The sequence below is a fragment of the Sphingomonas sp. genome (assembly GCF_003248515.1).
Lineage (GTDB): Bacteria > Pseudomonadota > Alphaproteobacteria > Sphingomonadales > Sphingomonadaceae > Sphingomonas_I.
Map to the genome: position 1 here is coordinate 1 of NZ_QFOB01000017.1, position 57,671 is coordinate 57,671.

The 57,671-nt window shown below is 60.5% G+C and carries 45 protein-coding genes and 1 pseudogene (1 of these 46 running past the window's edge); 13 read left to right on the forward strand and 33 right to left on the reverse strand.

Going from position 1 to position 57,671, the window contains the following annotated elements:
- The 3 genes and pseudogenes from DI605_RS19250 to DI605_RS19260 all read left to right on the forward strand — a co-directional run.
- A pseudogene (locus tag DI605_RS19250) lies at positions 1-439 on the forward strand (hypothetical protein); the annotation flags it as partial.
- Positions 322-957 (forward strand): MarR family winged helix-turn-helix transcriptional regulator, encoded by a 636-nt coding sequence (locus DI605_RS19255; protein ID WP_293977039.1) that lies wholly within the window; start codon positions 322-324, stop codon positions 955-957. The pseudogene DI605_RS19250 and the gene DI605_RS19255, both read left to right, overlap by 118 nt.
- Positions 954-1,358 (forward strand): thioesterase family protein, encoded by a 405-nt coding sequence (locus tag DI605_RS19260; RefSeq protein WP_293977041.1) that lies wholly within the window; start codon positions 954-956, stop codon positions 1,356-1,358. Before DI605_RS19255 ends, DI605_RS19260 begins: the two co-directional genes overlap by 4 nt.
- A 73-nt stretch (positions 1,359-1,431) precedes the next feature.
- On the opposite strand, the gene DI605_RS19265 is transcribed toward DI605_RS19260, so the two are convergent.
- Both DI605_RS19265 and DI605_RS19270 read right to left on the reverse strand, forming a co-directional pair.
- Complete coding sequence (locus tag DI605_RS19265) at positions 1,432-2,343, reverse strand: fumarylacetoacetate hydrolase family protein (protein ID WP_293977043.1); 912 nt, start codon at positions 2,341-2,343, stop codon at positions 1,432-1,434.
- Between the two features lie 25 nt (positions 2,344-2,368).
- The gene (locus tag DI605_RS19270) at positions 2,369-3,493 is read right to left on the reverse strand and encodes a cupin domain-containing protein (RefSeq protein WP_293977045.1); all 1,125 of its coding nucleotides are present in this window, start codon (positions 3,491-3,493) and stop codon (positions 2,369-2,371) included.
- A 98-nt stretch (positions 3,494-3,591) separates the two neighbouring features.
- On the opposite strand from DI605_RS19270, the gene DI605_RS19275 reads away from it, so the two are divergent.
- Together DI605_RS19275 and DI605_RS19280 are read left to right on the forward strand one after the other, a co-directional pair.
- The gene (locus DI605_RS19275; protein ID WP_293977047.1) at positions 3,592-4,521 is read left to right on the forward strand and encodes a carbon-nitrogen hydrolase family protein; all 930 of its coding nucleotides are present in this window, start codon (positions 3,592-3,594) and stop codon (positions 4,519-4,521) included.
- A gap of 4 nt (positions 4,522-4,525) precedes the next feature.
- Entirely contained in the window at positions 4,526-5,158 is a 633-nt protein-coding gene (locus DI605_RS19280) for a flavin reductase family protein (RefSeq protein ID WP_293977049.1), read from the forward strand.
- Between the two features lie 26 nt (positions 5,159-5,184).
- Here DI605_RS19280 and DI605_RS19285 read toward each other — a convergent pair whose 3' ends face one another.
- The 7 genes from DI605_RS19285 to DI605_RS19315 form a co-directional block, all read right to left on the reverse strand.
- Positions 5,185-6,378 carry a pyridoxal phosphate-dependent aminotransferase gene (locus DI605_RS19285; protein WP_293977051.1) on the reverse strand — a complete coding sequence of 398 codons (1,194 nt, stop codon included), beginning with the start codon at positions 6,376-6,378 and terminating at the stop codon, positions 5,185-5,187.
- Positions 6,375-7,757, reverse strand: a complete 1,383-nt coding sequence (locus DI605_RS19290) for an MFS transporter (protein ID WP_293977053.1) — start codon at positions 7,755-7,757, stop codon at positions 6,375-6,377. The genes DI605_RS19285 and DI605_RS19290 overlap by 4 nt, the downstream gene beginning before the upstream one ends.
- Positions 7,758-7,791: 34 nt before the next feature.
- Entirely contained in the window at positions 7,792-9,387 is a 1,596-nt protein-coding gene (locus DI605_RS19295) for an NAD(P)/FAD-dependent oxidoreductase (RefSeq protein ID WP_293977055.1), read from the reverse strand.
- Positions 9,384-10,220 carry a TIM barrel protein gene (locus DI605_RS19300; RefSeq protein WP_293977057.1) on the reverse strand — a complete coding sequence of 279 codons (837 nt, stop codon included), beginning with the start codon at positions 10,218-10,220 and terminating at the stop codon, positions 9,384-9,386. The genes DI605_RS19295 and DI605_RS19300 overlap by 4 nt, the downstream gene beginning before the upstream one ends.
- A 113-nt stretch (positions 10,221-10,333) precedes the next feature.
- Positions 10,334-10,849: an aromatic-ring-hydroxylating dioxygenase subunit beta gene (locus DI605_RS19305; protein ID WP_293977059.1), complete on the reverse strand. Its 516-nt coding sequence runs from the start codon at positions 10,847-10,849 to the stop codon at positions 10,334-10,336.
- Positions 10,846-12,114, reverse strand: a complete 1,269-nt coding sequence (locus tag DI605_RS19310) for an aromatic ring-hydroxylating dioxygenase subunit alpha (RefSeq protein ID WP_293977061.1) — start codon at positions 12,112-12,114, stop codon at positions 10,846-10,848. Before DI605_RS19310 ends, DI605_RS19305 begins: the two co-directional genes overlap by 4 nt.
- A gap of 56 nt (positions 12,115-12,170) precedes the next feature.
- Positions 12,171-14,711 (reverse strand): TonB-dependent receptor, encoded by a 2,541-nt coding sequence (locus DI605_RS19315; protein ID WP_293977063.1) that lies wholly within the window; start codon positions 14,709-14,711, stop codon positions 12,171-12,173.
- A 602-nt stretch (positions 14,712-15,313) separates the two neighbouring features.
- Here DI605_RS19315 and DI605_RS19320 point away from each other — a divergent pair.
- Positions 15,314-16,015 carry a TetR/AcrR family transcriptional regulator gene (locus tag DI605_RS19320; protein WP_293977065.1) on the forward strand — a complete coding sequence of 234 codons (702 nt, stop codon included), beginning with the start codon at positions 15,314-15,316 and terminating at the stop codon, positions 16,013-16,015.
- A 47-nt stretch (positions 16,016-16,062) separates the two neighbouring features.
- Here DI605_RS19320 and DI605_RS19325 read toward each other — a convergent pair whose 3' ends face one another.
- The 6 genes from DI605_RS19325 to DI605_RS19350 all read right to left on the reverse strand — a co-directional run bounded on the left by DI605_RS19325 (position 16,063) and on the right by DI605_RS19350 (position 23,637).
- Positions 16,063-16,497, reverse strand: coding sequence for an SRPBCC domain-containing protein (locus DI605_RS19325; protein ID WP_293977067.1), 435 nt, complete (start codon positions 16,495-16,497; stop codon positions 16,063-16,065).
- Positions 16,494-17,702, reverse strand: a complete 1,209-nt coding sequence (locus DI605_RS19330) for a M14-type cytosolic carboxypeptidase (protein WP_293977069.1) — start codon at positions 17,700-17,702, stop codon at positions 16,494-16,496. Before DI605_RS19330 ends, DI605_RS19325 begins: the two co-directional genes overlap by 4 nt.
- Entirely contained in the window at positions 17,699-19,408 is a 1,710-nt protein-coding gene (locus DI605_RS19335; RefSeq protein WP_293977071.1) for a hydantoinase B/oxoprolinase family protein, read from the reverse strand. Before DI605_RS19335 ends, DI605_RS19330 begins: the two co-directional genes overlap by 4 nt.
- Complete coding sequence (locus DI605_RS19340) at positions 19,405-21,447, reverse strand: hydantoinase/oxoprolinase family protein (RefSeq protein WP_293977073.1); 2,043 nt, start codon at positions 21,445-21,447, stop codon at positions 19,405-19,407. Before DI605_RS19340 ends, DI605_RS19335 begins: the two co-directional genes overlap by 4 nt.
- Before the next feature lie 77 nt (positions 21,448-21,524).
- Positions 21,525-22,364: a TauD/TfdA dioxygenase family protein gene (locus tag DI605_RS19345; RefSeq protein WP_367120077.1), complete on the reverse strand. Its 840-nt coding sequence runs from the start codon at positions 22,362-22,364 to the stop codon at positions 21,525-21,527.
- Positions 22,365-22,368: 4 nt separating this feature from the next.
- Positions 22,369-23,637: an MFS transporter gene (locus DI605_RS19350; RefSeq protein ID WP_293977075.1), complete on the reverse strand. Its 1,269-nt coding sequence runs from the start codon at positions 23,635-23,637 to the stop codon at positions 22,369-22,371.
- A gap of 485 nt (positions 23,638-24,122) precedes the next feature.
- On the opposite strand from DI605_RS19350, the gene DI605_RS19355 reads away from it, so the two are divergent.
- Positions 24,123-26,135, forward strand: coding sequence for a TonB-dependent receptor (locus tag DI605_RS19355; protein ID WP_293977077.1), 2,013 nt, complete (start codon positions 24,123-24,125; stop codon positions 26,133-26,135).
- 42 nt (positions 26,136-26,177) lie between these two features.
- A complete protein-coding gene (locus DI605_RS19360) occupies positions 26,178-26,972 on the forward strand; it encodes a TauD/TfdA family dioxygenase (RefSeq protein ID WP_293977079.1) in 795 nt (264 codons plus the stop codon).
- Between the two features lie 78 nt (positions 26,973-27,050).
- Here DI605_RS19360 and DI605_RS19365 read toward each other — a convergent pair whose 3' ends face one another.
- Positions 27,051-28,469 carry a M20/M25/M40 family metallo-hydrolase gene (locus DI605_RS19365; RefSeq protein WP_293977081.1) on the reverse strand — a complete coding sequence of 473 codons (1,419 nt, stop codon included), beginning with the start codon at positions 28,467-28,469 and terminating at the stop codon, positions 27,051-27,053.
- 43 nt (positions 28,470-28,512) lie between these two features.
- Positions 28,513-30,246, reverse strand: coding sequence for a hypothetical protein (locus tag DI605_RS19370; protein ID WP_293977083.1), 1,734 nt, complete (start codon positions 30,244-30,246; stop codon positions 28,513-28,515).
- A 74-nt stretch (positions 30,247-30,320) separates the two neighbouring features.
- Here DI605_RS19370 and DI605_RS19375 point away from each other — a divergent pair, with 74 nt between their 5' ends.
- Positions 30,321-31,079, forward strand: coding sequence for a 2OG-Fe(II) oxygenase family protein (locus DI605_RS19375; protein ID WP_293977085.1), 759 nt, complete (start codon positions 30,321-30,323; stop codon positions 31,077-31,079).
- 73 nt (positions 31,080-31,152) lie between these two features.
- On the opposite strand, the gene DI605_RS19380 is transcribed toward DI605_RS19375, so the two are convergent.
- A complete protein-coding gene (locus DI605_RS19380; RefSeq protein ID WP_293977087.1) occupies positions 31,153-33,918 on the reverse strand; it encodes a TonB-dependent receptor in 2,766 nt (921 codons plus the stop codon).
- Positions 33,919-34,501: 583 nt separating this feature from the next.
- On the opposite strand from DI605_RS19380, the gene DI605_RS19385 reads away from it, so the two are divergent.
- The 4 genes from DI605_RS19385 (at position 34,502) to DI605_RS19400 (ending at position 39,622) form a co-directional block, all read left to right on the forward strand.
- Complete coding sequence (locus DI605_RS19385; RefSeq protein WP_293977089.1) at positions 34,502-36,208, forward strand: M1 family metallopeptidase; 1,707 nt, start codon at positions 34,502-34,504, stop codon at positions 36,206-36,208.
- Positions 36,209-36,271: 63 nt separating this feature from the next.
- Complete coding sequence (locus DI605_RS19390; protein ID WP_293977091.1) at positions 36,272-38,194, forward strand: CocE/NonD family hydrolase; 1,923 nt, start codon at positions 36,272-36,274, stop codon at positions 38,192-38,194.
- A gap of 81 nt (positions 38,195-38,275) precedes the next feature.
- Complete coding sequence (locus tag DI605_RS19395) at positions 38,276-39,001, forward strand: hypothetical protein (RefSeq protein WP_293977093.1); 726 nt, start codon at positions 38,276-38,278, stop codon at positions 38,999-39,001.
- 30 nt (positions 39,002-39,031) lie between these two features.
- Positions 39,032-39,622: a M24 family metallopeptidase gene (locus DI605_RS19400; RefSeq protein ID WP_293977095.1), complete on the forward strand. Its 591-nt coding sequence runs from the start codon at positions 39,032-39,034 to the stop codon at positions 39,620-39,622.
- A 152-nt stretch (positions 39,623-39,774) separates the two neighbouring features.
- On the opposite strand, the gene DI605_RS19405 is transcribed toward DI605_RS19400, so the two are convergent.
- The 15 genes from DI605_RS19405 to rbbA all read right to left on the reverse strand — a co-directional run.
- Complete coding sequence (locus DI605_RS19405) at positions 39,775-39,993, reverse strand: hypothetical protein (protein WP_293977097.1); 219 nt, start codon at positions 39,991-39,993, stop codon at positions 39,775-39,777.
- Between the two features lie 12 nt (positions 39,994-40,005).
- Positions 40,006-40,653, reverse strand: a complete 648-nt coding sequence (locus DI605_RS19410; RefSeq protein WP_293977099.1) for a DUF1109 domain-containing protein — start codon at positions 40,651-40,653, stop codon at positions 40,006-40,008.
- Complete coding sequence (locus DI605_RS19415; protein ID WP_293977101.1) at positions 40,653-41,291, reverse strand: sigma-70 family RNA polymerase sigma factor; 639 nt, start codon at positions 41,289-41,291, stop codon at positions 40,653-40,655. The genes DI605_RS19410 and DI605_RS19415 overlap by 1 nt, the downstream gene beginning before the upstream one ends.
- A 69-nt stretch (positions 41,292-41,360) precedes the next feature.
- Complete coding sequence (locus tag DI605_RS19420) at positions 41,361-41,870, reverse strand: DoxX family protein (protein WP_293977103.1); 510 nt, start codon at positions 41,868-41,870, stop codon at positions 41,361-41,363.
- A complete protein-coding gene (locus DI605_RS19425; protein ID WP_293977105.1) occupies positions 41,867-42,709 on the reverse strand; it encodes a DUF2063 domain-containing protein in 843 nt (280 codons plus the stop codon). The genes DI605_RS19420 and DI605_RS19425 overlap by 4 nt, the downstream gene beginning before the upstream one ends.
- Positions 42,706-44,748: a DUF692 domain-containing protein gene (locus DI605_RS19430; RefSeq protein ID WP_293977107.1), complete on the reverse strand. Its 2,043-nt coding sequence runs from the start codon at positions 44,746-44,748 to the stop codon at positions 42,706-42,708. Before DI605_RS19430 ends, DI605_RS19425 begins: the two co-directional genes overlap by 4 nt.
- Before the next feature lie 63 nt (positions 44,749-44,811).
- Entirely contained in the window at positions 44,812-45,144 is a 333-nt protein-coding gene (locus DI605_RS19435; RefSeq protein WP_293977109.1) for a DUF2282 domain-containing protein, read from the reverse strand.
- A 166-nt stretch (positions 45,145-45,310) separates the two neighbouring features.
- Positions 45,311-45,619: an antibiotic biosynthesis monooxygenase gene (locus DI605_RS19440; RefSeq protein ID WP_293977111.1), complete on the reverse strand. Its 309-nt coding sequence runs from the start codon at positions 45,617-45,619 to the stop codon at positions 45,311-45,313.
- Between the two features lie 368 nt (positions 45,620-45,987).
- Positions 45,988-46,755 (reverse strand): transporter substrate-binding domain-containing protein, encoded by a 768-nt coding sequence (locus DI605_RS19445; RefSeq protein WP_293977113.1) that lies wholly within the window; start codon positions 46,753-46,755, stop codon positions 45,988-45,990.
- 35 nt (positions 46,756-46,790) lie between these two features.
- Entirely contained in the window at positions 46,791-47,582 is a 792-nt protein-coding gene (locus DI605_RS19450; RefSeq protein ID WP_367120079.1) for an amino acid ABC transporter ATP-binding protein, read from the reverse strand.
- A gap of 2 nt (positions 47,583-47,584) precedes the next feature.
- The gene (locus DI605_RS19455; RefSeq protein WP_293977117.1) at positions 47,585-48,502 is read right to left on the reverse strand and encodes an amino acid ABC transporter permease; all 918 of its coding nucleotides are present in this window, start codon (positions 48,500-48,502) and stop codon (positions 47,585-47,587) included.
- 65 nt (positions 48,503-48,567) lie between these two features.
- A complete protein-coding gene (locus tag DI605_RS19460) occupies positions 48,568-49,857 on the reverse strand; it encodes a pyridoxal phosphate-dependent aminotransferase (RefSeq protein ID WP_293977120.1) in 1,290 nt (429 codons plus the stop codon).
- A 91-nt stretch (positions 49,858-49,948) separates the two neighbouring features.
- Positions 49,949-52,486, reverse strand: coding sequence for a TonB-dependent siderophore receptor (locus tag DI605_RS19465; RefSeq protein WP_293977122.1), 2,538 nt, complete (start codon positions 52,484-52,486; stop codon positions 49,949-49,951).
- A gap of 760 nt (positions 52,487-53,246) precedes the next feature.
- Positions 53,247-54,677: an efflux transporter outer membrane subunit gene (locus DI605_RS19470; protein WP_367120080.1), complete on the reverse strand. Its 1,431-nt coding sequence runs from the start codon at positions 54,675-54,677 to the stop codon at positions 53,247-53,249.
- A gap of 8 nt (positions 54,678-54,685) precedes the next feature.
- On the reverse strand, positions 54,686-57,671 hold the 3' portion of the coding sequence (gene rbbA, locus DI605_RS19475; protein ID WP_293977124.1) for a ribosome-associated ATPase/putative transporter RbbA. Its footprint extends 908 nt past the window's final position; the window shows 2,986 of its 3,894 coding nt (coding positions 909-3,894); its start codon lies off the right edge, out of view — the gene reads right to left on this strand; the stop codon is at positions 54,686-54,688.

Genomic DNA, 57,671 nt, shown 5'->3' on the forward strand with positions numbered 1-57,671 from the left:
GATGATCTGCTCCTCGCTGAACCTGGTCTTCTTCACGTCCGTCTCCTCACGAAGCCGGACTCTAGCTCAAACTGGCGGAGTTTCAGGGGAGCACGTCAGTGCGGATCTGATTGATGTGTCAGCTGGAGAAACGTCCGTCGAGGCGAGGCCCATTCATGGTCGCATGTTCCAGACACCGTTTTCCGATCGGATTCGCAATGAAGCCAACTGTCCCACGATGACGGTCGGCAATATCTACGAAGCCGATCACGTGAACTCGATCCTGGCTGCCGGGCGCGCCGATCTTGTCGCGCTTGGGCGACCACACCTGATAGATCCCGCGTGGACGGCTCGCGCGGCTGCAACTGTGGGGTATCGCGGCGTCGCAATTCCGAAGGCTTATGCATCCGGGCAAGCGCAACTTGCGCGTACCTTGCATCGCTTGGCTATCACGGCATGAAAGCCACGGATCTACGCGGCAACGAAGGAGAAAGTGTGGTCAGGGTTCGCGAAAAGCATGACGGGGCTCTTGCCGATCGCATGGATGTGCGTGTTTGGCTGCGGCTTCTCAGCTGCTCGACGATTATCGAGAAGAGATTGCGACGGCGGTTCGTGGATCAATTCGATACGACCCTGCCGCGATTCGACGTGATGGCGACGTTGGAGCGCCACCCGGAAGGCGTCAGCATGAGCGCGCTCTCAAAGGCGCTGCTCGTATCGAACGGTAATGTCACGGCTCTCGTGCGCCAGCTGGAAGCCGATGGCCTGATCGTTACCAGCGCGGCGCCCGAGGATCGCCGTTCGTCGATCGTTGCGTTGACGCAGCAGGGGCGCGCGCACTTCGCCGATCTAGCGGCTGCGCATCATGGCTGGATCAAGGGCATGCTTAACGGCATGTCCCGGTCGGAGCAGAAGGCGCTCTTTGATCTGCTTGCGATCTTGAAGTCGTCGATCGGAGAGGATGAGGGGAACGCATGACTTTCGTTTCGCGACAGAAAGTGCGGTTCGCTCATGTCGACCCCGCCGGCATAGTCTTCTATCCGCGTTACTTTGAGATGCTCAACGCCGCGATCGAGGATTTCTTCGCCGATCATGTAGGTGTCGACTTCAGACGGATGCACCTTGATCGCCGTTTGGGAGTACCCACGGTGAAGCTCGAGACAATCTTCTCGGCGCCGAGCCGGCTTGGCGATCTGCTGTCGTTCGAGATCGAAGTGGCCCGGACGGGGCAGACCTCTGCGGATTTGCGGATTGACGTCATGTGTGCCGACGAACACAGGCTTCAGATCAGCGTCGTGCTGGTGTGCATGAATCTGAATACGGGGCGCCCGGTGGAATGGCCGGCTGACATGCGGTTGGGTGAAATGGCGCGCGCGTGAAGCTAAGACGATCGTTGTCCGTCCCGTCCCGAGCGGCGGGCTCCACGGCTTGAAGGCCATAGAGCCCGCCCCCTCATCCGGCGACGATTGGATGGCGCAGCCTGCCGATGCCGGTTACCTCCGCCTCGATGACATCGCCCGGACAGAGCCACTCCTGAGGATCGCGTCCAGCGCCGACTCCGGCCGGCGTGCCCGTGGCGATGATGTCGCCTGGTTCCAGGGTGATGCCCTGGCTGAGGTCCGAGATCAGGTAAGCGACATCGAACAGCATGAATCGCGTGTTCGAGCGCTGTTTCTCAACGCCGTTCACGGTGAGCCATAGATCGAGAGTCTGCGGATCTGGAATTTCGTCTGCAGTGACGATGCAGGGGCCGAGGGGCGCATAGCTGTCCTGACCCTTCGAATAGATCCACTGGCCACCCCGCCGGTTGTCGCGCGCGCTCATGTCGATAAGGACGGTATAGCCGAAAACATAGTCGAGGGCCTGATTGGTCGCGACGCGCTTGGCAGTGCGGCCGATTACTGCTGCCAGTTCAACCTCCCAGTCGAGCTGCCGGGTAATATCGGCACGGTGGACCACCGGCTCGCCTGGCGCGATCACGCTCGTGGGCGGTTTCGAGAAGATGACCGGTTTGGTGGGCAGATCCTTGGCCGTATCCAGAGCGCGGGCGCTTTCAGCGACATGCTCCACATAGTTTAGGCCGATGCCGAAGATGTTCTTCCGGGGGCGCGGGATCGGCGCAAGCAGCATCACATTTTCGATCGGGAGTGCTCCGTTGATCGGCCAGCGACCTTCCGCCTCCTCGATCAGCGCTTTGAGCTCTGTGATAGCGACCGGTCCGAGGTCGATAAAATCGAGCATGCGGTACGGTATGGGAATGCCCGCGCGGGCGCCGAGGATGGCGACGTCGATGACAAGGTCGTCGACAAGAACGCCCAAGCGGCTCTCCGCCTCAATGGAGGCGCGATAGGTCACGAGACGCATAAAGCCCTTTCTGGAAGCTGTTCAATCAGGAAAAGACGGGTTGGTGGCCGCCAAATTCGGCAAGGCTTTCCGCCCGGTAAAGGCCGAGTGCGCGCATCACCGGCAAGTCGTGAAAGGAGAAGAGACAGGCGTCGTCGCTTGCCGAGCCGTTGACATGTTCGTGCCACATCCAGGAGGGAACGACGAAAATGTCGCGTTCCTTCCAGTCGAGGCGCTTGCCGCCGACGACCGAATAGCCCTCTCCCTTCGCGCACTGATAGACGAAGGATCCCACCTCGCGATGCGCCCTGGTGTGCTCGCCGGGGCGCAGCAATTGCATCGACGCGCCCATTGTCATCATTGGCGGACCGCCGGTAAACGGATTGACATAATCCATATGGACCCCGTCATAGGGGGAGCCGTCCGTGACGCGGGCGTAGCGTGCGAGCGCCTCGTAGGTCGCTTCCCACTCATATTTGAGCAGCGGAGAATAGCGTTTGGACCAACTCTCACCGGCCGGCTTTAAGGCTGCGTTACCCCAAGTTGCTGTTGAGGCATCGACAGGGAGGCTCACGGCCTGCTGAAGGTCGGGATGGACCTCATAGAAATTGGCTTCCAGCGCATTCATCAGCGGAATGTCGAGCCCGTCCTGCCAAGTGCAGATCGTCCCGTCCTCCGCCACGCCATGTTCATGCCAGGTGCCGTTCGGGGTGAGTACAAAATCGTTGCGGCCAAGGGTCATCTTCTGGCCGTCGACATTGGTGAAGGCACCCGATCCCTCCATGATGAAGCGCAGCGCGGAGGCCGAGTGACGATGGCTGGAGGCCATTTCCCCGGGCCCCATCACCTGTATTCCCGAATATAGCCAACCGACCGCAGCCGTGACGTCGGTACGTCCGGGATTGGCGAGGTAGACGACGCGGCGGCCGGCCTGCTCCGGCGTGACCAGGTCTATGGCGCGCAGCACATGATCGCGGAGCCGATCATATCGCCAGACGATCGGCACGGAACCGGAGATTGGCTCCCACGGTTCGATCTTGTTCGCAACCGTCCACAGCGCGCCGGCATGCTCGTCTGACAGCTGGCGATAATAATGGATCAGCTCTGCGGTATCGATCACGTTGGCGCGACCGATTATCTCCTCGCGATATTGATCGAAGCTTTCGGTCACGATGGGTCCGCCCTCTAAAATTATTATAAGCTTAAAATATATTGCGCGCTCGTGTCAACGCGGTGCAATAAGGACGGGAAGATGGACGGAGGTGAATCGTGGCTCGATACAAGGCGGCAGTGGTGCAGGTGGCGTCGGTCCCGTTCGATCCCGAGGCATCGGCGCGAAAAGGAGCAGCGCTGCTCTACGAGGCCGCCGCGGCGGGCGCGCGCCTTGCTGTTTTTCCCGAGGTATTCATCGGGGGCTATCCCAAGGGCGCGTCGTTCGGGACGCCGGTCGGCATGCGCAAGCCGGAGGGGCGCGACGATTTCGCGCGGTATCACGCTTCCGCCATTGCTCTGGACGGGCCCGAACTGGCGATCCTGGTGGAGGCGGCCGGAGAGACGGATATGTTCGTGGTGCTCGGTTGCCTCGAGCGTGACGGCGGCACGCTTTATTGTACGGCGCTGTTTCTGGATGGCCGAAAAGGGCTGATCGGCAAGCACCGCAAGCTCATGCCAACCGGCGCGGAACGGCTGATCTGGGGCTTTGGCGATGGATCGACAATGCCGGTATTCGCAACGGAACTCGGCCGAATCGGCGCGGTGATCTGCTGGGAAAATTATATGCCGGCCCTTCGGCTAGCCATGTATGACAAGGGCATCAGCATCTATTGCGCGCCAACCGCCGATGATCGCGATACGTGGGCGGGCACGATGCAACACATCGCGCTCGAAGGGCGATGTTACGTCCTTTCCGCATGCCAGCATATCCGGCGAGGCGCGTTTCCGGCCGGTTATGATTGCGCGCTGGGAAACGAGGCGGAGACGATACTGATGCGCGGAGGAAGTCTGATCGTCAGTCCGCTGGGTGAGGTTCTGGCCGGACCCGATTTCTCAGGCGAGACGATCCTGTATGCCGATCTCGATCTGAACGAGGTCGTTCGCGGAAAATATGACTTCGACGTCGTTGGTCATTATGCCCGCCCCGACGTATTTCGTCTCCACGTGGACGAAGCCCCCAAAACGGCGGTCCTACGGCAGGGCTGAGTCGATGGATTTCGATATGCGCGCTTTGCCCAAGGCGAGCCGCTACAAGATTCTGGGCTCCTGCGTCACGCCACGGCCGATCGCCTGGGTAACGTCGCTTTCGGTGGACGGCGTTGCGAACGCCGCGCCCTACAGCTTCTTCAATGTTCTGGGCGACGACCCTCCCACCATCGCTCTGGGCCTGCTCGCGCATGCCGAACTTCGCCTCAAGGATACTGCGGCGAATATCCGGGCGAGGGGCGAGTTCGTCGTGAATCTTGTCGATGAGGCGCATGCCGAGGCCATGAACCTGACTTGCATCGACGCCCCGCCGGAGATTGACGAGTTCGTGCTGGCGGGCCTTGAGCCTGCTGCCTCCGTTGCCGTCGCGCCACCACGGATCGCGAGCGCTCCCGTGAGCTTTGAGTGCCGGTCCCTTCATCTGATCGAAACGGGACCGCGGCAGATCGCCGTTATCGCCGAGGTCCTTCACGCGCATATTCGCGACGAGTTCGTTTTGGACGCGGAAAACCATTATATCGATTCACCGGGAATGCGGCTGATCGCCCGACTGCATGGATCCGGCTGGTATAGCCGACAATCGGCGACATTTCAGATGAAACGGCCCGTTTGGGGGAGGCTCAGAGGACGGGAGTGACGCGTCAACGCTGGAAGCCGTCTGGGTCAGTTTTGGGGATCGAATGAGCCTAGGCAGTCCGCTGTTCGCCGCAGTGCATCCGCGAAGGCGATGTCGTCCCGGAGAGCGCTCAGCATGATACGGATGTATCCGCTGCCGATGCCGCCGAAATTCTCTCCCGGATGCACGATAATGCGAGCCTTCTGTGCAATATGGTCCGCAACGTCGCGCGAATTGCCGAGGGAGGATGTGTCGAGCCATAGCATCAGACCGGCTTGCGGCGCGCTGAATCTGACGCCCGGAACATTCGCGAAAATCTCCGTCGCCAGCTTTCGTCGCGCGGCGAAGGTTCGGCGATAGCCGTCAACGAAAGAAGGCGCCTGAAGGGCCGCTACGGCGGCAGCCTGGGCCGCCGTGTTCGCGGCACCCAGGATGTTGACGGCGGTGCCATGCATGATCGCCATGATTTCGGGGGCGGCTACCGTATAGCCGATCCGGAAACCGCTCATTGCCATCCCCTTGGACAAGGAAAAGACGGTGATCGTCCGCTCGCGCATGCCGGGTAAAGTGGCGAAGGTCACGAACTCCCGCCCGTCGTAGATGACATCCTCGAACGCCTGATCGACGACGACAAGCAGATCATGATCGATCACGATCTTGGCCAGCGCCTCCAACGTCGCACGGTCGTGAACGGTGCCCGTTGGATTGTTGGGCTGCGTCAGGACGATCAGTTTACTACTCGGGGTTATCCGTTGGCGCAGCGCGTCGAGATCGAGCGCAAAGTCACGTTCGGCGTCTAGAGGGACGGGAACGTTCACGCCGCCCATCAACTCGACATTGCGAACATTGCTGGGGTAACTTGGAACCGGATTGAGCACCTCGTCTCCCGGCGAGATCACGACCTGCATGGCTTGCCACAGGCCGGTGTCCGAACCTGGCGTGACGATCAGCTCCCGATCGGGATCGATCGACATGCCGTTCACTCGTGCAAGCTTGCCGGCGATCGTCCGGCGGAGCTGCGGTGAACCGATCGGCAGACTGTAATGCGCACCGCCTTCATCGAGCGTTGCCTTTGCCGCCGCTATCACATGTTCGGGAAGGCAGGGATCGGGAAAGAATGGATCGGCCCAGCCAAGCATCAGGTAGCCAGCGTCGATCCTGTCTTGAAGCGCGGCATAGTCGACACGGCGAACCCCAGCCATATGCGGGTTTAACCGGGAATAAGCGGCGTTGTTCGTCATCGTGTTCCATTCCGAGCGGGAAGGGGGCGGCTGCGCCAGGCAAGAAGCAGCAGAGCCACGCTCGCGGCTATCCCGCACACGCCTGCAATGCCGAGCCGCAGCCCGTGATCTGCCGCCTGCGGCATCAGCCATGACAGGCTGACAACGGAGGTTGGCCCGAGGCCCATGCCTACGATGGCGCTGCAGATGTTTGAGAAAGCCATCACCGTCGCCCGATGCTCGTTGGCGACCGATTCGGGCAAATAAGTGTTGGCGGCTACAATTCCCGAAACCGATCCGAAGACCCATAATCCGGCGCCGCAGAGCGCCATCGTTGGATTCGGCAAAATCAGAATCACGACGCTCGCGAGACAGATGGCATAGCTGATCCGCATGGACCAAATGCGTGCCGGCAACCCCTTTTTGCGCGCGCAATAGTCGGTCAGCCAACCACCCAGAAAGCAGCCGCCCAGGCCGCCGCCCGCTACCATTGCACCGATCAGTTGGCCTCCAACACTCGCCTCAATTCCGTGCGCTTGATCCAGCATGCTGGGGAGCCACGAAAGAAGCCCGTAGTCGCCAGCGGCAACGACACCGACGGCCAGGCACGCACGCGCAACCCGCGCGCGCCTGGCAAGGCTCGCCCGGACCAGTGCCATCAGCCCCTGCGCACCGCGCAATCCCTGCCGCTGCGGTTCGTTTACCGTGAGCAGGAGAAGGCAGAGCGGCGCCCCGGGCAGAGCTGCTATCAGCAGCACGTTGCGCCAGGCCGGCAACGTGCCCAGCACGGGTAATCCCATCAAGAGGCCATGCTCGACGCTTGCCAGGATGAGCCCACCGAGGCCGAGCGCCAGGCCGCTGCCGAGCACTCCACCCACGTGGAAAACACCGAAGGCGCGCCCTCTCTCCTGCGGGGAGAATGTGTCTGTTATCAGCGATGTTGCAGCGGGCATGAGCGCCGCCTCGCCGAGCCCGACGAACATGCGAGCCACGAATAGCGCGCCGAAGCTCGTCGCGATCGCGCATGCCGCGGTCGCGGTGGACCAGACGGCGATTCCGGCCATCACCAGGTTGCGGCGGTTCAGGCGATCAGCAAGGCGCCCTAGAGGTATGCCGAAAAGCGCGTAGAGCAGCGCAAAGCCGGTTCCCATAACCAGACTGATTGCGAGCTCGCTGAGCGCCAGCTCGTTCTGAATCCCGCCCGCGACAAGATTTATGACCAGTCGATCTGCATAAGACAGCAATACGGTGAGCGACAGGATAGCAATGAGACTCCATCGCCGCGCAATACCGACGGGCACAGCGAGGGGAGCCGTCAGCGATCCTTTCGCCTCTTGCTCCCGATCGGCGACGGATATTTCGTGAGACGTCGTCATCTGTAGGATCTGTGTCGCGCGCATGTTCGTCTGCGTCTACGGTCTCGATGGGCAGTGATCATCCGATGGCCGCCGCTGCCATATGGCCGGACGTTCCGCTTAGGCCCGGACCCGGGTGAGTGGAGGCCCCGATATGATAAAGGCCGCGAACCGGGGTGGCATGACCGCGGTTGCCTGAAAAGGGCCGCAGGAAATGGAACTGATCCAGCGAGCAGACGCCGGAATAAGGGTCGCCGCCGACAAGATTGATGTTGAAACTTTCCAGTACGTGCGGGCCCATCACATGGATATCGAGAACCGCGTCATCGAAATTGGTGATGTGGCGACGCAATTCGTCCAGCACGCGCCGGGCATAGTTGCGCGCTATGTCATCGTTCCACCTGCCGTCGGCGGGAGGGGCGATCTCGCCTGCGGCATCGCCGGTCACGATACGGGGCAATTCCTGAAGCTGGATCCAGAGAAGCGAGGCGCCGGGCGGGCAGCGTGAGGGATCCGCGTCGGCCGGCTGGCCAACCACGATGGTGGGGTTTGTGGGAAGCAGGCCGCGATCGGCTTCGTTCACTGCCTTCGAAACGGCGTTCAATCCAGCCGTAAGGTGGAGCAGGCCGACTTGTGCCAATTCGGGGGAGGGCCAGCGGGGCGGTTCCTTGAGCGCTATATGGATCTGCATATCGGCTCGGCCGTAACGATAGCGATCGGCGCCGCTTCGGGTGAGTCCGTCGATGGGAACATCAGCCAGGAGGCGTTTATAGAGTTGAGTGGGCGTCGTGTTGCACACCACGGCGCGACCCGCGTGCACGGATTCCCCCGTCTCCAGTACGACGCCGCGCGCCCGGCCGCGTTCGACGATTACGGAGGCAACGTCGGAGGACGTCCGTATCGCGCCGCCATGCGTGGTAATGATCCGGGTGAACGCTTCGACAAGCCGAGCTCCCCCCCCTTCAACGAAGGGAAGGCCCGCTGCTTCCAGCGTGAAAAGGACAATCTTACCCATCATTGCGGAAAAGGCGCTGTCAGGCCCCAGGCCGACATGCAGGACCCATGGCGCGATCAGGGCGGCAAGAAGCTCAGACGAAAAGTCGCGCTCTACCCACGATCGCAGCGGTTCCAGCGCATCCGCGGCGATCGCAGACGTTCCGTTCCAGCCCCGTGTCAGTCCTTCGCGCAGCGCCAGCCCGAGGCTGGCGAGTGATTTGGGCTCATTACCGAGCAGGCCAAAGAGTAGGGGGCTGGCGCGTTCGATGCTGGTCATCGCGCGGGCATGTGCCTGACCGTCACCAATCGCCTCGCTATCGAAGCGTGCGACGTTGGCTGCACGATCCTGCCGAAGCAGCAATGATCGTCCGTCGGGGAGCAGCACGCCCGTTGGAAATTTTGCGCTCACCATCCGGACGCCTTCCCGATCCAGATGCGGCTTGAGCATGGGGTAGAAGGGCGTGGTAACGAAGAGTGGATAAGACATGGAGAAGATGTCATGCCGGTAACCGGGCAGCGTGACCTCTTCCGTCCTGATACAGCCACCGGCGGTCTCTGCGCGCTCCAGAACAAGAACTTTCCGGCCCTTGAGGCTAAGCTCCGCGGCACACACCAGTGAGTTGATACCACTACCGACGATCACAATGTCATATGTCTCGGCCACGCTGGTGCTGGTCACGAGGGCTGAAAAGCGGGCGAGAGCGCGAGGTCTAGCTGTTCGTTTGCTGCCCGAACAACGCGAGGATAGGCGACGTCCATCGGCAGCCGTCGAAACTCTTCCGACAGGATTTCATTGCCCCAGGGACCGCTAAATCCCGTACCGACCACGGCCCGTACGAAGCCGACAATATCGAAATTGCCCTGACCTGGAAGGCGCCGCATGTTCAGCGTCGTCTCGGCAAAGCCCAGTCCGTCGGGTCCGTTCAGTATCGCGTTTTCTTCCGGCGTCGGCAGCCATCCGTCATCCAATTCGACTCCGACGAGCAGGGATTTATCGAGCCGTGCGACATCCTCAAAAGTGATGCGCGGGGCATGGCTGACGTGCCAGACGTCCAGAAAGAGGCCGCCGTTGGGATTGTCCCCGCACCATTCGAGTGCCTGGTCGAGTGTTTGTGCATTCGGATCGATCGGAAAAATTTCCATTCCGATCCGGGCGCCCGCAGCCGCGGCTTCATCGCAGATCTCCGCGAAGCGACTTCTCAAATCCTGCACGGAAGCGGGAAGGCCGAAATTGCCGATCTTGATGTGGCTTACGCCGAGTATCGGGGCCGCCTCCATCAGCAAATCCCGCATCGGCTGCTCCATCTGCCGGCGAGCATCGTCCGGCGGCAACATCCAGTTGGTGAGGAACTCCAGTTCGACGATCTCGATGCCTTCCCGGTCGACGATCTCTCGCATCCATTCCAGCCGGGCGCGTCGATTTGCACCGTGCGCCTCGTGGGAGAGAATGTAGGCTAGGTCCTCCTGTACGAGGCCGAGACCGGCGAACCCGGCCCTTGCAAGGCCCGCCACGCGCCGCTCGAAGCTCCAGGGGCTCCAGTTGCGCCCTGAATAGGGGGCTGCCGGCCCCGATTGCGTCCAGCTGGTCGCGACCAATTTGTGAGGATGCCTAGTCGCGCCCTCGTTCACAGCAGGTATCCGATCGTGGGCAGGAAATCGTCAGCATTTATGAGGCGAACGACCTTTCGGTCGAGCTGCAGGTCATTCCCGTCTATCGCAAGCCGGTAATCGACATCGGCGGCCAGAATGCGAGTATGCTCGTACTTGTATTCCGTCAGCAGCATGGTCGCGCAGACGTTGATCGCTTGTGGCGTCTGCTCCTCGATGACGAAACGGGATATCTGGCGGGCGGTGCGGGCCGAAGGATTGGATGCTGCAGCGAAGCCCGATGTCATCCTCTTGATCCGCGCTGCACGCATGTCGGCATCGTCGTAAAGAACGTTCACCATTCCAGCATAACTGTCCTGACGCTCGAACTCGGTCGGGATGATGTAGAGTCCGCCCGGACTCCAAAGTCCCATCCAGGTCTTGTAATCTTGGCGGTCGAGCAACTCGGCTTCCTTCCAGATGAACCATTGCACGATATTCTGGATTGCCATCGTCTCGGGCGGCAATGCCGCCGCCAGCGTCGCCACGCTCATGCAGTCATCATCCTCTTCCACATCGCATAAGCGGCGCGCATGCCGGTTTCGGCGGATACGTCGCCGGCATTGTGGCCCGGCTCCGGACCATCGGCCGGCGCATCTGTGCCGCGGTTAATCATGATCCACATGTCTGCACCGCCCTTCACGCCGCGCTGGACCCGCTCCCAGCACTCCGCGTCATCGGGTGTGCCGAAGCCCATAGGCCCCTGAAAGCGCTCATGGAGGCGGATCCGCATTCGGTTGGCTGCCTCGGGGCCCTCATGCATGCCGAGCGCTATATGTTGTATCTCGGTCTCGTCGACCGTCACCGGACGCAGAACGCGGAACAATGCGAGCGAGCAGGCGAGATTAGGAAACAGATTGAGATTGAACCCCGTACCGCCGACTGCGCGTACGATACGACGCACCGAGCGATCGTCATGCCCTTCCGTCGCAAGCTCTTTGGCGAGTTCGGCAAACCTTTCCGGGATCGGGATATCGAGATTCTCGTCGAGATCGATCAGTTCGGGAATCATCACCATCACCGAATGACCATGGCCGAGATCCTCGATCCAGCCGCCATGGCCGAGAACGTCCATCAGGTTCTCCGTTTCCTCATCGAGCGCGTTGAGAAACGTCTTGTGGACGATCGGGAAGTGGTAGGAATCGGTGGTGACCTCGAGCTGGATCTTCCAGTTGGCAGGGAAGCGGAATTTGTGCTCACCGAGGACCTTGATGCCATAGCCAGCATCTTGTTTCAGGAAGAGGTCGAGCCATTTGCGTGCAGGGCCGAGCCATTCGGCGAGCGGTTCGATATCGTCCTTGAACGTCGCGAAGATCATCCCGTTATGGATCTCCACGCGAAGCCGCTGCAGCGAATAATCGGCCTTGTCGAACGGCTCCGGATAACCATCCGAGAACGGAACCTTACGTAGCTGCCCGTCGGTCTCATACGTCCAGGCATGATAGGGGCAGACGAAGACCGGAGCTTTGCCCTTTTTCTTTTCGCACACTGTGGCACCGCGATGGCGGCAGCGGTTTAGCAGGACATGGAATTGTCCGCCCTTGTCGCGGGTGACGATGACGGGTTCGGTTCCCACCCAGCTCGTCTTGAACGTGTCTGCTCCCGGAAGTTCGCTTTCATGCGCGACCCAGACCCAGCTGGAGCGAAAGATCCGCTGCTTTTCCTCCTCGAAGATCGAAGGGTCGCTGTAAAGCGCCGGCGCGAGCCGATCCGCCTCGACCAGCGCGCCAAGATCACGCTGCCTTTCCTGTTCGGTCATATTGTTCCTCCGGATCGTCCAGGGCTTCGCGCCGGGAATTTTTCTCATTCTGGTTTTCAGAAGGAGAATGTTGCGCGGCCATAATAATATCCGCCGCTGATGTTAAGCGCCGTCTCTCGCGGGTATTGTGTTGCGTAGCTAGATGAGCTGATGGAGTAATAGGCATTCATAAGGGATGCTGGAATTTTTGTGGGATATGTATTGAATAGATTGTTTGCTCCAGCGGATAATTTAAGGCCGTTGAAGAGCTTATATGATAGCTCTATATCGGTGATAAACTTCCCGTTGACCTCTGCTTTTTCGTAATTGGCCAGAACCGGATTTTGAATGAGTTGGTAGCTCCTGCCGTAATATGATTCTCGAAGGTTCAGGCTAAGCCGGCCCAACGACCAGAATGCGCCTGCGGTCGCGCGGACCTTCGGAGTGGTCTTGACGAGTGTCGATTGGGCCGCTGCGTCCAGGAGCAGAATGCCCTGGTTCACATTCGAGGGGGGCTTGCCGAGGTTGGTGATCTTGGTTTTGTTGTAATTGGCAGTCAGGGACCAGTCGACGGTGCCGAAGGATCCAAAGTCGCTGGCATAATTCGCTACAAAATCGATGCCTCGTGTGCGAGTGTTCAGTCCATTGACGAATGCGGTCACGCCGATGCTGCCGCTCGAGGCCGAATAGATTGCCGGATCGATCGTGACTCCGTTGGCCAAAAGCGCCTGGATGACGGACGGGGAGACGGTGACGGTCCGGTTGGAGTTATAGCCGAAGAAGGTGCCGGACTGAACGATGCGATGGCGCAGTTCGATCGAATAACCGTCGAGGGTCATCCGAAGGCGCGGCGCGGGACGAAGCACCAGGCCGGCGCTGAAGTTGGTCGACTTTTCAGGTTTCAAGCCGGGGATGCCGAGAGAGGAGGCGCCGGGCGAGTTCGGCGCGAAGACACCGGAAATCTGCGTGGGGCCGACGCCGATACCCGAATAATATTCCTCGGCGAGGGTCGGTGCGCGGAAACCGGTGGAAGCCGTCCCGCGAACCGCAATGGCAGGCGTGAAATCGTATCGGGTGGTACCCTTTACCACCGTCGTGGACCCGAAATCGCTATAATCCTCGTGACGCACGGCGGCATCGATCAGCCACTTTTCGACGGGGCGCACGCTCACGTCGAGATATTCTGACCAATCGTGGCGCCCGTGCCTGCCCGCATTGACGGGCGCATAGCCCTGGAAGGACTGGGAGCCCGTGCCGTAGTAGGACGTCGGATCGCCAGCGACGATCTCGTAGATTTCGCGCCGATATTCGATGCCGGCCGCCACGTTCACTGGCTCCGCCAAGCCAATGTCGAACGCGCGGGTAAGATCGAGATTGGTTGTCCACTGGGAAGCGATGAAGTCACCCGCGTGGAAATCGCGTGGCGTGGTGCCCGCGCGCGTTGCGGTTGAAGAGTTGGAGTAGAGCGAGGCGTTGGCAGTATTCTCCACTGCGACGTTGACCTTGTCGTTACCGTATGTGGTGCTGAGATCCCAGTTCAGCTTGTCGACACTGCCAGATACGCCGCCGGTGAAGGAATAATCGGTTTCGCGTGCCACCTGCTGCGGTGTGAAGCCATATGGGAAGGGAATGTCCGTCGCCGAAACGCCGACAACAACGTTCGGCAGGCGATAATTTTCATTGGCCCGGCCGGTGCGATGGGCATAGCTGCCGAAGCTGTAAAGTTCGATCCCCGATCCGAGATCATAACCGCCATTGTAGGTTACGGTTGCCAGATCATATTTCGGATCGCCCGATATGCGATTGACATAGGGATAATCCGGCGCGTTCACGAGGGTTGGAAAGCGTGCGAGCAGGGTCGCGCCGCTATTCCCCGCGACGCCCGTGTTGATCACGCGCGGGTCAAGATTGCCGCGAAAACTGTAGCCATGATAGCGCCGTTCGGCCGTGAGGTTCAGATAGGCGCCCTCGAACGGCTCGATGCCGATATTGCCCGCCACATCCCACGTTCGCCCGCCGCCGTCGAAATATTGGCCGGCATTGGCCGTTACGACACCGCCCGAACTGTCCTTTTTCTGGATGATGTTGATCACGCCAGCGATAGCATCCGTTCCATATTGCGCCGCCGCGCCATCCTGCAGGATTTCGACACGTGCGATTGAATCGACCGGGATCAGGCTGATATCGGCGGCGGCGTTGCCGTTATAGGCGCCGCCGCTCACGGAGATATTGGCCGTCCCGTGTCGCCGTTTCCCGTTGATCAGAACGAGTGTGTGATTGGGGTTGAGGCCTCGCAGCTTGAAGGACAGATGGAAGGCATCCACATTTCCGCCGAAAGCCTGAGCCTGAACCGATGGGAGGTTCTGGGCCAACGCCTGGATCAGATCGTTCTGGCCGACGCGTTTCAGCGCGGAATCGTCGAGAAGTTGGATAGGCGAAGGGCTCTCCACCGCGAGCATGCCCAAGCTGCGGGTTCCGGTGACGATCACCTCATTCGCCGAATCGCCCTTCGTTTCCGCCCCGGCCTGTTCGGTCGAGCCGGGCGTAGCATTGGCTGTCGTCGGAGCAACCATCCCGGCATAGATCAGGGCCAATGTCAGAGCAGCGCGGCTGCCCATCTCCGTGTTCGTCATGACGCCCCCCAAATCGGGCGCGACTTTCCTCGCGCCGCATCGTTTTTGTCCGATCTCCTGCGTCGAACCCGGTGCACTCTCCGGCGCAGCCTAAGTTCCTGGTTTGATACCGAGTTGGGCGGTATGTTATTGTCGCCACTCTCGGTCGAACCGATAGTCGGTGTATATAACTACACCGTGTAGTGCAATCATAATTTCACGAGAGGGCGACTTTGTGGCGAGGCGCGATTGAGAGCGAGCTGTGCTTGGTTCTGGCATCGCCGACGGGTCGGCGCCGATGTTGGAGCGCATCTTTTGCCGGAGATCAACCGGCGCATCGTCGCCTCGGGAGGAGGGGGGGCGAAGGATTCTTGATGCCTGACGGCCCACGGTTGGCATCGCTAATGGGTCACACTATACGGTATAGTGTTGCCGCTGCAATCTCGCGGTATCGGAGCTGATCGAGGCGGGCGTAAACTTGGGTTTGCCGAACCTGTCCGCCGATGCGACGATGGAGACGCTTTGTCTTGCCGAACTGGTGGAGAGGCATTGCGCAGCTTGTGCGCGTGGCGATGAAGTGCAGTGATTTGCGGATATAGGATAGAGCAATGGCGAGCGATGTGGTGGAGGATATCAAGCAGCGGTCGGGCGAAGCGGAGGTGGAGCGCCCCTCGCGTACGAGGATCGAGAAACGGCGCGCGGTAATTGACAGCGCGCTCGAGGTTTTCCTGAAGGAGGGCTACGCGACGGCAAGCATGGATCGCGTCGCCGAGGTCGCAGGCGTCTCCAAGCGCACGATCTATAATCACTTCACATCGAAGGAAGATCTGTTCCTCGGCGTGATCGGATCGATGGTGGATGATGTTCTGGCACCAGTCGACCAGACTTTGTCCAGTAACAAGCCGGCGGCGCAGACGTTGCTCGATTTCGCGAGCCGCTACGCCGACGTGATGCTCGCGAACAGCAGGATCTCCCTGCACCGGCTCATCCTCGGTGAGCTCAATCGCTTCCCTTCACTGGGGGAGATCATCCATGCCAGTGGCTATGGCCGGGCCAAAACGGGCATGGCGCGCATTCTCGAGCGGCTGGTGCTACGCGAGGAACTGGCGATCGACAATCTCGACAGGGCTGCGGATTCGTTCTGGCAGCTTACGATCGCGCCTATCCAGCGAGAGTTGCTGTTTCGGTTCGAGATGCGGAAGGAGGATCTTCCGGTGACCGAGCGACTTGCGATCGGCATTGACGAGTTCCTCAAGATCTACAGTCCAGCCGCCCCCGTGAAGAAGCCTGCGGTGCGCCGGGGTAAATAGCTCCTTCCGGACGCGGTTGTTACCGGCCGGCGCGCGGCAGGGCGATCTTACTGCCGCGCAAGCCAGTCGGAAAGCTTGCCTATGCAACTTGCCCACGCACGGCTCCGCGCCTGGCGCTGTTCTTCCGAACGATGATTGTCGTGCGTGAGGGCCAGCAGCGTTCCCGGAGAGACGACACTTAGATGCATGTCGACATGGGAGACGTCGTCCGTGTCGATGTCTGGCCAACACCAGCTGATCCGCACATGCCGGCCTGGAACGAGCTTCTCAAAACAGCCGGTGACGATCCCATTGTCGGCCTCTTCGCCGATCACGGCCCGGTACGTGCCACCTTCGCGGGCTGTCATGTCTAGATCGAGTACCCGGAAATGATGGGGCGCGAGCCAGTGCCGCATTGCATCGGGATTGAGCAGCGTTTCGAAGACGGCCGAAGGAGGGGCCGCGATCAAGCGCTCTATGCGTACCGAACCATCGCCACTCATACGCGCAATTGCCCGACGACGCCGAAAAGGGCATCGATGAAAGATGCCCCCAATGCGCTGGCCCTTTCCGGGGACCAGCCACGAAGGGGATCGGGCGTACAACTGGTATCCTTGAACGGCTGTTCCAGCAGTACGGACAGACAGTCAAAGCGATCCGCCGCCCAATGCCATGCCCGGGTAACGCTGCAGGATGTCGGCTCGCCGCCGGGATAAGGCTGATGAGGTTCGTAATCGGGCGAGGTTGCGGCCCATGCGAGTTCGAACGCATGAAACAGTCTGTTCTGTCGATCCGATCCATATGGCGGCTTGAGGGGCCCCGCCAGGAAGACGCAGGGCAACTCCTCATCTCCATGGCAATCCATGAAGAAATCGACGCCGGTCGCCACCATTCGTTTCTGCACCCAATATACTTCCGGGCTGATTTCGGGGTCGGGTTCCTCCCAGCAGCGGTTCAGATCGGCGATGCCGCCATTAAGCCGCGTGAATGCGCCCCCACTGCCATCTGGGTTGATATTGGGTACCACGTGGATCACGGCCTGATCGAGCAGCGCCTTGCAAACGGAGTCCCCGGCATCGGTCAGCCGGGTCAGCAGGCCCTCCATGAAGAAGCCGCTCATCGTTTCCGACGGGTGTTGCCGCCCGATGAGCCAGCATTGTCGCTTTGCGGGGGAGGCGTCGCCCACCATCACATAATCGATATCGCTGCCCAGCAGAGTGCGGCCGAGGCTGCCGCACCGCACCATCCCGGAACGTTGCAGCGCCGCGATGAAATCGAGTTCCCGATCGATGGAATAGGGAGCCCACTGGGCGATGTAGCAGATGTCGGATTCTCGCGTGAACTCGGCGATATAGTCGGTTCCTTCGATCCGGCCCATCACCCGGATCCAGTTCTTCCGATCGTAGGAGAGCCGAGGGCCAGTGTCGCCCCATGGGCCGGCGGCCGTACCGCCCCGCCGTGCCACCAGAGCCGCGAAACCACCAGACAAAGTGACGGCGTTGACGAAGGTTATCCGGCATTGCTTGCCGCGAGCGCCCGTTATCCTGAAGTGATAATGTCCGTCGAAATCCCCTCCGGGATCCTGTTTCAGGCCGATGCGGAGATCCTCGGGCTTATCCTGCGCCAGAATCCGCGCGCTGCCCCCAGGGATATGTGCGGTGACGGAAAAGCCGGGATCGAATGTTGCGGCGATATCGGCGACACTCATGATGCCGGCCGGCGAAGCATGGTCGTTGCCACCCAGTCGATCTCGTTACCGCTTATGGCGACACCGTAGCTCAACCTTGCCTGTTCGACGGAGACATAGCCGTCCAGCACATCCTCCAGCACTTTCGCGGGCTCCCGCCGTCTTGGGTCACCATAGCCGCCACCCCCTGCGGAATGGCATATGACGCGGTCCCCGGTGGCGACCGCGGCCCGATGAGTGCCGCCGCGGACCTCCGTCGGCGTTCCCGGGAAATAGATTGCCTGATTGGGTGCGGGCGAGCATCCACCCTGCAGCGCCCATGGCGCGGACTTGGAGCGCTTGTTGATCGTGAGGAATTCGCCCGGGGCGGCAAAGCGGATCGTGCGGCTCAGGCCGAGACCACCGCGATGCTCACCCGCACCACCGGAATCGGGACGTAGCTCGAATATCTCGCAGAACATCGCGCTCTTGATCTCCATCACTTCGATCGGCGTGTTTCGCACCAGCGCGCCTGAGATATGGTTGAGTGCGTTGCCGCCGTCGTGGTCGATCGTCGCGCCCCAGCCGACCGCGTCGTTCGATCCCATTGCGAAGCGAACGCCGTCCTTCTGGCCGACCATCATGAAGCCGAACAGGTCACCACCGGAACAGGCTGCGAGCCGCTCGGGCAGTGCCTTGGCGAGCGCCTTGTAGACCAGGTCCACCGCCACGTGCGTGCCCCATTGCGTATAAGTTGCGACCGGATAGGCGGCGGAGAAGAGGCTCCCCTCCGGTGCACGAACCTCCAGTGCGCGAAACTGGCCGGCATTGGTCGGGATTGACGGGGTTGTCAGAGATTTGAGGACAAATTTGCAGATTGTCTGGGTCAATCCCGGAGGAATGTTGATTGGTCCCCGCACGGCGGGCGATGAGCCGGCAAAGTCGAAGATGACCTTGTCCTGCTCGATTGTGACGCGGACCCGGATGGGAACCGGATCGTCGGATACGGAATCGTCATCGATGATGTCCTCCGCCTCCCAGCTTCCCTGGGGCAGCAGCGCAATGGCTGCGCGCGTCGTACGTTCGCCATGCTCCAGCATCCGCGCGATCGTGTCGTCATAGGCTCGGGCACCAAACTTCCGGTGCATTTCCTGGAGCCGTCGCTCGCCGATGCGAATGGCCGCTACCTGTGCCTCGAGATCTCCCAGAACAATATCCGGTGAGCGGGAGTTGAAGCGGATGAGTTCGCGAAGCTCGGTGTTCAGAGCGCCTTGCCGATAGATTTTGGTGCCGTGGAAGATGAGCCCTTCCTGGTGCATGTCGGTGGAATCGAGCACATAGCCTGGATCCTTGGCGCCCAGATCCTTCCAGTGCGCGCGGATGCAGCAAAAGGCGATCAGCGTGGTTTGTGCTGCATCGAAGATTGGCGCGAACAGTGTGACGTCCGCAGCGTGCGCCGAATTCCAATAAGGATAGTTCATGACGACGATGTCGCCGGGGTCAAGATTATCCAACCCGATATAGTCCACGCCCTTGCGGATGGCATAATCGTTCGCACCTAGGAACATTGCCAGCCCCGGCGCGTCGGCGATCAGATCGAGATGGCGATCGTAAAGCGAGATGCCGAAGTCGAGCACTTCATAGATGGCGGTGCTGAAGGCGGTTCGAATGAGCGTTCTCCGAACTTCCTCGGCGGCGGAGAGGAAATAGCTTCGCACCACCTCCATCCGGGGAGGAACTGCGCTCATGGTTTCGCCTGCGTGACGATGATGTTTCCCATGCGATCAATCTCCGCGTGCTGGTCGGAATGGATGACGGTGGTGGAGGTCGCTTCCTCGATGATCGCAGGGCCGGCCAGCACGTGGCCCGGCCGGAGTTTCTCGCGATCGAACACATTGAAGGAAACGCGGCTCCGGAGAGCAAAGCAGAAGCCGTCCCTGGGCGTTTTCAGGGCGTCGACGAGCTTGGTGGCCGCGCGGCTATCATTTGCAAAGGGCGGCTTATCCAGATTGGCGTTCGCGCAGGCGCGCAGGGTTACGATTTGGATCGCCGCATTCGGAATGGCATGCCCGTAAATCTGGAGATGGCGCGCAATGAAGCTCTCGGCGATCGCGGCTGCATCCTGGGTAGGCGCAAAAGGCACCTCCAGCACATTTTCCTGGCCGGCATAACGGCATTGCACCAGCAGCGTGATCGAAAGGTCTGCCGGATCGAAGCCCTGACCGGCAAGCGTTTCGGTCACGCGCCGGGATACAGTCTCTGCATGGGCGTGATAACGCGGCAGCGCGGCTTCAGACAGCGTGATGATATCTGTCTGGGCGAACTCCGACACCACATCCGAGAGAAGCATGCCGCGAGCCGAAAATGCAGCCGGCAGGGTTGGAACGATAAGTTCGGCAATTTCCAGTTCGCGCATCAGCAATGGGGCGATCAGCGGCCCGGCTCCGCCAAAGGCCAGGAAGGCGAAGTCAGACGGATCCTTGCCCCGTTCGACGGTGATTTCGCGGATCGCACCAACCGTGCGCGCGACGAGAATGTCGAAAATTCCAGCCGCCGCGTCGTCGATCGAAAGGCCGAGCGGCGCCGCGACGCATCGGTCGAGCCCGGCCCGGCTGCCCTCGGCATCCAATGGCATCCGGCCGCCGAGGAAGCCGCCGGGATCCATATATCCCAGAATGATAGCGGCGTCCGTGGTCGTTGGCTCGACGCCGCCCTTGCGGAAGGCGATCGGCCCCGGATCCGCCCCGGCGCTGCGCGGACCGACCTCGAGCATGCCGTCCGTAGCGGACGCTATCGAGCCGCCGCCCGCACCGATACATCGGATATCGAAGATCGGTATCAGCAAGGGGAGACTTTCGAGCGACGCCTGTAGCGCGACGCTGGGCTGGAAATCCTCCACCACACTCGTGTCGAGACTGGTTCCCCCATAATCGAGTGTAATCACCCGCGGGCGATCGATCGCGCGGGCAAGCTCCGTCGCCCCGACGATACCGCCGGCCGGGCCGGACATCACGGTGAAGATGGGGGCCCGCATGGCGAGTTCCGCGGTGGTTGCGCCACCGCTGGACCGCATCACGAGAAACTGTCCGGTAAAGCCCAGTCGTTCGAGGCCATTCCGCAATTCGCCGATATAGCGTTTGAAGATCGGCCGGATGTAGGCGTCGAGCACAGTCGTCATGCCGCGCTCATACTCCCTATATTCCCGGCAGATTTCGGATGAAACCGAGACAGCGAGCTCGGGAAACTCGCGTCTCAGAATTTGAGCGATCGCCGCTTCGTGCGCGGGGTTCACGTAGGAATGCAGGAGCGTGACGGCCACGGCGCTCACGTCTTGTGCGGCGAGTGCGCGCGCAGCCGTGCGCACAGCATCCTCGTCCAGCGGGATGAGCTCGCATCCGCTGGCATCAAGCCGACCGGCAATGCCATGGCGATGGCGCCTCGCCACGAGCGGCGCTGGCTTCTCGTAGGCGAAATCATACATGTGCGCGGACGGGGTGTTGGCGCGCCCGATCTCCAGAACGTCGCGGAAGCCCGCATTCGTGATGAAGCCGGTGCGCGCGCCCTTGCGCTCGATGATCGCGTTGAGCGGTAGGGTGGTGCCGTGAACGAAAATGTCCGTCTGATCGAGCGGAGTGCCGAGCAGACGAACCGCCTCGATGACGCCATCGGCTGGCCGCGACGGCGTCGTCGCAGCCTTGGCGATCTTGAGAGTGCCCGAGGTGCAGTCGAGTTGAACCGCGTCGACAAATGTGCCCCCGATATCAATCGCGATCCGATAACGGGCCATCGAATACCTTCGCTTTATATGGAGGGTTGAGGGGCGCGCGTGCGCTTTCCGTCAGCGCGTGTGCTACTACACGTTGGCTATAATGATCCCGTCCGATCCTCGATCTGGATACGGTAGCCGGCACAGGCGCGAGGCGGGCAATTCCATATCGATAGATGCTGCGTGCACCGATTGTCCCACAGGACCAGCGTGCCGGGTTCCCATTCGAACCTCACCTGAAAATAGGCGTTGGCGATGTGATCGAACAGGAAGTCGAGGATCGCGCGGCTCTCCTGTGGCGAAACGCCGACGATCCGATCCGTGAAAACACTGTTCACATAGAGCGCCTTGCGACCGGTGACAGGGTGCGCCCGGATAACGGGATGGATGGCGGTAGGGTCGGGAATGGAAGGCTTGTACCGGCTGAGCCGGCCATCATGCATTGCGGAAAGGTCCGCGAGATAGGTCTGCATCGACGTCGACAGCGCATCATGGGCGGAATACATGCTGGCAAAAGCCAGCATGCCCCCCATTGGGGGAACCGTGTCCAGATAAAGGCCGCTTACGATGGGAGGCTCAGGCAGCCAGGAGGAGTCACTGTGCCATTCTTCGGACAGCACATGATCGGAGGTCGTATCAGACGAGAAGCGCCGGACCTCGGGATGTTCGGGCACGCCATATTTCGCATCGGCATCCATCGGCCCCAACCGATCGCCGAGCCGCTTGATCGTGGCGGCGTCCAGCGTCTGGTTTCGCAGGACCAGAACCAGATGCTCCTCCAGAGCGCGGATCAGATCGTCTGCACTGTGATCGATTGGTGCGGCAGGATTGAGAAGATCCACGAAGGCGCCGATGCGTGGAGTAATGGGCGTAACCGTTATGGTGGACGACGTTATCGGGGGGGGCGAATTTCGCATCGCGATGGGGACGGTGGACATGACGCTAGGCTCCGGCTGCTGCGTGCTGACCGGCAGCGACATGTCGCGCGCACAGCCAGAACATCGCCGCGCCGCCAAAATAGCTAACCAAGCTGAGCATCATCGCGCGCTCAAGGCTATTCGCGCCGCCAGCCCATCCAAATGTATCACTCATGAGCCCGACGAGGGGCGGCCCCAGCCCATAACCCATGAGATAAATGATCGCGCCGGACACGGCAGCCGCGCTCGACCGCAACTGGGGCCCGGCAAGTAGCTGGACCAGCGCGTAATATGGCGGAACAATCGCCAACTGCAGGAAAGAAACCGGAACGACCAGAAACAGGGCGGCACCGAACGACGAAGACGACAGAAAGGCGAAATTGGCAGGCACGCTCAGCAGCAGGATGATGACCAGCATATAGGCCGGCCAGCGCGGATCGAGGCGTGCCAGCCGATCCGAGATCAGCCCCGCGACCAGAGGGATCAGGATCGCCAGACATCCGTGGATGATGCCGTAGGTGCGGCCTACCTCACCGGGGCTCACATGAAATTTGCGGATGAAGAAGGCCGGACCCCATGCGGTGAATGAACTGAGCGCGATCGAACTCAGGCCGATGCCGGCACACAGCAATGCAAAGGCGGGCCGCCGAAAAAGAGTGGATATCCGGGTCGCGATCGAGCTCGATGGTGCGACGCCTACGATATGTGCGGTGGGCCGGGGCAAGGCCAAGGCGATCGCCAGTGAGATGAACAAGCCAGCGGCGCCTCCGACCAAAAAGACGCATCGCCACCCGAACGCGTCGGTCAGCCAGCCGCCCGCGAGCAGCGCGGTGGCAGCGCCGATATTGGATCCCATCACGATTACCGACAGGACGGTCGCCAGACGCTTTACTCCGAATGCATCGGCCGCGAGCGCGTTTATGCTGGGGCCACCGCCTCCCTCTCCGGCACCTACCCCGAACCGCCCCAGCGCCATCGTCGCGAAGCCGGTCGCGAGACCGCACAAGGCGGTCATCAGCGACCAGAAGCCCATAGCCCAGGCCAGCACGGCAGCCCTTCGCCCTTTATCGGCAAAGCTCGCCATGGGGATGGAGACGATCGCGAAGAGGATTGCGAAAGCGGGTCCCACAAGCAGGCCGACCTGCGTGTCCGTGAGCGCGAGCTCCCGCTTCATCGGTTCCAGGATGATCGGGAAGATCGAGCGATCGTAGGAGTTCAGGAATGACGCTGAAGACAAAAGTGCCAGCGTCATGGCCGGACGAACGAGCGGCGAGGTGTCGTCTGAGTTGCTCATGGATTCCCGGACCGCCCTCGCGCAATGGGATCGACACATCGTCGCAACAGATAATACACACTGATCAGGCCGGATCAAATGCAATAAAAATCTATTAATATCATATATTTATATTCGGGCCAATGCGAATTTCCGAGGGAATTCCTCTAAAAAAGACATTGATATTGCACTATACCGATCAGTGTAATAAATTTCGATTCGACAAGGTTTGAGTTTGACCCCGTCGGGCTGTTTCGCCAATACATGAAATATTAACATATTTATCTTCGATAATATGGAGTATTTTTCATAAAATATCGCGCAAAATAACTTATTAGTGAAGTATATTTGCATATTTGTTGGAGTAAAAATACCATTTTGCTATAAAATATGGGGCAGACATGGGGGTAAGGTTGTTCGGGTCATCCGGTTGTGCCTGCTTCGGAGCCGTGATTGTTATCGCTTCTTGCCCCGCTAGCGCCCAATTTCCTGTGGATTTACTGGGTGTGAAGTCAGATTATTCGTCTGATTCCGCCGACGATCTGATCGTCACCGGACAGAAGCGGGACGAGCCGCTCCAGAAGACGCCCATTTCCGTGAGCGTATTGTCCGAACACGATATCGAAACGCGTGGAGTCAATACCGCTCAGGATGTTGCGCGGCTGACGCCCAACTTCGTCATCGACAATCATTATCGGCCGGGCACGCAGAACATATCTTTTCGGGGATTCACCAACGTGACCGGGGGCAAGCCGCCTTTTGCGGTGGTGGTCGATGGAGTACAGGAGCCCAGCCAGGAATATCTATTGCAGCAGTTGTTCGACGTGCAGCAGATCGAGGTGCTGCGTGGGCCGCAAGGTATTCTCTACGGTGCGGGTGCGATCGCCGGAGCGATAAATATCGTCACAAAGAAGCCGACCAATGATTTCGAAGCCGAGATGAAGGTGGGGGCGTTCGAAGGCAACGACTTCACTACATCCGGTAGCATCAGCGGTCCTCTCAAGGGCGATGTCGCGATGTTTCGTGTCGCGGGCTATGTGAAGAGTTTTCGTGGCTTGATCCAGGACGTGACGACCAATGCCTATGTCGATCGGTCGACGGACTATGGCGTGCAAGGGCGACTGATCCTGCAACCGGCGGTCAACACATCGATTGATCTGCGTGTACGCTATTTCCGTCAGAATTCGGGCGGCCTTTGGCTTTTGCGAACTCCGGCGGCCCTGATCGACACCTATTCACAACTCCCGAACGGAGACATTGACGGCTTCCAGCACCGGCACGTCACGAACGTTTCCGGTACGGTGAAGCATGATTTCGGGGGCGTGACGTTCACGTCGATCTCGGGCTATCAATCGGGCAAGACGTACGGCATCGCCGACGGTGATTTCACGGCATCGCCCACGACCGCCGAGAAGATTATCTACAATGTCGATATCCTTAACCAGGAGCTTCGTCTGACTTCCAGCGACGATCACCGTTTCAGCTGGTTGATCAGCGCGTTCGGGCAGAAGCTCAGGGTGCTAGACGTCAATGCTTATGGTCCTGTCGTGTCGCCGGGAAACTACGCCTTTGCGGCGCCGATTGCATCCAATCGTTATCGAAGTGAGCTATGGGCGCTTGCTGCTGAGGCGCGCTACAAGCTGACCGATCAACTCACCGTGATTGCTGGCGGACGCTACGATCATGATGAGGAAAGCGCACGGGATCTCACGCTTAACGTGCTAAACAAGAAGGGATTTTCGGAATTCCAGCCGAAGGTTAGCCTGACTTATCAGGCAACGGACGCCCTGTTGGTATACGGGGATTATTCGCGCGGCTTTCGCTCCGGCGGCTTTAATCCCAACAGCCCTATCGGCGCGCGCCAATATACGAACGAAACTTCGGATACATTCGAGATCGGCGAAAAGTCCAGCTTTTTCAACGACCGTCTGATTCTCAATGCGGCAGCTTATTATACCCGCTACCGCAACGAGCAGTTCATCTATGCGGTGCCGCTGCCTCAGGGAAATTATTCATCCATCGCAAACATACCGCGGTCGCGAAGCTATGGCGGAGAGGTTGAGGCTCAGGCCGCCGTCACGAGGCGGCTTAGGTTCAATTCCTCTTTTGGCTATTCGCCTACGCAGATACGAGAATTCCCGGTTGCGGGCTATCCTGTAGGTGCATTCGTGAACAAATATGTTCCCCGAATCTACAAATATACGATCGGCAGTGGTGGTGAATATACGGCACCGATCAGCGATAATATGAATTTACTTGCCCGCCTGGATGTCTCGCACCGTAGCCGGGTCTTCTATAATGTCGTCAATACGGTGAAGGCAGGCCCGAAAACGTTCGTTGATGGCCGGATTCAGATCAACTCGACGGAAAGATGGTCGGCCGCTTTGGTCGGACGCAACATCTTCAACGAGCGGACCAATGCTGCCGTTGGCGGCAGCCCGTTTCTAGCGCCGGCGACCATTTCGCGCAGCTATAACGAGCCGAGGCAACTTGGTGTCGAATTTCAGTTGAAGCTTTGATGCCGGTTCGCCGCACAGGCTGGGCCTTTGGAAAGGATGTGCATGACGACCTCGCAGGCCGCGATCACGTTGCTCGGATCGAATATCGGTGCTCAGGTTTCGGGTGTCGATCTGTCGCGTGAGCTTTCCGGCGCGGAAAAAGCGTTCGTGCATCAGGCGCTGATCGATCACCATGTGCTTTTCTTCCGCGACCAGTCGCTCGAACCCGTGGATATCAAGCGCTTTGCCGAAGGCTTTGGGCCGCTGGCGCCCCATCCTCGTGGCGGACCTGACTATCCCGAGGTAATGCCGTTCCGATCGAAGCAAGAGCCTGATTTCATCCTCGGGACCGAGTGGCACACCGATGGCTCCTATTCCGAGCATCCGCCGCTGGGCAGCATGCTCTATTTCCGCGAAGCTCCCGAGGCTGGCGCCGAGCTTGCCTATGCGAACATGCACGCGGCATTCGAGGCGCTTTCGCCGCAGATGACGGTCTATCTCAAGGCTCTGACGGCCACGCACGATGTCAGTCGCAGTCGCTTTGGGTCAGACCGGCAGGTGAAGACAAGCTGGAGCCATCCGCTGATCTCATCCCACGCGGTGACGGGGCGTCCGCTGCTTTACTTCAACAGCGTTTACACGGCCCGGATTGACGGTGTTCCGACGCCGGAGAGCCGCGCGATCATCGGGTTTCTGCGCGAGCATGTCGCCAATCCGTATTTCAGCGTCAGAATCAAGGTCGAGCCGGGCAGCCTGGTCCTTTGGGACAATCGGTGTACCCAGCACCTGGCCTTATGGAACTTCGCTCCGGGCAGCCTTGCCGGACTGCGCACCCAGATCGAAAGTGTTACGCCCTGAACCGTGCCTCGGCCCTGACCTGCGCGGTCGGGGCCACGGATGGTTTCTGCGGTGGGTCGGCTGTCCGAAGCCGCCGTCTTATCCTCGCGGAGACTCGCCGCCTGGACCCCCCAATAGGTGGATGACGACATCCCAATAGGCGACTTCCTTGTAAAAGGAGTCGAGCGGAAGCCGCTCGTCGACGCCATGCGCGCGATTGTCGCCAGGGGTCTTGAGGATGCTGCCGGCGCCGTACGTGGGAATGCCACTGCGGCGATATTCGCGCCCTTCCGTGCCGCCCATCGACATTGTCGGCGTCGGCACAAAGCCGGGATAATTGGCCTGCACTCCATGCGCGAGAAGATCGAGAATGTCGGCCCGGATCGGCGATGCCGGACTCTCCACGGCTTCGCCATCCAGCGCCACCTGGACATTGCTGTCGTTGATCGCGCGGGCCAGCGTTGAACGGATCTGCTCCGCACTGTCGCCTGGCATGATCCTGCAATTGATCGTGGCAGAGGCATTTTGCGGGAGGGCATTGGGCGCATTGCCGGCCTTGGCCATGGTGCCGACACATGTCGTCCAAAGAAAACCTGCGATCTCCGGACGGCGCGCGATGATCGCGATCGACGCCCTATCCGTGGGGTCGTGGAGGATCGTCTTGAGTGCTGCTGTAACCTCTCCGGTTGTGCGATCGCTCAGACGCTCGATCATCGCGCGGTTGATCTCGTTGAACTCGACAGGAAAATGAAGCGCTTCCACCGCAACGAGCGCATGAGCAAGCTGATAAAGGGCATTGTCGGCGCGGGGAAGGGCGCTGTGTCCACCGGAATTGTGGGTCGTTAAGGTGAAGTTGGCGCTGGTCTTTTCTGCGGCCTGGAGCGTGAATTCCAGAGGGGCGCCCGCATCGTTGCGACTGCCGCCGCCCGCGTCTGCGTTAAGTGCGAAATCCAGATGGGAGAGGAATGGATGCGCCAGCATCGCCCGACTGGTCAACATCCCGGTTTCCTCATCCCCGCAGAGCGCCAGCACGATGTCGCGATCGGGCGTGTATCCTGCTCGTTTAAGCCGTTCGAACGTGGTGATCAGCAGCGCCACCGCAAATTTGTTGTCCAGACTTCCGCGACCGTAGAGATATCCGTCCTGTTCGGTTGGTTTGAACGGGTCCGTATGCCAGTTGGCGGCAACGGCATCGACGACATCCATATGAGCCAGCAGGGCGACCGGGCGCTTTGTCGCGCCGGGATGTGCGCGGAAGCGAACGAGCAGTCCTTCGGTCTTCTCACCCTCTACGGTGACGGGCACTCGAACGAGGTCTTCGTCGGCAAAGCCGGCAGCCCTCAGCCTGGCAACCAGCATTTCCGCCATTGCGGGCACCTGGCCTTGCCCCTTCGCCGTTCTGTAAGAAATCAATTGATCCAGCAGCGCTCGTGCCGGCGGCTGATCCCCGATCGGCGTCGCGGCATTGGCGGCGGCGGGCGTCAACCCGATCCAGCACCCCAGCAGGATGCCCGTCATTTTAAGCATATCTCGTCCTTCCGGAACAAAGCGGGCTGGAAGCTTAGGGGTAGCGCCAACTCGTGACGTCCGCGCCCGCCGGTGCGGACATGCGGATTCGTGTCATGATCTTGGGCATGTAGAAGCTGTTGTAGCGGAGGCGAGCAATTCCATTGCCGTTGATGTGATCGCCATTCCAGCAATGCTCGGCGCGCGCACCGTAATCGACTTCGCCTTCGAATGGCGGATTGGCCTTCTTGAGGAAATCTTCGATCAGATACACGGCATCGTTGAGATAGAAGCTGTCCTCCTCACCCACGTAGATATGGATCTTTCCGCGCAATTTCGGGCCGAGGGTCGCCCAATCGCGTTCCATGATATGGCGAAGGTCATAATTGTCTCGCCAATAGCCTGCGATCGATTTGTCGATCACGCCGGTTCGCTTGTCCCAGATGCGGGCGGGATAGCCATCGGGCCCGACCGGGGAGAAAACGGCGTTCCAGATGTCGTATTGGCCGCCCGAACGATCCTTGTCGCCGAGCACGAGTTCCCATCGATTTTCGCCTTCGATCGTTCGAGAGATCTGCCCGAGATAATCGCGATAGGCTGGTCGGACGATCGTTCCGAACGGACCGATCCTGTAATACGCATTCGGCTCCTCGTAGAGATTGAAGTTAAGCATTGCCCGGAAATCGACAGGATCGGGGCAGGCAACGAATGCTCCGTTAAACTCATCCGGATATTTGACCTGAACGGCAAGGGACTCCCAGCCTCCGGTCGAACCGCCGTAGAGAAAACGGGCCCAGCCCCGTCCGATGCCATGATATTTCTGCTCGATCGCGGGAATCAGTTCCCGCATGATCGCGTCGCCATAAGGACCGAGGTTGGCAGAATTTACCGCATAGCTGTCATCGTAGTACTGGTTGCTGTGGTCTATTTCTACAATAAGTGCGCGCGGAGTGTCCTTATCGGTCCAATATTTATAGAAGTTATAGGATTCCTGATCTTCAGTGTGATTGTAGCAATCCGTTCGGAACCGCCAGGACGGCACGCATTTGGCATTAGGATCGGGTGGAGTTGTTCTGAATCCACCGAAATCAGCCGGGAAGTGTCCGTGGAATACGATGAGCGGGAAGTGCGCCTCTGGGTGCTGGTCAAAGTCCTTGGGCACCAGTACATGCGCGCGCAGATAGATATCGGTCCCCCAGAATTTCGACAGCAGTGTGCTGCGGATCCGGATATGCTTGACGAAGGGCGTGTCTGCGGGATCGGGTATCGGCGGATTGGCGTGATCGAGCACGATCCCGATGGTCCCGGGCTTCTTGGGGTCGAAGTCTATCCAGCGCGGAATGCTGTAGAGATTGCCGGGTTCCTTGGCGAAGATCTGGCCGCCGCCATGTGCTGACGGAAGCTTGACGACATGACCATCAGCCCGATGATAAGTCGTATAGACGTTGAGCGAAGCCTGGACAAAGTAGCGGCCAGCAGGAAGATCCGAGAGGGAGTTCTGTGGAAAGCCGATGGCCTGCTTGTCGACGACGATCTTGCCCGACTTCGATAATCCATCAACGGACACTCCATATATCTGATCGCTGTCGTAAAAGGCGTTGACCGTATCGCGGCTGCGGAGGTCGGGCTTCTCTTCCTTGGAAAAGATCAACACCAGCCGACCGTCATAGGCGGGCTGCTCGAGTTGCGGCCCCAGCCGGATCTGAAAGTTTTCGGCATGGGCGATGGCAGGAAGCAACGCCGAAAGGGCGATCTGCATGCCAAGGCGAAGGAGCTTTCGAAAGTTCATGTCTACCCTTTCGTCACGCGTGGCGGCAGATGCGCGCTTGCGGAGCTTTGAAACGATACGGTACAGTGCAATTTATGATGGACCATGATCGATCGGCGGGGGGCGGCACCGCGCGTTTCGCGTTTTCCGGAGCAGGTGACGTTGCCGCGCTGGCCCGTCGTTATCGGGAGCGGGGACACGTCCGCATCGCCGGGTTTCTGCCGAACGATACGGCCAATGCGTTGCGAACGGAGCTGCTCAACAGCGATCGATGGACCCAGGTCTTCAATATGGGAGACAGGCTTTACGAACTCGATGGCGTGGCACGTGCGGCCCTCACTCCGGCGGAGTGGGGCGAACTCGATCGCAGCATCATGGCCAACGCGCGCACCGGCTTTCAATTCCGCTACGAAACCATTCGTGTCCCCGATGGTCGCTTCGCGCGAGAGCGTGATGGCTCGTTGCTCGGTCGTTTTGCGCGCTGGCTCGCCACCCCGGACATGCTTGATCGGTTTTCTACATTTACGGGTCTGGCTGATCTCCGTTTCGCCGATGTCCAGGCGACGAGATATCGGCCAGGCGATCTTCTGACCGGTCATGACGATGCGATCAAGGGCAAGCATCGCAGGGCCGCCTACGTTCTGGGACTTACGCCGCACTGGCGTCTCGAATGGGGAGGGGCGTTGATGTTCAATCGTGGCGCGGATGCGGCTGACGCATGGATGCCAGGCTTCAACTGCATCGACATTTTCGCCGTACCCCAGATGCATAGCGTGTCCTACGTAACGGAAGCGGCCGCCTTCCCGCGGCTTTCGGTTACCGGCTGGCTGCGCGCCGAATATCCGCCGGCCTGATATTCCGGGCTGCATTTCGATCGATATGGTGGGCGAAGCGGCCATGAATGCGGCCGCTTCGCCGATTTGCACATCAGAATTTTATGCTTGCGGAAACAAAGAAGTCGCGGCCCAGAACATCGTATGTACTCGGGTAGGTATTGTCCTCGGCCTGGTTCGAGCCGATGATTGGCGGCTTCTTGTCGAAGAGATTGTTGATGCCGGCCGACCAGGTCATTCCGCCGACCTTAGCGACGAGTGAGAAGTCGAAAAGATTATACGCCTTGATCCGCTCCACCGTGAAGGTCGTTGCGGGATCATCGTCATGAACGACGCCCAGACGCCGCCAGCCCAGAGAGGTCGTGATCGGCCCGTCGCGATAGGCGAGGCGGGCATTGGTCTTGAGCTTCGGCTGCGGTTCGCCGCAGCGGACGCCGAACTTGCCGGCGCATTCGATGATAGAATTCAGCCCTGCGATCGGCGTCGTATTGAACTTGTCCGTATAGTTGGCGCTTCCGGTGAATGACAATTGGCTGCTCGTCGAGAACAGCCCGAAATCTAACGGGATGCTATAATCGAGAGAGATATCGGCGCCCGAAGTGACGAGCTGGCCGAGGTTCGCAGTCGTCTCCGTAACGCTATAGGTCACGTCGCCATTGGTCGATCCATCTATGATACCGGAAGATGGGTTGCGATGGATCAACTGGCAGACCGCATTGCTCGCATTCTGGATGACGTTGTAGCAGAGGTTGAGGATATTCGCAGTCCCACCTGCGGCAGGCGCAACCACGTGATTTACCTTGATGTGATAGTAATCCGCGGTGATATTGAGGCGGCGGACCGGCCGAAGGACGGCGCCAAAGGTGTAGGAATTCGAACGCTCTTCCTGTAGGTCGGGGTTGCCGCCCGCGAGCGCCTTGACTTGGACGTTGGGCTGGAGTGCGGAATTGCCGACATCGGCGGCTGGCACGCCGGTCGCGATGCAGACGGCCTTGATCGTAGCATTGGTGGCCGCCGATGCCAGTGCGCAGGGATCCGCCACGGTCGGCGAGTTCGCATATTGGCCGCCATACAGTTCCGCGACGCTCGGCGCGCGAACCGCTCGCGAATATTGGCCGCGTAGGGTTATCTGCCGAAATGGCGAATATTCGACCCCGCCTCCGAAGGTCCAGGTGCCGCGCACCGCCTCCAGCGAGTAGTGCGAATATCGGCCGGCCCCGGTCAGTTCGAGGCGATAGACGCCGGGCCGATTGGCGACCAGCGGAACACGCAGTTCGGCGAAGGCTTCCTTCACATTATAGCCGCCCTTGGTCGGCTTGCCTACGCCGAGGCCGAGCGCGTCGCCCGACGCGACGGCGCTGTCCGGAATATATTGACTGTGTGTGGAGCGATATTCGGTGCCGAACGCGATGCTGACGTCGTCGGCCCCCCAATTGAAGTTGAAGAGCCTGCCGGTCGCCGATGCGCTGGCCACTTGCAGAACCGAAATGTCCTGATTCTGGGCCTGGATCGAGATCGCCTTGACCCCTTCCGGCGTAATCGTGTTAGGCCCGAAGATATTTATGGATCCGGAAAGAAGCGCGGCCGCGAATGCGCTCTTGGAAACATCTCCGTCCTGAACTTGGGAGTTCTTGGTCCGCGCATAGCTGTAATATGCGTCATAGCTCCAGTGATCGGACAGGTTTCCCTTCACGCCGCCGAGCACGCGATAGGCGTTGCGATCATCGTGGTTCGATCGCGCGCCAACTTCGCTTACCCTGCGTGCAACCGAAAGGCTGACCGTATCTTGCGCCGCAGTGCCCTGACGGGCGGCAATCTGCCTAAGCTGGGCCACGTCGGCCGCGGAGAGATATCGCGCGTTGTTGCCAATATTGATGGAGAAGGTGCCGCTTACGGGCGTAGCGGCAAGAAGAGTGTCGGTTCTGCTGCTCGTAAAGCTGATCTCGGTATAGGCCTTGGCCAGAGGTGAAATCTCATATTGGCCATAGGCACCGCCCAGCCAGCGCTCCTGCGGTACCATCATGTAATTGACGGGCGCATAATTATAGGCATCGGCTGTCGTATAGGGGCGCGATATGCCGGGCGAGGCGAAGATGGCACCTAAACCGGTATAGTTTGTCCCGGCGCCCAGCGCCGCCGAAGTTGAAAATCGCCCCTGGGTAACGCTTGCAGATCCGCCGTTCACGAAGCCGGTCTTCGTTGCGTTATCCTGCTGGGCATAATAAGTAATTGAGCGATCGCCCTGAAAGGCGGGGTTGCGCTTGTAATATTCACCATAGACCGTGAAGTGACTGTCGCTGTCGCTGGCCTTCAGGCCCAGCGCGACATGGGCCTCCTTGCGTGCGCCATAGCCGCGCTCGGTGACCTGAGACTGGCCGCCGACTTCGACGCCATCGATGTCCCGCAGGCGGAAGTTGACGACGCCAGCAATGGCGTCCGAGCCGTAAATCGCGGATGCGCCACCGGTGACGACCTCGGCGCCCTGTATCAGGAATTGCGGGATGGTGTTGAGATCGACCTGCTGATTGACGTCATAGAACATATAACGCCGGTCGTTCACCAGCACGAGCGTGCGCTGAGGCCCTAAGCCCCGCAGATCGAGCGTCGCCACGCCACCGCCGGGATTGTTCGAAAATGCGGTAAGCCCGGAAACTGCCTGAGGTAGCGCATTGAGCACCTGCTCAATATTCACAGCGCCGCGTGCCTGGAAATCCTCGGCCGTAACAATGGCGATAGGGGCGGGCGTGTCGAGATTGGCACGCTTGATGCGCGAACCAGTCACGAGAATGTCGCTGCCGTCGCTCGTCGCTTCTGTCGCGTCGGCGGCGGGTTCGGCTATCGCGGGGGTACAGAATGCCACCCCGGCCGCGAGTGGCAGTAAAATCCGAGCAGATGCAAGATATTGCAGGCGGCTACGCGAACCGATGACTGGCGGTCCGCCCACCAAGAGTCGCGTGGATGTCAGGAGCAGAGTGCGAAAGCTTGTCATGAAGGCCCCCTTATTTTGTGAAGATCGTTATTTGTTTCGCGGGCGCGGCGTTGCCGCATTTTCCCGTCGAGTAATGATGTCCCCGCTGCTGACGTTGGTGGGGCGGTTCGCCCGCCTCCGATTCGTCACATAAATACACTATACCGTGCAGTATATGTAAAGCGCCCGTTTGTGCTGACTCAAACGGATGGCCGCATTTCCGGGGCGGCATTGCGTTGCCGTCTGCGTCCTGTCGCGCCTAAGTGCCGGAAGGCGGGATAAGCGGCTGTGCCTACGGACGGCGGGTAACACAGTTGTGGCTGCGTTGTAGTCCATCAATCTATTTACACTATACGGTATAGGGCATAACGTGTCGAGAATCGCGCGATGCCGGGTCATGCAGGATGCCCGCCGCAGGATTTGTCATGGGGGAAGCTTGGCGTATCGCATGTCGGGCGCGGGGAGTGTGCGGGGGGTGAGCCTGCCATTTGCTTGCGCGATATCCATTCTCGCCGGCCTGCCTTCGGCAAAGGCGCTCACCCAGGACGCCCCGCCTGTCACGGTCCGTGCTTCAGGCCGCCTGCCGTCGCCCGATCAACGCGCGCTGCTTTTTCGAAGCGGCGATCTCAGGATCGAATTTCTGCCGGATCAACGCGCCATCAAAGCTCGTGCCGAATTGCGGATGGCTGCCAGCGTGTCGTTGCGGCGCGTTGAACTCGATCTCGATCCGGATCTCATCGTTGACAGCATTGCGATCGACGGTGCCGCGTTGGCAGAGGATTCCTGGAGCCATCGCGATGGAAAACTGACAGCGAATATCGGAGCGCCGTTGGCAGCGACGAAATCCTTCCTTGTGACGATAGCCTATCATGGGCAGCCTCATGTCGCCGTCCGCGCGCCTTGGGACGATGGAATGGTCTGGTCCAAGGTTGCTGACGGCCGCCCATGGGCGGCTACGACCGCGCAAAGTTCGGGCTGTGACCTTTACTGGCCATGCATCGATTATCCGACGTTCGAGCCGGATTATCTCGACATCCATCTTACGGTGCCCAACGGGCTGAAGGCTCTGTCGAACGGGCGCCTGGAAAGCGTCGATACCGCTGCCGATGGCCGGACAACGTGGAACTGGCACGCCAAAACGCCTACTCTCTATACGGTCGCGTTCAATATCGGCCCGTATGAAGAAATAAACGAGATCTACAAAAGCCGCTACGGCAATAAGTTCCCGATGACCTATTGGTATATCCCCGGAGAGCGGTCATTCGCGGAGCATTTGTTTTCCGAATTCGCGCCGGCTCTGGATTTTTACGAGAAAGTAATCGGTCCATATCCATTCGCCGATCAGAAGATGGCGGTCGTCGAAGTGCCATATCGTGGCATGGAGCATCAGACAATCACGGCTTATGGTGGCGGTTATGCAAAATCTCCGGATGGGTTCGACAAGCTTTTTCACCATGAGTTCGGCCATGAATGGTTCGCCAACCAGCTAACGGCTGCGGATTGGGACGATTTTTGGCTGCATGAGGGGTTCGACGCCTACATGCAGCCGCTTTACGGTCGGTGGCGGGAGGGCAATGCGCGATATGACGCGATGATGCTCGATTATCGTCGCCGCATCCGCAACGTTCATCCTCTGGTCGCTGGGGCGTCGCGGACCTCCGGCGAGGTCGATGATGCCAGGACGGGGCCTGGCACCGATATGTATCTGAAGGGCGCCTGGGTCCTTCACACGCTGCGCCTGCTGATCGGGGATCGCGCGTTCTTCGCCGCCACGCGTGAACTGGTTTATGGACGGTCGGATCCCCGCCCGGGCAATTTCACGCCGGTCTTCCGAACCACGTCTGATTTCGTCACTATCGTCAATCGTGTCACGAGGCGCGATTATCGCTGGTTCTTCGATGTTTACCTGTACCAAGCGGCCCTGCCGCGGCTGGAAACCCGCCGGCAGGGGCGGGATTTGCTACTGCGCTGGAAAACGCCGGGTGATCGGCCTTTTCCGCTGCCGGTCGAGCTTGGTGTTGATGGCCGCATCATTCGCGTCGCCATGATCGGAAATCGGGGGCGTGTCGGCGTTGGGGCGGACAGCCATGTCGTGATTGATCCCGGAGCCCGGATCCTCATGCAGTCCGACGGGGTCGATGCCTATCAGGCGTGGGCCGATCAGCAGAGCGCAAAGCCATGATCGCTTGTTTTGTCGCGCCGCCCGGCGCGGCCGTCTTCTTCTCCCAGGCAGGAGCCTTTCACAATGAAAAATGATCTGCTCGCCGTCCTTGCGGCATTGCTCCTGACGGTGCCGGCGACGGCTCAGGATTATCTGAAATACACACCTGCTGCCGCCGAAGCGGAGATGCGCTCCATGGCGGATATCGACAGCGCTGTTCTCGTCCCGATGCGTGACGGAATCGGCCTGTCCAGCGACATTTACCGCCCCAAGGGAGCGAAGGGGCCGTTGCCGACTATCCTTTGGCGTACGCCCTATAACAGCCAGGTCTATCGCCCGCACAGCGTTATGCTGGCTCTGGAGGCGGTCAAGCGTGGCTACGCTTTCATTATTCAGAGCGAGCGGGGACGCTATTTCTCACAGGGGAAATATCAGATCCTCGGATATCCGCAGACAGATGGCTACGACATGCTGACGTGGATTGCGAAGCAGCCCTGGTCGAATGGCAAGGTGGGTACGCTCGGCTGTTCTTCCCCGGCGGAATGGCAATTGGCGCTTGCGGCGCAAAATCATCCGGCCCACGCGGCGATGATACCCATGGGGGCAGGCGCGGGCATCGGTGACGTGGGGCGCTTCCACGAACAGGGCAATTGGTACACAGGTGGCGTCACCCGCAGCCAGTTCGCAGTTTGGCTCTACGACACAGACAATCCTCTCCGGGCCGAACTGCCGAACGACATCGATCCTAAATATCGTGCTCGTGTGGCGCGTTACAATGATCTGGATGCGCATAAGCCGGCCGTCGACTGGAAGACGCAGATAAAGCATCTTCCTTTCTCGGAGGTGCTTTCCTCGCTTGGAGAGCCACCGGCCACCTTCGAACAATTCATCAACCGTACTCCCGCTGATCCGGCGTGGCATGAGGGCGGTCTTTACCACGATACGATGGGGTGGGGGGTGCCTGCGTTGTGGTTCAACAGTTGGTACGATGTATCGATGGGCCCGAATATGGAGCTCTTCAATCATGCGCGGACGGTGAATTCAGACCGTGAGGCGAGCGCCAATCAATACGCCGTCATAGCGCCGACCAATCATTGTGAATTTTGGAAGGTGGGGCCGAATTTCGTGAATGGCGAGCGTCCGATGGGGGATGCAAGCTTCGATGTGAATGGTGCGATCTTCTCGTGGTTCGATTATTGGCTCAAGGGTGATAAAACCGCCTGGAAGAGCGATACGCCGCATGTCCGCTATTTCGAGATGGGAGCGAACCAATGGAAGAGTTCGCAGTCCTGGCCGCCGGCGGGAGCCAAGTCGATCAAGCTCTATCTGCATAGTGATGGTCACGCCAACAGCCTGAACGGCGATGGAAGGCTCGATCTCGATCCGCCCGCGATGGAGGCTCCGGATCGCTATCGTTATGATCCGATGAATCCTGTGCAGACGGCGGGCGGCGGTGATTGCTGCAATGGTGGTACGTTCAAGCCCGGCGCTTTCGATCAACGTGCCGTGGAAGCCAGGAACGATGTTCTGGTTTACACCAGTGCCCCGCTTGCGTCGCCGCTGGATATAAGCGGTGACGTGGAGGCCATGCTCGCCGTACAATCCTCCGTGAAGGATACCGACTTCGCCGTAAAATTGGTCGACGTAGCCCCTGATGGAACGGCCTGGATCCTCGCCGACACCATCATTCGCGCGCGCTACCGTAACGGGTTCGATCGGCCCGAGATGATGCGGCCCGGCGCAACCTATATGATCCATCCGACGCCGATGACGATCGCGAACCGGTTCGAAACCGGACATCGGATCCGGATCGAGGTGACATCGTCGAACTTTCCCAAGTTTGTTCGTAACCTGAACACCGGCGGCCCGAACGAGAGCGAGCGGATCGGCATCGCGGCGGACAATGATATCCTGCATTCCGGCACCGCCCTTTCCTATATCACGCTGCCCGTGATGGGATCGTCCGGTGCTTTGTCGAAGCAGGGTGGGCGCGCGGCCTCTAACTGACGGGTCCCGTCGAAATCAATCAACCGGATCGTGCAATCCCCAAATCCAGGTGGCGCGTCGCAGCCGCCGACAGGAGCGAAGATGAAAACCGCTTACAGAGCACTCCTTGTTTCCATGCTTCTGACCGCGTCACCGGTCGCCCTTCACGCACAGGTAGAGTCCGCGCGCGCGCTTGATCCGACTTTTCCTGCGATATTGCCGGAGCGCGAGCGGGCGACGCTCAGGGATGCTTGGCTCAAGGAGCGGCTCGAGACCTTGATTCCGAAGCTGATGCGCGAACAAAAAATCGACATGTGGATCGTGGCCTCCCGAGAGTTCGCCGAAGATCCTGTAATGACGACAATGTTGGACGGGGAGGCGTTCAACGCAAGGCGACGGACCGTCTTGGTCTTTTGGGATCCGGGTGACGGCCGGCCGGTCGAGCGGCTCGTCGTCAACAAGCATGGCATGACCTATTTTGCTCAATCGTGGGATATGGCCAAACAGCCGGACCAGTGGGAGCGGGTGGCGGAAATCATAGAGCAGAAAAATCCCAAGAAGATCGCGCTTAATGTTACGCCCGAAAGCGCATTTGCCGATGGATTGAGCCACAGCGAATTCCAGAAACTCGATAATGCCCTTCCGCTATCTTTGCGCAGCCGGGTCATCTCTTCCTATCCGCTCGCCATTGCGTGGCTCGAAACGCGTATACCTGCCGAAATGGCGAGTTATCCCGAAATCCTTCGCGTCGCTCACGCGATGCTGGCCGAAGGCTTTTCGAGCAAGGTCGTCAAGCCCGGTATCACCACGCCACGCGATCTGGAATAGTGGTTTCGTCAGCGCACCACTGATCTCGGATTGGTCAACTGGTCTCAGCCGTCGGTACGCATCTTCCGCCGCGGCGCGCCCGGATCGGGGCTGCGCGACAAGGACGCCGTCATTCAGAAGGGCGACATGCTGCATATCGATCTGACCACCACCTATCTGGGGTTGCGCACCGATATGCAGCATCTGGCCTATGTGCTCCGTGACGGCGAGGTCGATGCGCCTGCAGGGCTCAAGGCGGGGCTCCAGGACGCTAATGGCGTGCAGGATGCGATCACATCGGAATTCAGGGTCGGCACGACGGGCAATGTCATTCTCGCGTGCGCTCGCGCAGTTGCTTTGGCAAAAGGACTGCAGCCATGGATCTATAGCCACCCGATCGGCTTCTATGGCCATGGCCCCGGCAGCGCGATCGGTCTCTCCGAGGAGCAGAAATATGTTCCGCAGGGTGATTATACGCTGCGCGCGAATATCCTGTGGTCAATCGAATCCCGGGCGTCCAGGGCGGTTCCGGAATGGGACGACGCCGTCGTGAATTTCGAGACAGAGGAAGACGCATATTTCGACGGCAACAGGGTCACATATCCGGATGGAAGGCAGATGCAGTTCCATCTCATCAAATGACACGGTGGGCTTGAGAGGGCTTCACATGTGGGAACTGACCGCCGTCGCCGCACGTCGCGATGGTGGTCAGCGGGACGGATCGAATTGACCAGCGATGTCGCTCTTGCCCGGTGTGGGAGCGACGGCGTCGAATGGCGTTACACAGTGTCCGGCTAGGCTTTCCTGCGCGCGACGTATGGGCGCAACTGGATCGCATCGCGGAAGCGCCCGATGGTCGCTTCCGCGATGCGAGATCGGATGCGGTTGAGCTGAACGCACAGGTGTTCTCTTCGCTGGCTCCGGTGAGACGGATCATCGAAGTGCGGCTGATGCTCGACAATTGCGTGCCCCCGCACCTTCTTCGCGGCTACGGCCATCGTCGCAACCGCCATCTTCCGGCTCGATCAACCAGTCCCGACCCTCGATATTTTCCGACTGAAGATAGCGGCGCCTCCCAGCAGGATAACGGCCGTGCCGAGATTCCATCCGAGAATCATTGCGGTGGCATCGAGGGGATGGAACATTGAGAGTGCCGTTCCGGTGATCGCGGAGACGGCAAGGCTTCCCATAAGGATCACGGATGTGGGGCGCAACAATACGGCATAGCGCAGCATCGCCAGCATCAGCAGGGACAGGGGCAGGCTGGTCAGCACGAGCGTGGCGAGGCAGCCGGACGCGGCCTCCACGGTGACGGCGCCGGGCGGAATGGGCACCCAACCGGCGAAGCATTGATAGCCGATGGTGGACAGCCATGCGACGAGCGGCGGGGCCGGCAGCAGAAGCCACCATCGCGACCTGTCCGGCAGGCTGACGAAGAATGTGGCTACGGTGGCGAGGATGCCCGTCAGCAGCGACGACATCATGTTCAGGGCGAACACTGCATCCCGCATACGTTCGGCCAACTGTGGGCGCAGGCCGTGGCTGATCGTCATCAATCCCATGACCACCGCAGCGAGCAGCAGCCACCCGATGGCGCGGATCAGTGGCGGGCGCAGTCGCCGGACGGGCGGGGCATTGGCAGCGAGCGCGCGGATCAGATCCGATGTCTCCATCACGAATCTCCCCGATCGGAGAGGAGGGTACGAAGGGTCCGGAGTGCCCGATGGGTCGCCATTTTCAGCGAGGCGACGGACAGACCACTCGCATCGGAGGCTTCCTTGAGTGACATTTCCTTCAGCTTCAGAAGATCGACGGCGGTCCGCTGGGTCGGCGGCAGGTTACCAAGAGCCTTGGTCAGGCGATGTTTGTCAAACAGATCGTCCGTGTCGTCTGACGCCGCCATCGTCGCTTCATGCTCGGCGGTGAGCGGAGCCTCGCGCACCATCTGCCGGCCGTAGCGTCTCAGCCTGTCGATCGCACGGCGATGGGCGATGCCTACCAGCCAGGGGCCGAATGGGCGCGATGGATCATAGGTGTGCCGGATCGAATGAAGCGTCAGCAATATGTCCTGCACGGTATCCTCGATGTCCGAGGGATCCTTGTGCCACCGTCTGACGAGCGATCGAAGATAAGGGGTGATTTGTTGGAGAAGGCGCAGATAGGCGGCGCCATCGCCCTCCTGCGTGCGCGCCATGAGGATGGTCCAGTCGAGATCGCGTGAGGCCGCACCGTCCGTATCACGGGATACCGCGTCCGCCGCGGCTCCATCCGAACTGACCAGCGTCAGACGGTTTTTCCCGTCATTCCGCATCGTGCCGTTTCCGGGCGAAAGGAGGCGACAGCGGAGGGGCGCGCCGGGCAGGGGTGGTGCGGCACGGCATCACCTTCCTCCCTGCCAGGTGGATCGCGCTGCCCTCCGGCCGATCCAGTGGTCGATCGAAATCGGACCGGGACCCAAGGCAAGTATGCCCAAGGCCAAGGCGGCCCAGTAGAGGTGGAAATTAGCCCAGCCGTCAGGAAACACCAGCTGGATCACGCCGGTCATCGCGAGCAGGCCAAGAGCGGCAACACGCGTGCCGAAGCCGATGATTAGCAGGATCGGTAGCAGGATCTCCGCAGTTGCCGCCACCAGCGCGAGTTGGTCGGGCGCCGGGAGCGGATATTCTCGGCCGAACAGGTGGAGCCTGAACTGCTCCTCGAACAGGAATTGTGTCGCTACCGACAGCGCGGGGAAATCGTCCCAGCGCGTGAGGCCGGAGCGGAGGAAGGGCAGCGCGAGCGCGATGCGCAATAATGGTGGCGCGATGATCCGCGCGGCCGCTTCCGTGGCGCGAAGAGCGATGCGCGGCGCCGTGACGAGACGGCATGACGGCCTTGAGGAGATGCTCATTCCGTCCTCGCCGCATGGATGGCCCTGACGATCAGGCGGGCTTCGATCATCCCTTGAAGCATGCTCGAGATGTCGAAATGCGGATTCGCCCGTAGTCCTTCCCCCGCCGCGTCGAGGATCGGAAAATCCGATTGCAGCGCCTGGATGAAGTCGACGGCGCCAGGTGGCAGCCGGCGAAGTTCGACCTCCGCCTCGGGGCGGGCGACCAGCACGTCGTCGCCGCCATCGTCGAGATCGATGGCCCCGGCGAAGGAGCGATCCACATTTGCATGCCAGATCGCCATGATCGGAAAGCCGGAGCGGACGATGCGGAGCGACGGATGCAAAAGGAGTCGCAAAGTTGGAACATCGGCCGGCGGCACATTGCCCAGCGCGTACGGTGCCAGCGGCGATGCCTCGGCCGCATGATAGGCTTCCACCCATGCGCGTTCCAGCCGCGCCACATCCGTCAGATATGGCAGCATTGCGGCGGGTTCGAAACTGGCGATGAAGCCGGGAAAGCCAGCGCCATAATCCAGCATCAGAGGGGAGACGGGTGGTTCCGCCATCGCATGGAGGCGCGCCATTTCCGTAAAGAATTCCGAGCCTACGAGGCGATGAACCACGGGATAGGCAGCCTTCAGCGCCTCGATCAGCCCCACGATCACATTATTGCGATAGACCGCAAATCGTTTCGCGCTGGGCCGCCCGTGCGGATCGACGAGGCCGGCCGGAACAGGCGCTTGTGGATCGAGAAGCGCGCGAGCGAAACGAGCCTGCTGCTCGGCCGGACCGCAGGCGAAGCCGCCTCGTGGGGGGGGGGCGGGCGACGGGATGGGGATGCCGATTGTATCGATCACAGTCGATCTCCCCGGCGTGGCCGTTGGACGACGTTCGTCCAGAAAGCGTGCAGGCTTTCGAGGCCGCCGGCCGTCGAACTCCACAGTGTCGCATCGCCAACCAGCAGAGTGCCGGGGAAGGCGTCCGTACTCGATTGCAGAAGGGCGTCGAAGGTCGTGCGGCCACCGGCAGTGAACGGGTGGGGTGGCGCCGCAGGATCGATCTTCTGGCGCGCGAGCACCTCCAACCCCGCTAGCGCATCACCCCGCCGCTCGAAATGGGGGAGGTGGGGATGAAGATTGAAACTGGACACGCCGGCCAGCAGGCTGAGCCGGTCGATCGCATGCTGCGCCTCGATCGGCGCCGGTCTTCCGTCTGCCAGCGCGGCCGGATGGAGCCCAAACCGGTTTTCGACCGGAAGGCCCAGTCCAGCCAAGAGCGAGCGGCCCAATCCCCCAAATCCCTGCTGCGGTGGAATGGTGCGATCCCCATGATGCGCGAACTCCGCGATCCGGCGCGCGAGCACCTGATCGTGCGGGATATCGCCGGTCTCCCCGATATCGTGGTGGGGTCCGACGAAGAGCAGATGATCCGACGTCGAGAGAAAACCGCGTACGAAATCCATCTCGGCGGCGCTCGCACGCTGATCCGTAAGAAGAGAATCGAAACCGATGATAATCAGTGTGTCCACATCACCGAAGAGGTCGGCACCGATCGGATTGAGTCGGCCGTCGTCGGTGACGCGCTCCACCTCGATGACCGGATGTCCGGTCATCGCGGCCGCCATCGTCACGAATGCGGTGAAATTCTGCTTCATGATATGATCGAGGAAGCCTGCTATTCCCTGATCGAAGCGTTCAGGATCACTCAATTCCTCGAAGCGAGGAAAAAGCATGCGTCGGCTTTCGAAAAGCGCGGGGAAGCGATTTTCGATTACAGGGAGGGGCGCGTCCGTTTCCGCCACGCGGCTCCAGGCATAATAAACCGCGACCTTGCGCTTGGGCATCGGATGCTGCTCCGGAAGGGAAATGCGTGGTTCTGGCCGGATCGCCGCCATTGCCGGGCTCGCGAGCCCGGCAATGGCGGGTGTGAGCAACGACATCAGCATATCTCGCCGTCCGATCTCGAAACCGTATCGCTGTACGGTGTCGATGCTGACCGACCGGGGACATGTTCCTGCGGCCGAATACCTGGCGTCATCGCCGACAGCGAGCATGATCCGGTCCGCTTTCGCGGCCTCGGCCTCCAGCGCGGGCCAGTCAGGAATATCGGCATCCCATTCGATCAAGGTAGGGAGCGGGCCGGTGCGCTGGATCACTTGCTCGAAGAGGCGCCAGACCATTTCGGCTATCGGTCGATCATGCGCGTCGATCAGCAGCGGGCGCCCTTCCTCGTCGGTGTCCGGCGCGAAGCCGGCGAGATGGATCTCCTGCACGTGCGATAGGGGGTAGGCGTCAAGATAGCCGATCGGATTCCACAGTTGATTGGTACAGGCGACATGAACATTGTTAATGTCCAGCAGCAGGCCGCAGCCCGTCCGGCGGACGATTTCGGTGATGAACCCCGTCTCCGACCATGTGCTTTCGGCGAAGGCCAGATAGGTTGAGGGGTTCTCCAGCAGCATCTGTCGCCCCAGAAACTCCTGCACCTGATCGATATGCTCGATGGTCCGCGCAAGCGTCTCATTTGTATAGGGCAGGGGAAGCAGATCGTTGAGGAACCCGGCATCGTGGCTCGACCATGCAAGATGCTCGGAGAACAGCGCCGGCGCATAGCGATCGATCAGCCGGTCCAGGCGCGCCAGATGCTCGGGATCCAACGGACGATCAGCCCCGATCGAAAGCCCCACACCGTGAAGCGAAAGCGGGTAAAGCTCACGGATCGCGGAAAGATAGCGATGCGGCGGCCCGCCCGCGCCCATATAATTCTCCGCATGAACTTCGAAGAAGCCGATGTCGGGAACCGTTTCCAGAACCATCCGATAATGTTCGGCCTTCAGGCCCACGCCCGCGCGCTTACGTATCGGCTGCCGCAGCGGATGGGGAACGGCTTGCTGCATGACGTCCACTCGGATCGAAGGGAAAAGGAACGGCCGGGCACTTGTGCCCGGCCGGCCGGTTGATCAGGCCTTGGGCTTGAGGCTGCCCAGGCCGTTTGGCGTGGAGATCGTCGTGCAAGTGCCGGTTGGCACGAGCTTGAAGGCATTACCCTGATAATTGGCAGTGCTGGTGCCCGCGCAGGTCGTGCCGGCGCCGGCATAGCAATCATTCTGGCCCTTGAGCGCGACGCCGAAGCAGGGCTCGACCTTGCCGGACTTCACCTTGACGGTGTTGGCGGCCTGGATCTTCTTCTGATGCGCGGTGAATTGTTGCGCGCTCGCAGGCGCCACGGCCATCGTGCCGATGGCGGCGGCAAGGGCGCTGGCGACCAGCGCAGAGGTCAGACGGTCAGACATATCGTTTCTCCTGAAGGTTGGGCCGGGGGACATCTGCCGCCGCCGGCGGGGGGCCGCCTGTGTGGCGCGCCTGCAAATGTGGTTCGGACGGGCACTCCCCGAGGTAACCATGCTCCTCGAAATATTTTCGACTGGATGATATGCCACCGCGGTCACCCGGTCCTGTTCAGGTGGCCGGCTTGGAAGCGATCACGGCACTCGGATGCAATTCCGGCTCACGGACCAGAAGTTCGGGGACGGTGGCGAAGATCTGGCTGGCGGCGCTGCCGGACATATGGGCGTTCAGGCTGTCCTCGCTGTCGAACAGATCCACGAGGAAGATTTTGTCGGCATCTGTTTGCGATCGCAGCACGAGCCAAAGCGTCGTTCCCGCTTCCGTTTCCACGGCCGGCAACGCGGCCGCGATCCTCCCGGCGGCTTCTTCGCCGAAGCCCGGCTTGGCCTGAAATACGACCACACCCGCTACTCTTGTCATGGACATTCCCTTCCTTCGTGGATCGACAGGCTGTCGATCCACGAAGGAATGTTCGCCACGGCGCCCATGGAGGTAACGTGGCGGGCGTTTGGAGCCGGCGAGGCAAGGTGGGCCGCGTCGGCTTCTGTGCCTTGATGTCATGCCACCCAGTTGAGTCTGGGTTGGGGCTAACACTGGTGGGGAAGGCCGGCGAGCGCGATGGGCAGGGCCACTGGCTTTGTCATGGGAGCATCACCCTCCGTTCGGCTTTCGCCCGGTCGTGGAAGATCGTGAGCGCTGCCAGTCCTCGCCAGCGCAGGTTGCGATCGCCGATTGCAAGGTCGGCGAACGAGGCGGGGGCTCGATCCGCCGGGAAGAGCGGTTGTGGTCTACCTCGCGGGATTTACGTTTACCTCGGTAATCGCCGTCGTCCCCGCGCCATATTTCTTCAGGATCGCGGCATAGCTACCATCGGCGATCATCGATCGGAGTGCTGCAACCAGGCTACGGTCGAGGCCGGATCCCTTCCTGACCGCAAGGCCGGTATAGGCGGCCTTCAGCGGTCCGCTGGCCACCCTGAGGCCCGTCGGCGCGGGGACCCAGCTATGTCCCGTCATCCCGTCGATTTGTCTGCTTCTGAGCGCGAGTTCGCCGGCAGGGGCGCTCGGAAAGCGCAGGACGGTAATGGGTTTCTTGTCCTTCGCCACGCATCGATCGGATATCCGTTCCAGTGCCGGGCCGTCTTCCGCGCCGGCGACGGCCCCCACGCGCAATCCGCACAGGTCGAGAAAGTCCTCCCCGATGGGCCGTTTATCGTCGACTGTCCGCAGCACGTTGTAGCCGTCCTGGTACATGGGGATGATGTCGAGCAGCTTTTGGCGCAGCACCGTTGCGTCCACCCCGCTGCCAATATCGAACTTTCCACTCCGGACGCCCGAGATCACATTTTCGAAGGAGGTAGGCTCGAACCGCAATGGCCGTCCCATTCGCTTGCCGATGGCGACTTCCAGATCGTAGATGAATCCTGTGAGATTGCCCTTCTCATCGGCATAAAGTGCGGGCCGGGAGGTATGTACCACGGCGATGGTCAGGGTATTGGAGGTCTGGGCCGGGTTCCCGCCACAGGATGCGCACAGGCTGAGCATCAGGCTGATCACCGCCAGCCTTGTTGAATAGTATGGCGGGCGCATCGTCACCGTTCCTCCAAGATCTTGGCTTTGTGCCGCGCGAAAAACTGGCGTGCGCGGTCGCCGCCGCTGCCGGTCAGGAATTGTTCGGGAGGACCCTGTTCCACCACAGTTCCGCGATCGAGCAGCACGATCCGGTCGGCTATCTCGCAAGCGAAGCTCAGTTCGTGGGTAACGATGATCATCGTCATTCCCCCTCTCGCGAGCTGTTTGAGGGTCGCGGTGACATCGTGGACAAGCTCGGGATCGAGCGCGCTGGTTGGCTCGTCGAACAGGATGAGGGACGGCTTCATCGCCAGAGCACGCGCGATGGCGACGCGCTGTTGCTGCCCCCCGGAAAGATACGAGGGCCTTGCATCCTCTTTGCCCGCAAGACCGAACTGATCAAGCAACAGGCGAGCATGATTCCTCGCCTCGGCGCGGACGATGCCAAGCGACTTGACCGGGCCAAGGATGATGTTCTCCAACACTGTCAGGTGGGGGAAGAGATTGAAGTTTTGGAACACCATGCCGGTCTGCGCCCGCTGGTGTCTCGCTTCTCCGGCAGACAGCCTGCGCGGCTTTCCATTGACGAGCCGGCATCCAATCAGCGTGCCGTTGATCTCGATAGCTCCCCGATCAAAGATCTCGAGCTGGTTGATGCATCGAAGGAGTGTGCTCTTGCCCGAGCCTGAAGACCCCAGGACGCAGATGACCTCGCCTTTCCCGATCTCCAGATCGATTCCGGCAAGCACCGGCGTCCGGTCATATTGTTTGTGAAGACCGCGGATACGCAGAACCGGCGATGTGGAAGGCACGGTCATTTGCCGGGCACCATCATGGTGACGCCCTCGTTCCGTCTGGTATTGAATCGCCGTTCCAGATAGCGCTGCGCGGCAGCCAGAACGGTCGTGATCACCATATACCAGATGGTGGCCACCAGCAGCAGCGGCACGATTTCATATGTGCGGTTGTAGATGAGTTGCGCCGAATAGAGCAGGTCGGACACCGCAATGACGCTGACGATCGAAGTCCCCTTCAGCGTGCCGATGATGAGATTTCCGGCCGGGGGCAGCATGTTCCGCACGGCCTGCGGCAGAACGATATGGAAAAAGATGACGGTCGAGGAGAGGCCCAGCGCTTTGCCGCCTTCCGTTTGCCCCCTGTCGATCGATAAGATTCCCCCGCGGACGATCTCCGCCGCATACGCGGCCTCGTGGAAGGTCAAGCCAAGGATTGCGGCGACATTGGCTGTCACGACATTCTTGGTATCGATGCTGAAAAGCTCAGGGCCGAACGGAAAGCCGACGGAGGCGTTCGGGATCAGATAGCCGATATTGTACCAGAACAGCAGTTGCACCAGGATTGGGGTGGAGCGGAATATCCAGATATAGCCGGCAGCGATCGGACGCAGCACAGGATTGTTCGACAGGCCGAGGATCGCGATTCCGCAGCCAAGCGCGAAACCTAGAATGACCACGACGGCGGTCATCCAGAGCGTGACGAACAGCCCCTGTAGGATTTCGGCGCTGAACAGATATTCGGCGACCACTGGCCAACCGAACGCTGTGTTGCGTGAGGCCGTCCACCCCAGCCAGATCGCCGCCATGGCAACTATTACGCCGGACATGACGGTGCCATATCTTGGCCTCTCGGCGACGGGGCCCAGGCCTCCCGTCGCCAGCTTGGCGAAGTCACTGGCCTGCGCCTCGGAGGTGACCGGATCAGGCGCGGTCATGGTTGTGTTCCCCGCCGCGTTCATCGGGACGAAACGACGTGGTTCGCGGATGGGCCGAGCAATTTCTAGGCATCGACCATACCAGCCTGGATTGGGAACTGCCGGTAGTGGCCCAGGTCCATCACTGCCAGCCCGCGGCGAAGCCTGGCGAGTGCTTCGATCTGCACCTCTGGCTTGTTCGCCAGCGCGAGCCGAACATGCCCGCGGCCCATTTTCCCCCACGCCGAGCCGGGCATGAGCGAAACGCGGGCTATGCGCTTGAGGTCTACGCAGAAGGCGACATCGTCCAAGCCCAGCCAGGGAAAGCCGAACTGGCCGCCGCTGACCGGCGGGAACAGAAATTGCGGGACTTCGGAGAAGACGGCGACACTGCGCTCGATATTGGCCTTCAGGATTTCGAGGCCAGCCTGTGGATGTTTCGAACGGACCGGTTCCGTCAGGGCCGCCAGCCCGGCATGGACCGCCGGCGCAGAGACGAGGGGCAGATGATACATGAAGGCAATATCCGCCATCGGCCGGATCATATCCGGCGAGCCGGCGACCCAGCCCAACGGTATGCCCGTCATGTCATAGGCTTTGCCCGTCCCGGATGTTGCGATGACATTGGCGATATCGAGGAAGTTCAGGATGCTGCAATGAACGTGGCCGTCGAACAGCAGTTCGTCATAAACTTCGTTCGCGATAATCACGGCGCCCGCCTGTGCAGCCGATCGTGCGACCGCCTCCAGTTCTGCCCGGGACCAGACGAGCCCCGTAGGATTGTTCGGATTGGTCAGCATGATCGCCTGGCACCCGGCCTCAATGGTCTGCGTCATGGCATCCAGATCCACGGAAAAGCCGCCGGAGGCAGAGCGCCGCATGGGAACGCGGACGATTTCGGCGCCAAGGCCCCGTGCGACATGAGCCAGCCCGATATAGTCGGGATCCGGAATCACCACCTTCTGCCCTGGAGAGAGAACACGCAGAAGGGCGAGAGTCATTCCCACGCGCGCGCCCGCCATCAGATAGATCTGGCTTTCAGGGTCGAGCGCCACATTCTGCTCGTCCAGATATTTGCGGGCCACGGCCGCAGTCACAGGATTGAGCGGGGGCATCCGGCTATAGTGAGTGGTTCCTGTCGACATCCCGTCGATCATGGCCTGCAGGACCGATGGATCGATGCTCAGATAGGATCCGATGCCGATATCGACGATGTCCGTGACCCCGTCGCTGGACGGTTTGGCGGTGGCTTCGATCCCGTTGCCGAACTTTCCGTAAACCAGTCCCATCGTCTCGATGGGTGACGGGCTGGCCGGGCCGGCCCCGCCCGCATAATTCTGCTTCACCCTGTTCGGAAGTTCGATCGCGGAAATCATTTGAGCCTATCCTGATGACCATATCGGCCGGAGCGGAAATGCGTGCCCTCCATCGTCCGGACGCGCATGTCTTCCGAGAGGGGAAGTTTCGTCAGAATTGGAATGCCAGCCTGGCATAATAGAAGCCGCCGGCGGTGCCGTAGGGACCATGGCGATAATGGAAATCATATGCGTAGATGCCATCGTCGAACGGCGATGTGCCGGCCGGCACGGTTACTCCCGTCAGCACATGAGGCCCTTCGGGAAGCTTGTTGAAGAGGTTGTTCGCCCCCATCGAAAAGGTGATGCCAGACGTCACCTGATAGCTCGCTTCCAGATCGGTCAGGCCGGTCGCCTTGACGACGCCGGGGCGAGACGCAAGGCCGGAGACTGCGGGAGTAACCAGAATACTTGTCTTGCCGTAAAAGGTTTCACGCGCGTTGAGCGAGAAGCGTCCGGTTTTGAACAGGCCTCCGAGGATGATCTTGTAGCTGGGTGTTCCACCCTCCACATAGCTCTCGGAGACGTCGTTGAAGATTGCGGGAATGCGGTTCTTTATAACCTTCGTCTTGCCATAATTGCCGGTCAGCGACAGTTCGAGCGAGCCAAAACTGAGATCGACCGGATAATGGGCCGCTACGTCGATGCCCAGAGTCCGGGTATCGATGCCGTTTGTGAAGCTGGATACGCTGATGTTGGGCAGTCCGGGATCGAGCGTGATCCCGGCTGCGGCAAGCGCGGTGTTGATGGCTGCCGCGCCGGGCTGCACGACCCCACCCAGAACGGCGAAACGCGGGGACGTCCCGGCGATGCGATCCGTGATTTTGATATAATAGCCATCGATCGTGACGAGCAGCTTGGGGGCCGGCCGCATGACGATGCCGGTCGACGCATTGAACGACTTTTCAGGCTTCAGATTGTTGAAGCCCAGCAAAGCGGCTGCAGGCGATCCGGCCGGCAATTGCGCGGTCGCGCCCGTGGGGGTCACGGCGATCGTGGAATATTTCTGTTCCGCCAGAGTGGGGGCACGGAAGCCGGTCCCGATCGTGCCGCGGACCGCGAAAGAAGTGCTGATGTCGTAGCGTGACGTGAGTTTCCCGATCTGGGTCCCGCCAAAGTCACTATAATGTTCGACCCGGCCTGCGAGATCGATGCTCCAGCCGTTCAGCGGCTTGGCGATGAGGTTCACATAACCTGCATAGGACGTCCGGCGATAATCGCCCGCATCGCTCTGTTTGTAGCCGGGAAAGGACTGGATACCGGTCTTGTAGGTCGAGTAATAATCGCCGGCTACGATCTCATAGCCATCCCGGCGATATTCGCCGCCGAAAGCGAGCGTCAGCGGATTCGCCATGCCTACATCGAACGACTTTTGGATATCGGCGGTGATGGTCGTCTGGCTGAGGCGGAAGCCGCCCGCATAGGCAGAACTGGGCGTGTTCGGCCTTACCGTCGATCCGGGCAGCAGCGAAGCCTGATAGGATTCTATCCAGATTTCGCGGTTCGCCGAATTCCTGATCGTGATGTCGTTTTTCTCATATCCGTAGGTGCCGCTCAGATCGTAGCTCCAGCCCTCGATCTCGCCTTTAATCCCTCCAGTTAGACTATATTCGTTCTGCACGACGTGCTGAATCGGCAAGATCCCGTAAATTCCGGAATTGCCATAGCAGAGCGAGGGATCATAAGCGGCGGTAGTGATATTACCGTTGGGATTGTTGGCAAAATAACAGATGCGTCCCGGTGCCCGATAACCTTGATCTGCATTGCCGACTCGACGGGAAATATCGCCGAAGCTGTAGAGCGTGACGCCACCAAGATCATATTCGCTGTTATAGCTTAGGATGCTGAGCCGGGATTCCGGCTGGCCGCCATTGATCCGCGCCAGCGTACCTCCCGCCAGATTGGCCCACTGCGCGGGTGCATTTGGTTGCAGCGTACCGTTCGCCTGCGTGATTACGACCTGGCCCGAACCCTGTGTCGTATGCGCCTGCCGCTGGTGGAAGGCGGTCAGGTTGAAGAAACCGGCCTCGCCGAGCTTGAAGCCCACATTGCCCGATGCGGAATAGAGATCGCCCTGGCCGTTATAATATTGTCCGGCGGTGAGATTCGCCGTTCCGCCTTCATCCTGATCTTTCAGGATGAAGTTGATGGCGCCTGCTATCGCATCGGTGCCGTACACTGCCGCAGCGCCCTCCTGAAGCACCTCGACACGCGCAACACTGGCGGCGGGAATGAGGTCGATGCTCGGAGCGGCCGAGCCTTTGAACGCCCCGGGCGAAACCTGCAGGATGGCCGAACCGTGGCGGCGCTTGCCGTTGACCAGCACCAGCGTGTGGTTGGGGCTCAAGCCGCGCAGGCGAGCGGAATAAGAGAAATTGGAAAGGTCGCTGCCCTGGGTCTGCGTATTGAACGACGGAACGAGTTGCGTAAGGACCTGGGTGAGGCTCGGCTGTCCCACATGGCTCAGGGTTTCCGGCGTCAGAACCTGCACGGGGGCCGCGCTTTCGCTTGCCTGGATACCGACTGCGCGCGTTCCGGTCACGACGACCTCGTCATCCTGATTGTCATCGGTTGCGACCTGCGCGGCAGCGCAGGCGGACCAAGAAGAACTGACAGCCAATGCAAGGTGAAATGCCGATTTGATCTTCATAGTCAGTCCCCCGCTTGCCCGGATAAAAACCAGTCTGGCTCCCGATCTCTCTATTGGTTCGGTGGTGAGCGATGGCTCCCTTCGCCCGGCGCTCCAGCATCCGGGCGTGCTTTTTATCAGATTGTTTTAAGCATATAACACTATACGGTGTAGTGCAATATGATTGTCATGCGGCTGTGGCTCGCGTAATTTTCGCCAAGCCGCTCTCACGATGTCGTCCGACCACGAGCGATTCCTGCTGAACGTGCGCGATGGATTGCGTCCGATCGGCGCGATGGGGCTCGCAATGTGTAGGTGCGGATCGCTGCCTTGGTCCGCGATCAGAGAACCGGTCAGCCCTGCATGACCGACTATATGGCGACGTTGCCCATATGGACCCGAGGGGCGGTCATGTTACCCAAAGATCTGCGTTTCACCGGCTTCCGCTATTGCGGGGGCCCGCAATAGGTGACGCGAACGAGGCGGGCATGCGTGGCGCGTCTGGTAGCATGATGTTCGACATCGCCAAGGTTTGGGCTTGATGGCTGGACAGATTCATTCTCAACCCGATCCCCTGGGCGCCGGGACTAAGCGCCTGGATGCGCGATGAATTTCGGCGTTTTCGGCGAGTGCGGGTGAATGATGACGTTCGTCAATTGCGCCATCATAGAGGATAGCGTTCGTTATATTCAAACTTTTAAGGAGTTACATAGTATATTAACAGTGCGGGCATGCCCGCCGCTTGGCGATGAATTTTCTTCCAAGGCATAAGTATTCTTTATTACCAGCTACCGCCAAGCGCTCGATAGAGCTGAACGGTCGCCGTTCCTTGCGCCATGCGGCTTTGCTCGACCTTGTCCTCATCGGAGAGAGCATCCAGCCGGGCCTGCAACACTTCGCCCAATTGGGTGCGCCCGGCATCGTAGAGTATGGCTAATTCTTCGGCGCGTCGGCGAGCCATGTCGGATGTGCGGACGAGGCCGGCCAGGCGTTCGTCCATCCCGGTCCGAAAGCTATAAGCGGATTCGACCTCTTCGAGGGCCGAAAGCATGGCTTGGTCATAGTTGGCGACAGTAGCCTCAAGTTCTGCATCGCCCGCCTTGATCCTGGCCTGCAATCTGCCCGCATTGAAAAGCGGCATCGCTGCGGAAAGGCTGATCAAACCGCCGGTTCCGCCATAGCCTGGCAGGCCACCCAGTTCGATATGCCCGTTTTGCCCAAGGAAATGGATGGCGAAGTGCGGAAGCAGATCTGCCTTCAGGCTCTTGAGGCGCGCGGCGCGCGCGTTCACCAGCCACGATCGCGCCGCGACATCAGGCCTGCGGCCAAGAATGTCGGAAGGAAGCTGCCCGGTGGGAGCGCCCGGCGTCTCAAAAGTGGTGGAGGCTGTCATGTCCGGCACCTGCTCGGGCAACTCGCCCGCCAGTACGGCCAGTCGCCGCTTGCGGGCATCGATGAGCGATGTGAGAGCCGGGCGCGAGGCGCGGAGCGCTTCCAGTCCATTGCGAGCGCGGGTGACATCGGCTGCTGTCGCGGCGCCCGTCCGCTGCCGGGCGGCCGCATAATCGACAAGGCGGCCCGCCGTCGCCTCGCTGCGATCAAGCACGGCGAGGCGACTTCTCAGCCCCTGCAACTGTTGATAATTCTCGACGACGTCAGCCGCCACCATGAGCCTGACGGCATCAGCCGTTCGTGCGGCACTTTCGGAAAGCGCGCGCGCCATTTCGACGTCTGCGTGACGTCCACCGAACAGGTCAGCCTCCCACGTGGCGCCAAGACCTACCAGATATCCGCTGCCACTGTTTCTGGACAGCGACGGCAGCATGGCCTGCCACTTGTCATTGAGCCCGGCATCGCTCTGACTGGCCCACGCAGTGCCATTCGCGGCAACGGTGGGGTAAAGCGCCGATTCCGCGACAGTGATCAGCGCTCGCGCGGCGGCGACATGTGCCTTTGCGGCGCGAATATCGGCGTTCGCCTCAAGCGATTTCTCGACCAGCGCATCGAGTGCGGGATCGCCCCACGCCGTCCACCAGCGATCTGTTACGGTTATTGCCGGGTCGTTCGCCGCCGCCGCGTCGAGGCGAGCGGGGGGCGTAACGCGCGGCGTGTGAACCGGGGTGTCCGGCTTGCTGGCGCAACTCGTGAGCAGCATCGCGAGCGATAGGGAAAGCAATCGGCTATGCATTCTGATTTTCCTGGGTGATGTCATCCATGACGCTAGCCTTGCCTTGAGAGCATCGAACGGAAGCGGTTGACGGCCATCGCCACGAAGAACACGCCCGAGCCGCAGATGATCGCGAGCTCCGGCAGGATCGTCCGCAAGCCCGCGCCACGGTAGAGGATCGCCTGGGAGAGGCTCACGAATTGGGTGGTCGGCAGGCACAGAGCGATCGTCCGGACCGCCGGGGGCATGCTCTCGAGCGGCGTCGCCGCACCCGAAAGCAGATAGGCGATGGCATAGACGGGCACTGCGAAGAGCCCGAACTGCGGCATGGAAGGCGCGAGCGTGGCCATCCACATGCCGAGCGACGTGACTGAGAAGAGGTAGAGGAACATTGCCGCTGTGAAGAGCGGGAGCGATCCGGTCAGTGGCACCCCCAGAACGCCATGGACGACGAACCAGAGAGACGCGATCGAGGCCAGCAGGATCACGAGGCCGTTGGCGAGGATCTTGGCGAAGGCGATCTCGCTGGCGCGCACGGGCATCACCAGCAAATGCTCGATCGTGCCATGCTCACGCTCACGGATCACTGCCGCGCCGACGAGGATGATCGAGAGCACCGTCACGTTGGTGACGATCTGCATCACCGAGGTATACCAGGCCGACTGGGCGTTGGGATTGAAATGCATCCGGCTTTCGACCTTAACCGGCAGTGCATCCAGGAGGCCCCGGGCGTGGAGGAAGTCGAGCGTTTCCTGAGCGAATATCTGCTGGAAATAGGCGGCGCCGAGGCCTGCTTGCGTCATGGCAGTCGCGTCGACGAGAATCTGGACGGAAGGTGATCGGCCCGCGAGTGTATCGGCTTCGAAGCGGGGCGGGATCTCGATGACGAAGATATATTGGCCGCTGTCCATCGCAGGGCCGATCGCGGATCGCTCGATGTTCTCTGGTGGTTTGAAATAAGGCTGTTGGATGGCTTCGCGAAGCCGGCGCGACAGTTCGGAATGATCCTGGTCCATGATCGCGACCGAGGCGTTCATGACCTCCGCGCGCACTCCGTTCGCAACGAGCTGGATCGCCACGGTGAAGGCGAAAAGGATGAGCGCCATCAGCGTCACATCCTTCATGACACTGCGCAATTCCTTGCCGCTCAGGAGAGCGACGTTGAGAATCCAGCGCGTCATTTCTCCTGTTTTCCCAGCACCAGGCGTGCGCCGCCGACGAAAAGGAATGCGAGCGCCAGCAGGGCCAGATAGGCTTGGCCGAAACTGGCTATGCCCAGGCCCTTGGTAAAGGTGCCCAGACTGATGATCTGGAACCAGGAGGAGGGGAATATCAGTCCGATGATATGGCCAGGTCCAACGAGGGTCGAGACGGGATAGAGTAGCCCGGAGAAGTTCACCGACGGGATGAGACAGATGAGCGACGTCGCGAAGATGGCGGCGACCTGCGAGCGCACAAATGCGGAGATCATCAGCCCGAGCCCGGTGACTGACAGGATGAAGAGGAAGCCACCGATCAGAAGGGCCCACCCCCAATATAAAGACAGTCACAAGGATCAGCATCACGAAACTGATCATCGCAAGAAGGGCATAGGGCGTCTGTTTGCCGACCAGGAATGCGCCGAGGCTGGCGGGCGAGGCATAGAGATTGGTGATCGAGCCGATCTCCTTCTCTCTCACGACGCCGAGGGCGGTCAGCATCGCGGGAATGAGGATCATACACAGCATCAATACGCCGGGCGCCATGGCGTAGATGCTGCGAAACTCCTGATTGTAGATGAAGCGGGGTTCGATTGTGGACGAAAGATCGGGGATCGCGAAGAGCTGCGTGGGCCGCAGTTGATCGATCGCATAGCGAAGGAAAACGGCCTCGGCATAAGCGCGGGCATTCGAAGCGGGGAAGGGGCTTGCGCCGTCGATCCGGACGTCCACTGCGGGCCGCCGTCCCGCAACCAGATCGCGTCCGAACCCGGGTGGTATGTCCAGCACCATCTTGGCCGATGCCTCGCGCAGCGCCTGATCAGCGGCGGTGTCGCTTCGGAGTTCTGGTTCGACCCGGAAATAGCGTGATCCCGCGAAATAGAGTTGCAGGTCGCGGCTCGCGGCGCTGCGATCATGATCGAGTACGGCCAGGCGGATATTCTGCACGTCGAAGGAAATGCTGTAGGCCGCGATGCACAGCAGGATAATCGGGCCGATCAGCGCGAAGGCGAGCCTGATGTGATCGCGCATGAGTTCGGTCGCTTCGCGTCGAGCAAAGGCCCAGACAAAGCCCGGCCAGCCGCCGGCGGCGGTTGGTAATCGCGGCCGGCCGGGAGCCGTCGATCGTGCACCGGCGGCAGGAGTGGACGAAGAGACCGAAGCATCGACCGGCAAAGGGGCGGCCGCGGTCGGCGCTTCGTCATTATCCTTCTCGAGGACAGTGATGAAGGCATCTTCGAGCCGCTGCGCATCATATCGCTGCGTGAGTTCCGCCGGAGTGCCGACGGCCAGAACCCGCCCGCGATGCATCAGGGATATGCGGTCGCACCGTTCCGCCTCGTTCATGAAGTGGGTCGAGACGAAGATCGTCACCCCTTCGTCGCGCGAGAGGCGGATCAGATGGCGCCAGAACATGTCGCGCGCGGCCGGATCGACGCCGGATGTCGGCTCGTCCAGGATCAGGATCTCGGGCCGATGGAGGCAGGCGGCGGCGAGTTGCAGGCGTTGCCGTATGCCGAGCGGCAGTGCGGCGGGAACGGCGTCGGCATGGGCTTCGAGCTCGAACTGGGCAAGTGCAGCCGAAACCAGTTCGCCTGCCTGCTGGCGTGGCACGCGATAGAGCCGCGCATGAAGGACCAGATTCTGGCGAACCGAAAGCTCTTCATAGAGAGAGAAGGCCTGCGACATATAGCCCACGCGCATGCGCGTCTCCATGTCTCCCGGAGCGATCGGCCGCCCGAAGAGGCTGGCTGTTCCGCCCGTCGCATCGAGCAGGCCGGTCAGCATCTTCATGGTTGTGGTCTTGCCGCAGCCGTTTGAGCCGAGAAAGCCGAATATC

Bases quoted from the DNA above. Each gene is read 5' to 3' on its own strand.
- DI605_RS19260 (WP_293977041.1), top strand. From the start codon at position 954: ATGACTTTCGTTTCGCGACAGAAAGTGCGGTTCGCTCATGTCGACCCC.
- DI605_RS19265 (WP_293977043.1), bottom strand. From the start codon at position 2,343: ATGCGTCTCGTGACCTATCGCGCCTCCATTGAGGCGGAGAGCCGCTTG.
- DI605_RS19280 (WP_293977049.1), top strand. From the start codon at position 4,526: ATGGATTTCGATATGCGCGCTTTGCCCAAGGCGAGCCGCTACAAGATT.
- DI605_RS19285 (WP_293977051.1), bottom strand. From the start codon at position 6,378: ATGACGAACAACGCCGCTTATTCCCGGTTAAACCCGCATATGGCTGGG.
- DI605_RS19290 (WP_293977053.1), bottom strand. From the start codon at position 7,757: ATGCGCGCGACACAGATCCTACAGATGACGACGTCTCACGAAATATCC.
- DI605_RS19305 (WP_293977059.1), bottom strand. From the start codon at position 10,849: ATGAGCGTGGCGACGCTGGCGGCGGCATTGCCGCCCGAGACGATGGCA.
- DI605_RS19310 (WP_293977061.1), bottom strand. From the start codon at position 12,114: ATGACCGAACAGGAAAGGCAGCGTGATCTTGGCGCGCTGGTCGAGGCG.
- DI605_RS19315 (WP_293977063.1), bottom strand. From the start codon at position 14,711: ATGGGCAGCCGCGCTGCTCTGACATTGGCCCTGATCTATGCCGGGATG.
- DI605_RS19320 (WP_293977065.1), top strand. From the start codon at position 15,314: ATGGCGAGCGATGTGGTGGAGGATATCAAGCAGCGGTCGGGCGAAGCG.
- DI605_RS19325 (WP_293977067.1), bottom strand. From the start codon at position 16,497: ATGAGTGGCGATGGTTCGGTACGCATAGAGCGCTTGATCGCGGCCCCT.
- DI605_RS19330 (WP_293977069.1), bottom strand. From the start codon at position 17,702: ATGAGTGTCGCCGATATCGCCGCAACATTCGATCCCGGCTTTTCCGTC.
- DI605_RS19335 (WP_293977071.1), bottom strand. From the start codon at position 19,408: ATGAGCGCAGTTCCTCCCCGGATGGAGGTGGTGCGAAGCTATTTCCTC.
- DI605_RS19340 (WP_293977073.1), bottom strand. From the start codon at position 21,447: ATGGCCCGTTATCGGATCGCGATTGATATCGGGGGCACATTTGTCGAC.
- DI605_RS19345 (WP_367120077.1), bottom strand. From the start codon at position 22,364: ATGTCCACCGTCCCCATCGCGATGCGAAATTCGCCCCCCCCGATAACG.
- DI605_RS19350 (WP_293977075.1), bottom strand. From the start codon at position 23,637: ATGAGCAACTCAGACGACACCTCGCCGCTCGTTCGTCCGGCCATGACG.
- DI605_RS19360 (WP_293977079.1), top strand. From the start codon at position 26,178: ATGACGACCTCGCAGGCCGCGATCACGTTGCTCGGATCGAATATCGGT.
- DI605_RS19365 (WP_293977081.1), bottom strand. From the start codon at position 28,469: ATGACGGGCATCCTGCTGGGGTGCTGGATCGGGTTGACGCCCGCCGCC.
- DI605_RS19370 (WP_293977083.1), bottom strand. From the start codon at position 30,246: ATGAACTTTCGAAAGCTCCTTCGCCTTGGCATGCAGATCGCCCTTTCG.
- DI605_RS19375 (WP_293977085.1), top strand. From the start codon at position 30,321: ATGATGGACCATGATCGATCGGCGGGGGGCGGCACCGCGCGTTTCGCG.
- DI605_RS19390 (WP_293977091.1), top strand. From the start codon at position 36,272: ATGAAAAATGATCTGCTCGCCGTCCTTGCGGCATTGCTCCTGACGGTG.
- DI605_RS19395 (WP_293977093.1), top strand. From the start codon at position 38,276: ATGAAAACCGCTTACAGAGCACTCCTTGTTTCCATGCTTCTGACCGCG.
- DI605_RS19405 (WP_293977097.1), bottom strand. From the start codon at position 39,993: ATGGCGGTTGCGACGATGGCCGTAGCCGCGAAGAAGGTGCGGGGGCAC.
- DI605_RS19410 (WP_293977099.1), bottom strand. From the start codon at position 40,653: ATGGAGACATCGGATCTGATCCGCGCGCTCGCTGCCAATGCCCCGCCC.
- DI605_RS19415 (WP_293977101.1), bottom strand. From the start codon at position 41,291: ATGCGGAATGACGGGAAAAACCGTCTGACGCTGGTCAGTTCGGATGGA.
- DI605_RS19420 (WP_293977103.1), bottom strand. From the start codon at position 41,870: ATGAGCATCTCCTCAAGGCCGTCATGCCGTCTCGTCACGGCGCCGCGC.
- DI605_RS19430 (WP_293977107.1), bottom strand. From the start codon at position 44,748: ATGCAGCAAGCCGTTCCCCATCCGCTGCGGCAGCCGATACGTAAGCGC.
- DI605_RS19435 (WP_293977109.1), bottom strand. From the start codon at position 45,144: ATGTCTGACCGTCTGACCTCTGCGCTGGTCGCCAGCGCCCTTGCCGCC.
- DI605_RS19440 (WP_293977111.1), bottom strand. From the start codon at position 45,619: ATGACAAGAGTAGCGGGTGTGGTCGTATTTCAGGCCAAGCCGGGCTTC.
- DI605_RS19455 (WP_293977117.1), bottom strand. From the start codon at position 48,502: ATGACCGCGCCTGATCCGGTCACCTCCGAGGCGCAGGCCAGTGACTTC.
- DI605_RS19460 (WP_293977120.1), bottom strand. From the start codon at position 49,857: ATGATTTCCGCGATCGAACTTCCGAACAGGGTGAAGCAGAATTATGCG.
- DI605_RS19465 (WP_293977122.1), bottom strand. From the start codon at position 52,486: ATGAAGATCAAATCGGCATTTCACCTTGCATTGGCTGTCAGTTCTTCT.
- DI605_RS19470 (WP_367120080.1), bottom strand. From the start codon at position 54,677: ATGACATCACCCAGGAAAATCAGAATGCATAGCCGATTGCTTTCCCTA.